The following is a 57,671-nucleotide window of genomic DNA, read 5'->3' on the forward strand; positions in this document are numbered from 1 at the left end:
GGCTCCATCCTTCCACCGATCACCCGTGAGGGAGAGGCCCGGCCACGGACGCGGAACGGCCCGCGGACCGATGTCCGCGGGCCGTCCGTCGGCCGACCGGTCGGGTCAGCGGTTGTTGTACTGCTCGACGATCTCGGCCTTGATGCGACCGCGGTCGCTCACCTCGATGTCGTTCTCGCGCGCCCACTCGCGGATGGCCTGGGCCTCCGACGCGCTCTGGCTGCGCGAGCGACGCGGTGCGCCGGAGCGGGCGGCTCCGCCGGACCGACGGGCGCCGCCGCCACGCACGGGGCGCGCACCGGCGACCCACGGCGCGAAGGACTCGCGCAGCTTGGCGGCGTTCGCGTCCGAGAGGTCGATCTCGAAACGCTCACCGTCGAGAGCAAAGGTGACAGTGCTGTCGGCGGGCGTTCCGTCGATATCGTCGATGAGCTTGGTAATAGTCTGGCGAACCATGATGCCCCTCCCCGGGATTCATACCGATCACAGGTCGTCAATCGGCTGCATGAAGCATAAACGCATTCATCGATCAGTGTCACGTCGAATGCACGGCATTCGCGTGATCGAGGCGCGGGAATGAATTTGCACACACCGGTGAAGTTGTCGACCGCCCCGAACAATATGTGCTTCTCCCGTCCGAGAATCGGCCATCAATGTCATCACGGCAGATCGGGCACGGTCGCTCGAGCACCTCACGGGCGACCTGTGAGCGATTCGACGAACAATTCACGGCCGCGGGGGTGGGGGTGGCTCTCGTGGCGAGGAGCGATCCACGCCCGCCGGGGGGTGGGGGCGGCTCTCGCGGCTGCGAAGGATCCACGCCCGCCGAACGCCTCGGGCCCGGGGGTGCCAGGGCGCACGACAGCGACGGGCGGTCCCCCGTCCGTCGTCCTAGCGGACGGAGCTCTCGGGGCGCTCAGGAGCCCCGGACCGGCCCGGGGCGACCGAGGCTCCGCCGGCGTCCGCCGACCCCGCAGGACGCCCGCGCGCGCCCTTGACGGCACCCTGCTCCGACGCCGCTCGCTCCTCGGCCGCCAGTGCGCCGGCGACGCTCGAGGGCGACGCCGGGAGCGGGGCGAGATCGAGATCGGGGTGCCGTTCCCGGAATGCCTTCTCGGCCTCCCGCTCGGAACGATCCGCACCGAGGAATGCGCGCACGATCACCACGAGCGCGATCAGCAGTCCGATCGGCGGCACCAGGGCGATCACGTAGTCCACGCAGCCAGGATAGTCCCCGGACAATCGGAACGACAGGCCGGTGCGCCGAGCAGCGGGCCGTGCGGAGTTCCCGAAGATGCGGGCACGACCGCTCCGGGGCGGACCCGGAAAGTGATTCCGCGGTCGCCACGGTGAGAGCGACCGGCCGCGCGCAGCACGCGTGCCACGGCACCTGCACGCAGCGCCGACGTCGACGTCGTCGGTCACCGTCCACCGGCGCGCGGTCGGTATCGGCGACGCGAATCACCCGACGAAGAAGCGCACGGCGTCACGGCTCGCCGGACGTACAGCCGGAGGTACCGAGCCTCGACCGAGCCGGGACAGAAATGCCCCTGACCGGCGGGATCGCCGGTCAGGGGCCTGTTCCGAGCCGCCTGGGAGAATCGAACTCCCGACCTATTCATTACGAGTGAATCGCTCTACCGACTGAGCTAAGGCGGCGTGCTGCCGTGAGCAGCGCCATCCATGCTAGCGGCCGGCGGCGCACCCCCGCAGCCGGATCGACGCGCCATGCGTCACACCCGGGGCGCGCCTCCCGGGCACTCTCAAGGGCGCCCTGCCGCGCGTCGCTCCCCCGGGGCACTCCCCCGCGCCGATCAGCAGGTGAGCTCGTCCTCGGGCGGCGTGCCCTCGAGAAAGAACTCGTCGACGGCGCCCTGGACGCACTCGTTGGAACGGCCGTACGCCGTGTGCCCCTCGCCCTCGTACGTGACGAGGACGCCCTCGTCGAGCTGGTCGGCGAGGCCGACCGCCCACTCGTACGGGGTGGCCGGGTCGCCCGTCGTGCCGATGACGACGATGGGGCCGGAGCCCTCTGCGGCCACCGGGCCGGGCTCGCGCTCGGACTCGTGCGGGTAGTTGAGGCAGAGCAGGTCGTTCTCGCCGCCGAAGAACTGGCCGAAGGTCGGGGCGACCTCCTCGAGCTGGGAGACCTGCTCGTCGAGCTCGGCCTGCGTGTGCTCCACGGTCGGGTAGTCGAGGCAGTTGATCGCCCAGTTGGCCTCGGTCGAGTTGTCCGCGAAGCTGCCGTCGTCGTTGCGCGTGTTGTAGATGTCGGCGAACTGGAGCAGCGCGGTGCCCTCGTTGAGGTTGATCGCCGCCTGGAGGGCCGCGGTGAGCATCGGCCAGGACGACTCGTCGTACATCGGCAGGATGATCCCGGTCAGCGCGAGCGCCTGGGTGAGCGGCCGGTCCGGGTCGCTCGTCGGCAGGGGGTTGGCCTCCGCCGACTCGAGGAGCTCGACGATCTGGGCGGCGCCGTCGTCGACCGAGCCGGTGAGCGGGCACAGCGCGCCGGACTGGCAGTCCTCGATGTAGGCGCGCAGGGCGCCCTCGAAGCCGCCGGCCTGGCCGACGGTGATGTCGAAGCCGGACGAGGTCGGGTCGAGCGCCCCGTCGAGGACCATGCGGCCCACGTTCTCCGGGAACAGGTCGGCGTAGGTCGAGCCGAGCAGGGTGCCGTAGGAGAACCCGAGGTAGTCGAGCTGGGTCTCGCCGAGCACCGCGCGCAGGACGTCCATGTCCCGGGCGGCCGAGACCGTGTCGACGTTGCCCGCGAGGTCACCGGACTCCGCCTCGCAGCCGGCGCCGATGAGCTCGGCGTCGGCCTGCCAGTCGGCGTCGCCCTCGGGCGTGTCCGGGTAGTCCTCCGAGAGCAGGCGGTCGAGCTCCGCGTCGTCCACGCAGTCGATCTGGGTCGAGTTCTGCACGCCGCGCGGGTCGAACCCGACGATGTCGTACGCGGCCGTGACCTCCGGCGAGATCGACGAGGTGGCGTACTCGACGAACTCGACGCCGGAGCCGCCGGGGCCGCCGGGGTTGATGAGCATCGAGCCCACCGGCTCGCCGTCGGAGGCCGGGAGCCGCTTGACGGCCAGGGTGATCGACTCGCCGTCGGGGGCGTCGTAGTCGAGCGGCACCTCGATGTCGGTGCACTCGAACTCACCGCAGTCGGTCCACTCGACGTCCTGCTCGTAGTAGGTCTCGAGCCCCTCGGGCACGGGCGGCATCTCCTCGCCCGCGCCGCTGCCGGTTGCGCCCGACCCGGACTCCGAGCCGGACTCGCCACCGCTGCCGGGGTCCGTCGTCGGGTCGTCGACCTCCCCACCACAGGCGGCCAGGACGAGCGTGGCAGCAGCCAGCGCGGGAACGATTCGAAGGAGCCTCGGCATGCCGACCAACCTAAGGCACGTGCCGGGCCGGCGGCGATCAGCCCCGCAGGGCACCACTCCCCGTCCCACCTGCGCGTCCGGGCGGTCGGGGGACGGCGGCTGCGTGCCTGGCGGGGCCGGTCGGCACCGCGCCCGGCCGGGGTCGACGCCACCCCCCGCGGGGGGCCGCCGGCGCCGACGCCTCAGACGCGCTCGAGGTCCGTGCCGGACCACAGCTCGACCATGAGCGCCTCGGTCGCGAGCAGCGGCGGCACGTTGAGCGTGAGCCGCGTGCGGGCGGTGGAGACGGCGTCGAGGCGCCGCAGCGTCGTCTCGGCGGTGGAGCCGCGGGCGAGCTCGGCCACGACGTCGGCGGCCGCGGTGTTGACGGGCTCGACCGTGGAGCCGAGCTGTCGCAGGAGCACGTCCCGGTAGAGGGACATGAGCGCCAGCAGGGAGCCGTCGAGGACGTCGCGCTGCGCGCGGGTGGTGCGCCGCTTCTGGTCCTCCTCGAGCTGGCGGACCTGGGCGCGCAGCGCCGGCGGGAGCCGCCCGCCGTCCTCGGCCCCGAGGGTGCGCAGCAGCTCGGTGCGCTCGGCGGCGTTGCGGTTCTCGGTGGACGCCGCGGCGTCGGCGGCCGCAATCTCCACGAGGTGGGCGGCGGCGAGGACGGCGTCGCCCACGGACCGGAGCTCGAGCGGGACCCGCAGGAGGTCACGGCGCCGCTCCCGCGCGTCCTCGTGCAGGGCGAGGCGCCGGGCGAGCCCGATGTGGGACTGGGCGGCGTGGGCGGCCTCGAGCGCGACGTCCGGGTCGGCCCCGTCCCGGCGCACGAGGAGGTCCGCGACGGCGGCCGGGTCGGGGATACGCAGGTGGATCGACCGGCACCGCGAGCGGATGGTCGTGACGACGTCCCGCGGGCTCGGGGCGCACAGCAGCCACACGGTGCGCGGCGGGGGCTCCTCGATCGACTTGAGCAGGAGGTTGGAGGTGCGCTCGACCATCCGGTCGGCGTCCTCGACGACGACGACGCGCCACCTGGACGACCCGGGTGCGCGCTGCGCGAGGGTGACGAGCTCGCGCACCTCGTCGATCGAGATCGTCACCTTCTCGGTGGCCAGCACCGTGACGTCGGCGTGCGTGCCCGCGAGCGCGGTGGTGCAGGCGGCGCACTCGCCGCAGCCGGGCTCGCCCGGGGCCGTGCACATGAGCGCGGCGGCGAAGGCGCGGGCCGCGACCGAGCGGCCGGACCCCGGCGGTCCCGTGACGAGCCAGGCGTGCGTCATCCGTGCACCGACGGTGTCGCCACCCGCGGGGGCCGGGGCCGCTGCGGCGGTGGCCGGGGCGTCGGCGGAACCGGCGGAGAACTCGTCCCCGGTCTCGTCGGCGCCTCGCGCGGCGAGGGCGGCACCGCGGAGCGTCTCCACGACGGCGTCCTGCCCGACCAGGCCGTCCCAGACGCTCACGGCCGGTCACCGTCCCCGCCAGTGTCCGCGTCCGCGCCCGGAACGGCGCCGGGCGCCGCGCCCCCGAGCACCCTCTCGACGGCGACGCGCACCCGCGCGTGCACCTCGTCCGGCGTCCCGGCGGCATCGACGACGACGACCCGGTCCGGCTCGGCCGCCGCGATCCGGAGGAACTCCTCGCGCACGCGGAGGTGGAACGCGTCGCCGGCGCGCTCGAGGCGGTCCGGCTCCCCGCCACGGCGGGCGGCCGCGACGGTGGGATCGACGTCGAGCAGGATCGTCAGGTCGGGCGTGAGCCCACCTGTGGCCCACGCCGAGAGGTCACGCACCTCGCCCGGCCCGAGGTCCCGGGCGGCCCCCTGGTAGGCGACGGAGGAGTCGACGAAGCGGTCCGTGACGACGACCGCGCCGCGCTCGAGGGCCGGGCGGACGAGCGAGGCGACGTGGTGGGCGCGGTCGGCGGCGTAGAGCAGCGCCTCCGCGCGGGGGTCGACGTGCTCGCCATGGAGGATGAGGCGGCGGATCTCGGCGCCGAGCGGCGTCCCGCCGGGCTCGCGCGTGGCGACGGCCTCGCGCCCCCGCGCCACGAGCCAGGTGAGGAGCAGGGCCTGCTGGGTCGACTTCCCCGCGCCGTCGCCCCCCTCGAGGGAGATCAGCAGTCCGACGGGTGCGCTCACCGGGCCAGGGTAACGACGCCGGCCCACACCGATCGCCGCAGCACCGACACCTGTGGACGGAACTACGACGTCCCCGTCGTCGGCTTCTTGGCCGCCGGCTTCCGCGCGGCGGGCTTCTTCGCCGCGGGCTTCTTCGCAGGCGCCTTCCGCGCCGGCTTCTTGGCCGGTCCCTTCGCCCGCTTCTCGGCGAGCAGCTCGTAGGCGCGCTCGTTCGTCAGCGTCTCGATGGGGTCGTCCTTGCGCAGCGTGGCGTTCGTCGTCCCGTCGGTGACGTAGGGACCGAACCGCCCGTCCTTGACGATCACCGGCTTCTCGGAGACCGGGTCGGTGCCGAGCTCCTTGAGCGGCGGCCGGGCGGTCGCTCCCCGGCGGCGCTTGGGCTGGGCGTAGATCTCGAGGGCCTGCTCGAGGGTGATGCCGAAGATCTGGTCCTCGGTCTCGAGCGAGCGCGAGTCGGTGCCCTTCTTGAGGTAGGGCCCGTACCGGCCGTTCTGGGCGGTGATGTCGTCCCCGCTCGTGGGGTCCTGGCCGACCACGCGGGGCAGGGAGAGCAGCTTGAGCGCGTCGTCGATGCCGATCGTCGACAGGTCCATGTCCTTGAACAGCGAGGCGGTCCGCGGCTTGGGCTGGCCCGGCTTCTTCCGGCCGGACGCGGTGCGCTCCGGCTCGGGCAGGACCTCGGTGACGTAGGGGCCGAAGCGCCCGTTCTTCGCGATGATCGTATGGCCCGAGTCGGGGTCGGTCCCGAGCTCGCGCCCGTCGTCGGCCTGAGCCTCGAGCAGCTCCTTCGCCTTGGCCACGGTCAGCTCGTCGGGGGCGACGTCGTCGGGGATCGACGCCCGGCGGCCCACCGGCGCGGCGCCGTCCTCCCCCGGCTTCGCGTCCGCGGCCGGCGCCTCCTCGACGTAGGGACCGTAGCGGCCGACTCGGACCGTGATCCCCTCGCCGATGTCGATCGAGTTGACGGCGCGCGCGTCGATGTCGCCGAGGCCCTCGACGAGGGCGCGCAGGCCCTCGCGGCCCTCGCCCCCGCGGTAGAAGTGGGTGAGCCAGTCGACCCGGTCGAGGTCGCCGGACGCGATCTTGTCGAGGTCGTTCTCCATCTCCGCGGTGAAGTCGTAGTCGACGAGCCGCGGGAGGTTCTCCTCGAGGAGACGGACCACGGAGAACGCGAGCCAGCTCGCCACGAGCGCCTGGCCGCGGCGCGTGACGTACCCGCGGTCGGTGATGACGCCGATCGTCGCGGCGTAGGTCGACGGGCGGCCGATGCCGCGCTCCTCGAGCGCCTTGACGAGCGAGGCCTCGGTGTAGCGCGGCGGCGGGGAGGTCTCGTGGCCGGACGCCTCGGCGCCCTGGACCTCGAGCACGTCCCCGGCGGAGACGTTGGGCAGGCGGGCGTCCCCGTCGGCGTCGCCGTGCCGTTCGGCGTCGCGCCCCTCCTCGTACGCGGCGAGGAAGCCGCGCTCGGTGATGACGGTGCCGGACGCGGTAAGGATCGCCCGGTCGGCCTCGGCCGGGCTGCCGGCGAGGTCGGCGGCGACGCGCAGCGTGGCGGTCGACCCGGTGGCGTCGATCATCTGCGAGGCGACGGTGCGCTTCCAGATGAGGTCGTACAGGCGCAGGGCGGCCGGGTCGAGCTGGGTGGCCACCTCGTCCGGGGTGCGCATCTGGTCGCCCGCGGGCCGGATCGCCTCGTGCGCCTCCTGGGCACCCTTGGCCTTGCCCGCGTAGTACCGCGGCTTGTCCGGGATGCTCGCCGGGCCGTAGAGCTCGGTGGCCCGGCGGCGGGCCGCCCCGATCGCCTCGGACGAGAGGTTCGTCGAGTCGGTCCGCATGTAGGTGATGAAGCCGTTCTCGTACAGCCCCTGGGCCACGCGCATCGTCTCGCGCGAGGCGAGGCGGAGCTTGCGGGAGGCCTCCTGCTGGAGGGTCGACGTGGTGAACGGCGCCGCCGGCCGGCGACGGTACGGCTTGGTCTCCACGCCCTCGACGGCGGTGGTCGCCTCCTTGAGCGCCTCCGCCACGGTGGTCGCGGCGGCCTCGTCGAGCACGACGACGTCGCGGGCACGCCCGGTGAGCTCGCCGTCGTCGCCGAAGTCGCGGCCCGTGGCCACGCGGGCGCCGTCGAGCTCGAGGAGCTTGGCGTCGAACGTCTCGGGGGCGTCGGTCGCGGAGTAGGTGCCCTTGACGGACCAGTAGGACGCGGCGCGGAAGGCCATCCGCTCGCGCTCCCGCTCGACCACGAGGCGCGTGGCGACGGACTGCACGCGGCCCGCGGACAGGCCGGAGCGGACCTTGCGCCACAGCAGCGGGGAGACCTCGTAGCCGACGAGGCGGTCAAGGATGCGGCGGGTCTCCTGCGCGTCGACGAGCGGGGCGTCGATCTCGCGCGGGTTCTCGAGCGCGCGGCTGATCGCGTCGTTCGTGATCTCGTGGAAGACCATCCGGTACACGGGGATCTTCGGGTTGAGCACCTCGTGGAGGTGCCACGCGATCGCCTCGCCCTCGCGGTCCTCATCAGTGGCGAGGTAGAGCTCGTCGGCGTCCTTCATCTTGCGGCGGAGCTCGGCGACCTTCTTCTTCTTGTCGGCGTCGACCACGTAGTAGGGCTCGAAGTCACCCTCGACGTCCACGGCGAACTTCCCGTACGGGCCCTTCTTCATGTCCGCGGGCAGCTCGGAGGGCTGCGGGAGGTCGCGCACGTGCCCGATCGAGGCCTCGACCTCGAAGTCGGGGCCGAGATAGCCGCCGATGGTGCGGGCCTTGGCGGGCGACTCGACGATGACGAGCTTGCGGGGCATGCGCGGGAGGGTCCTTTGCTGTGGCGTGAGGGGGCGGGGCGCCGGAGGGTCTGTGGCCGACGGTAACAGCGCGTCGGCGCACCGCTCCCGGTCGCCCGGTTCCTCGGATGGTAGGCGACGGCGTCAAGCGGGTCGTTCGGGGCTACCGTGCGCGGGTGAGGTGCGAGTACTTCGACGACGGCCGCTGCCGCTCGTGCACGTTCCTGCGCACCCCGTACGAGAAGCAGCTCGCCACCAAGGTGGCGGGCCGGCGAGAGCTGCTGGACTCGGTGCCGGCAACCGCGTGGCTCGAGCCGGTCGCATCCGCGGACGAGTGGTTCCGCAACAAGGCGAAGATGGTGGTCGCCGGGACGACCGCGGCGCCGACGCTCGGGATCCTCGACCCGGCGGGCGCCGGGGTGGACCTGCGCGGATGTCACCTCTACCCGCCGCCTATCACCGAGGCCCTGCCGGTGCTGGCGGGCCTCGTCACGCGCGCGGGCCTCACCCCCTACGACGTGCCCGGGCGGCGCGGCGAGCTCAAGCACGTCCTCGTCACGGTCTCGCCGGACGGGGAGCTGATGGTCCGGTTCGTGCTCCGCTCGCGCGACCGGCTCGGCCGGATCCGGCGACACCTGCCGGAGCTGTTCGCGGCCCTGCCGAACCTCGCCGTCGTCACGGTCAACCTGCTCCCCACCCATGTCGCCCTGCTCGAGGGCGACGAGGAGATCGTGCTGACCGAGCGGTCGGTGCTGCCGATGCGGCTCTCGCTGCCCGGCGGACCGCTCGACCTCGAGCTGCCGCCGCGCTCCTTCTTCCAGACGAACACGGCGATCGCCGAGGCCATGTACGGCCAGGCGGCCGCGTGGGCGGCGGAGATCGGGCCCACGACGGCGTGGGACCTGTACTGCGGCGTGGGCGGGTTCGCGCTCGCGATCGCCGGCGGGTCACCCGCCACCCGGGTCGTGGGGATCGAGACGTCGGCGGACGCGATCACCGGCGCGCGCGGCGCCGCCAGGCGCGCCGGTCTCGACTCCCGGGTGAGCTTCCACGACGGCGACGCGACCGCCTGGGCCGCGGCGTCGTCGTCGGCCCCGGACCTCGTGGTGGTCAACCCGCCCCGGCGCGGGCTGTCCGCGGAGCTGGCTGCGTGGCTCGAGGGGTCGGCCACGGGGCACGTCCTCTACTCGTCGTGCAACGCGACGACGCTCGCGCGGGACCTCGCGCTCATGCCGTCGCTCGGGCCGGTGGCGGCGCGGCTGTTCGACATGTTCCCGCACACGGCGCACGACGAGGTCATGGTGCTGCTCGAGCGGGCGTGAACGGGCGGCTCAGTCCCGCCCGAGCGCCGGCGCGACGTGCGTGACGATCGACTCGAGCAGCGCCGCGTTGTAGTCCACGCCCAGCATGTTGGGGACCGTGACGAGCAGGGTGTCGGCCGCCTGGACGGCGGCGTCGGAGGCGAGCTCCGCGGCGACGACGTCGGGCTCTCCCGCGTACGTGCGGCCGAACCGGGCCCGCACGCCCTCGAGCACGCCGACCTGGTCCTCGCTCTCCTCGCTGCGCGAGCCGAAGTAGCGGTGGTCGAGGTCGGAGACGATCGGGAACACCGAGCGTGAGACTGACACCCGCGGGGTCCAGTCGTGGCCGGCCTCGGCCCACGCGTCGCGGAAGACCTGGATCTGCTCGGCCTGGAGCTCGTCGAAGGGCACGCCGGTGTCCTCGGTCAGCAGGGTCGAGGACATGAGGTTGTACCCCTCCTCCGCGGCCCACCGCGCGGTGGCCCGGCTGCCCGCACCCCACCACAGGCGACGGTCGAGCCCCTCGGACAGGGGCTGGACCGCGAGCGGCACGCTCTCGCCGGTCTGCTTCGGGTCCGACATGACGACCCCGGCGCCGCGGATCGCCTGCCGCGCGATGTCCGCCTTGGTCCGGGCGACGTCCGCCATCGACTCCCCCTCCGGGGCCCGGTAGCCGAATGCGCCGGCGCCGTCGAGGGCGGGCTCCGGTGAGCCGCGCGAGATGCCGAGCTGGAGGCGGCCGCCCGCGATGAGGTCGGTGGCCGCGGCCTCCTCCGCGAAGTAGAGCGGGTTCTCGTAGCGCATGTCGATGACGCCGGTGCCCATCTCGATGCGGGAGGTCCGGGCGGCGACGGCGGCGAGCAGCGGGAACGGGGAGGCCAGCTGCGGGGCGAAGTGGTGCACCCGGAAGTAGGCGCCGTCGATGCCGATCTCCTCGGCCGCCTCGGCGAGCTCGATGGACTGCAGATGGGCGTCGGCGGCCGTGCGGACACCGCTGCCGCCGATGTCCCGCCAGTTGCCGAAGGAGAGGAATCCGATGCGCTTCACGTGAGGGTCAACGGATCGGGCGGCGCGATGTTCCCGGGCGCTCGCAGCGATCAGGCGCCGGTTCGGTCGAGCTCGAGCCCCAGCAGCGCGTTCTCGGTGACCTCGGGCAGGGCCGGGTGGATCCAGTACTGCTGCGTCGCGACCTCACGGACGTCGAGGTCGAACGCGAGGACGGTGATCATCTGTTGGATGAGGGTCGACGCCTGTGGCCCCATGTAGTGCGCGCCGAGCAGCTTGCCCGTGGTCCGGTCGGCGACGAGCTTGGCGATACCCGTGGTGTCCTCCATGGCCCACCCGTAGGCGACGTCCCCGTAGGACTGCACCTTGACCACCACGTCGTGCCCCGCGGCCCGCGCGTCCTCCTCGGTCAGCCCCACGGTGGCGATCTGCGGGTGTGTGAACACGGCCGCAGGCACGTGCTCGTGCGGCATGGGCCGCAGGTCGCCGGGGTGGAGCAGGTTGTGCGTGACCGCCCGGGCCTCGGCGTTGGCCACGTGCTTGAGCATGTACGGCGAGGACACGTCGCCGAGGGCCCACACCCCCTCGGCCGAGGTCGAGCGGCCGTACTCGTCGACCGACACGCGCCCGTCCGCCGTCGTCGCGACGCCCCCGGCGCCGACGTCGAGCCGGTCCCCGTTGGGCACCCGCCCGGTCGCGACGAGCAGCACCTCGCCCGACGCGGTCGTCCCGTCGTCGAGGCTCAGGTGGACCTCGCCGCCCGACTCCGCGACGTCGGTGACGGCCCGGCCCGCGCGCACGTCCCACCGCTCCTCGGCGATCTCGTTGAAGCGGTCGCGCAGGTCGGCGTCGAGGTGCCGCAGGAGCGGGGACCGGCTGACGATCGTCACCTCGGTGCCGAGCGACTCGAAGACGTGCGCGAACTCCATGGCGATGTAGCCGCCGCCGAGGATGACGATCGAGGCCGGCAGCTCAGGCAGCCGCATGATGTCCTCGTTCGTGCTGTACCGCACGCCCGAGGCCTCGATCGCCTCGGGCACGAACGGCCGCGAGCCCGCGGCGACGACGACCTGGTCGCCGGAGATCACCCTCGACCCACTCCCCTGCCCGGTGCGCAGGGTGCGGTCCCCGACGAACACGGCGTGCTGGTCGTAGACGTCGATGTTCGGCGTGCGCGGGCCGCGGCGGTACTCCTCGCCCCCGGCGGCGATCGGGTCGATGCGGCGCCCGAAGACCCGCTCGACGATGCCGGGCCAGTCCACCGAGTGCACGTGGGCGTCGAGCCCGAGCCGGCCGGAGGCGGCCACCTCGTGGGCGACGTCGGCGGCGTAGACGTACATCTTCGTCGGGATGCAGCCCACGTTGAGGCACGTGCCGCCGAACCTGCCCTCCTCGACGATCGCGATCGACGTCTCGTCCATCTCCGGCCCGGGGATCGAGTTGCCGGACCCGGTACCGATGATGATCAGGTCGTAGTGCGCATCCACGGCTGGTTCTGCGGGCTCGGAGGATGTGGCGGGCGAGGCGCTCACGGGTGCTCCTTCTCGGGGTGGTCGGTGGTGGGGACGAGCATCCCGGTGACGAGCAGCTCGCGCAGCCACCAGGTGAGCTCGGCGCGCAGATCGGTCGCGGGCACCTCCAGCAGACCCGCCACCGCGTCGACGAGGACCCCGAGCGGCAGCTCCCCGTCGCACGCCCCGACGACGGCGGACAGGCCCGTCGTCGCGCGGATCGTGCGCGCGTACCCGCCGCCCTGGACGAGCTCGATGACCTCGGGCTCGGCCGCGCCGGGGCGGTGGTGGCGGACCTCCGTGACGTCGGGGGCGACGAGGAGGGTCGTGGCGAGCAGTGCGTCGTCGTCGTCGAGGGCGGGCCGAAGGCGCGCGACGGCGTCGAGGACCGCGGCCACGTGGTCGCCGAGCCGCCCGCTGCCGAGGCCCTGCGCGTCCTCGAGCCGCCGCCAGGGCGCACCCGCCGGCTCGTCCACGCCGGGCCTTCGCACGGTCACGTGCCCCATCCCGATCGCGGTCACGCCGCGCGCCTCGAGGTCACCGAGCCACCGCTCGGCGGCCGCCTCGAACGCCGCGCGACCCGCGGCGGGGTGCGTGCCGCCGTCCCGCAGCCAGGTGTCGACGTAGGTGGCGGGGTCGATCGAGTCGCGCCGGACGACCCACAGGTCGAGCGCAGGGTCCACCCAGCCGCCGACGCGCGCGGTCCAGTCCTCACCGGCGCGCTCCTCCCAGTTCGCAAGCAGCTGGGCGGTCCCGCCGGGCTCGATGTGGTCGCCGACGCCGCGCAGCAGCTCGGCCACGAGGGCGTCCCCGGGGGCCCCGCCGTCGCGGTACGTCGCCCCCTCGCCCGTGCGCCCGGAGACGACGAACGGCGGGTTGGAGACGATCCGGTCGAAGCGTCCGCGCGCGGGGGCGAGCAGCGAGCCGAGGCGCGCGTCGACCGCGAGGCCGGAGAGGTCGGCGCCGAGGCCGGTCAGGGCGAGGGCGCGGGGGTTGACGTCGGTGGCGACGACCCGGGCACCGGCCGCGGCGGCGCGCAGGGCGAGGTAGCCGCTCCCCGTGCCGACGTCGAGCACGCGGTCCCCGGCGGCCGGCCGCACGGCGAGGGCGTCGAGGGTGGTCGTGGCGGAGCCGATCCCGATGACGTGGTCGGACGCCGGCTCGCGGCCCGGGACCAGCGGGTCGGAGACCGCCCAGCCGGTGCGCTCCCCCAGGTCGACCGGGCGGACGGTCACGAGCGGGGTGACGCTCTCGCCGTCGGACTCCGCGATCCCGAGAGCGACGAGTACGACGACGAGGGACGGATCGTCGGTGCCGTCGCTGGAGAGATCCTCGGCGCGGACGCTCTCCCCGAGCACGAGCAGCCGGACCCAGGCCGCGAGCTCGCGGTCGCCCGCAGGGCTCGCCCCCTCCTCAGCCGCGCGCTCGAGCGCGCGCAGCGCGGGCGCGCGGTTCCCCGAGGCGAGGAGCGACTCGGCGAGCGGGCCGAGGAGGTGAGCGACGCCGTCGGGCGTGAACCCGACCCGGCGCCAGGCGGCGGCGAGGACGTCCTCGGGAAGCTCGGGCACCCGTCGAGACTACGAGAGTCCCGCCTCGGCGAGCTCGCGCTGCTCCTCGCGCACCGCGCGCCGGCGCGAGAGCAGGACCGCCCCGACGGCGACGGCACCGGCCACCGTGGCGAGCGCGATCCGCAGGGTGTGGTTGGCGTCTGCGGGGACGGACCACTGGACCACGAGCGGCGCGATGAGCAGGGCGACGAGGTTCATCACCTTGATGAGCGGGTTGATGGCGGGACCGGCGGTGTCCTTGAACGGGTCGCCCACGGTGTCACCGATGACGACGGCCTCGTGCTGGGCGCTGCCCTTGCCGCCGTGGTGGCCGTCCTCGACGATCTTCTTCGCGTTGTCCCACGAGCCGCCGGAGTTCGCGAGGAAGACGGCCATGAGGACGCCGGTGGCGATGGTGCCGGCGAGGAACCCGGCGAGCGGGCCGACCCCGAGGCCGAAGCCCACGGCGATCGGGGCGAGGGCGGCGAGGAGGCCGGGCGTGGCGAGCTCGCGCAGGGAGTCGCGGGTGCAGATGTCGACGACCTTGCCGTACTCCGGGCGCTGCTCGCCGGTCATGATGCCGGGCAGGTCGCGGAACTGGCGGCGCACCTCGCGCACGATCGCGCCGGCGGAGCGGGTGACGGCGTCGATCGTCAGGCCCGAGAAGAGGAACACGGTGGCGGCGCCGAGGATGACGCCGACGAGGGTGACGGGGCTGATGAGCTCGTAACTCATCATCGCGCCGACGATGCCGCCGGCCTGGGCGCGTCCGTCGGCGGCGAGGTCGGCGACTGCAGTGGAGACGACGTCGGCGTACGAGCCGAACAGGGCGGTCGCCGCGAGGACCGCGGTGGCGATGGCGATGCCCTTGGTGATGGCCTTGGTCGTGTTGCCCACGGCGTCGAGGTCGGTGAGGATCTGCGCGCCCTCCTCGTCGACCTCGCCGGACATCTCGGCGATGCCCTGGGCGTTGTCCGAGACGGGGCCGAAGGTGTCCATGGCGACGATGACGCCGACGGTGGTGAGCAGGCCGCAGCCGGCGAGCGCCACGAGGAACAGGGCGAGCCAGACGGAGCCACCGGCGAGCAGGAAGCAGCCGCAGATGGCCGCGGCGATGACGCCGGCGGTGTAGACGGCGGACTCGAAGCCCACCCCGATGCCGGCGAGGACGACCGTGGCCGCGCCGGTCCGGGAGGTGGCCGCGACCCGCTGCGTGGGGCTCGTGCCGGTGCCCGTGTAGAAGCCGGTGAGCCAGAGGATGACGCCGGCGAGCGCCACGCCGATGAGGACGGCGAGCGAGGCGACGACGCGGGGGTCGTCGATCGGGACGTCCGTGATCGCCCCCGTGGTCCCGAGCGTGTCGGCGAACGAGGCGGGCAGGTAGGCGAACGCGGCGATCGCGGCGAGGACGACGCCGGCGACGGCCGCCGTGTAGAACCCGCGGTAGATGGCCTTGAGCCCGGACTCCGCCCCGCGCACGCGGGTGGTGAGCACGCCGAGGACGGCGACGACGGCGCCGACCGCGGTGACGAGGAGCGGCAGGATCATGCCGTGCTCGCCGAGGGCGGCGCGGCCGAGGATGAGGGAGGCGACGAGGGTGACGGCGTAGGACTCGAAGAGGTCGGCCGCCATGCCGGCGCAGTCGCCGACGTTGTCGCCCACGTTGTCCGCGATCGTCGCGGCGTTGCGGGGGTCGTCCTCGGGGATGCCCTGCTCGACCTTTCCGACGAGGTCCGCGCCGACGTCGGCCGCCTTGGTGAAGATGCCGCCGCCCACGCGCATGAACATGGCGAGCAGCGCGGCACCGAAGCCGAAGCCCTCGAGCACCGTGGGGGCCTCGGGGCCGTAGACGATGACCGTCAGCGCGGCGCCGAGCAGTCCGAGCCCGACGACGCTCATGCCGACGACGCCACCCGTGCGGAAGGCGATCCGCGCGCCGTCGGCCCGGCCGTCCGCGCGGGTCGCCGCGGCCGCCACGCGCACGTTGGCGCGGACCGCGAGCCACATGCCGAGGTACCCGATCGTCGCGGAGAACACGGCGCCGACGAGGAAGGCGACGGACCTGCCGATGCGCACGTCCATGTCCCCCGGCAGCAGCAGGAGCAGCCCCGTGATGACGACGACGAACAGCCCCAGCGTGCGGAACTGGCGCGCGAGGTAGGCGGATGCCCCCTCCTGGACGGCCCTGGCGATCGAGACCATGTTCTCCGAGCCGGTCTGCTCGGCGAGCACCTGGCGGCGCAGCACGAGGGCGAAGGCGAGCGCCCCGATGGCGAGCACTCCGACGCACACGGCGATGACGAGGGACGAGGTCGACAGATCCTGCACGGGTCCTCCACGGTGAGGAGCGCCGCGGACGGCGCTGACGAGAGCCGTTCCCGGGGGCCGTCGGCGGCATCGTCGCGGCCGCCCCCGGGGCCGGCTGATCTTCGTTGGAGACTAACCGAACTCGGCGGGCGCGTCGTCCCTGGTGGGCGTGGCACGCCGACGGGAACCGGCATGGCCCGCCGGCCGCAACGCGTGGCACACGCCGACGGCGACGGTCGTGGCCTGCCGACGGCAGGGGCAGGGCTCCCCGGTCAGCGCTCCCCCGGGACGGCGTTGTGGAGCGCACGGCGCTCGGCCATCCTGCGGTGCATGACCGTCCCCCCAGTCCCGCGACCACGCACCCGGCGCGCCGCGGTGGTCGCCGCGGCGATCGCCGCGCTGCTGCTGCCTGCGTGCGCGGGGGCGGACGAGGGGTCGGCCGGCGGCGACGGTGGCGCGACCGCGCCGGGGACCGGCGGGTCGACCGCACCGGGGACCGGGGGAAGCTCCGCGCCGGGAACCGGCGGTGCGTCCGGCCTCCCTGCGCCCTACGGCGAGCCGGTCATGTCCCGTATCGCGCTCGAGCCCCGCTGCGAGGGAGGGACCGCGACCGACAGGCCGGAGACCCAGATCAGCCTCCCGGACGCGCCGCGGGGCGCCGACGGACGGACGGCGATGCCCTCGACGGCCACCGCTTCGACCCGTCGGGCCGACTCCGCGGTCCACGCGGTCCGGGCGGTCCACGCGGCCCACGCCACCAGTCCGCGCACCTTCATCCCCCCGGCCGACGGGGTCGTCGAGCAGGTCGCCGTCGACGTCGTGTCCCCTCCCACGGACCCTGTGCTCGAGCTCGTCATCACCCTCACCGGTCCCGGCGGGGAGCCCCGCTACGAGGCCGAGACCGCGCGGATCTGGTTCCGACCGGCGAACGACGAGGGACCCAACCGGGGGTTCGTCGTCGTCGACGGTGAGATCGTCGACCCTGTGCCGTTCGACAAGCCACTCGTCGTCTCACCCGCGGGTGGCACCACACGGATCGAGGTGGCCCCGTACGGGTGCCCGACGGACCCTCCGCCCCCGACCACGGCAGGCGACCCGTCACCGGTCCTCATCGCCGAGCCGCTGCCCGACGGCGACTACCTCATGGTCGTCGAGGGCACCGCGGAGCCCGTCGAGCGGCAGGACGACGACCCTGGCCTCTACACGAGCTGGGCGGTGGAGCCCATGCCGGTCACGGTGACCGACGGAGTGGTCTCGGGCGTCGGCTACGACGGCCCCAACGCGGAGGAGGAGCAAGGCTGATGGGTACCGACACGGGTGGCAGGAACCGGTTCGCCCTGCGGCGCCGGGGGTTCGCGGTGCTCGGCGCGGCGCTGCTCCTGGCCGGGTGCGGCGACACGGAGGCGCCCGGGACGCGAGGGGGCGGCGGGTCCGGGGGCTCCGACGGGTCGGGCGTGACGAACCTGCCCGCCCCGTACGGCGAGCAGCTGACGATGAGCGGGAGCGCGGACGGCCTGTGCGGCACCGAGACGCGCATGACCGCCGACATGTACATCGACTGGCCCGGCACGACCGGTCCGAGCGGCGGCGGGAGAGGCGAGCAGGACACCGAGCGTGGCCCCGTGCAGGTGGGTGCCCGGCTCCCGGATGAGGCAGGGGCCGTTCCGGCCGCGAGCGCACAGGCGCACCCAGCACGATCCGCGGCGCCCTCCCCGCGGTCGCGGATCATGCCGGACGAGGGGATCGTCGAGGAGGTCGGCGTCGAGGTCGTCTCCGACCCGGGCGACCCGGTCCTCCGGCTCGAGATCACCCTCACCGGCCCCGAGCGGGACGACCCCTACCTCACGGAGTCCCTCTCGGTCTCCTTCCTCACGACCGACGACGACCAGCGATGGGTCGGCTTCGCCGCGCACGACGGCGAGCTCACCCAGCGCCTCCCGCTCGACGAGCCGATCGCGCCGTCCCCCGAGGGGACGACCACCACGGTCGAGGTGGTGCCGGTGGCCTGCCCCGACGGCGATGCGACGAGCTTCACGGCGGACCCCCTCGCCGACGGGAGCTACGACCTGTCGATCTTCGGCAGCCTCGCGCCCGCCGAGGAGCCGGAGGACGGCCGCACCGGGCACGCGATGTGGGGGCAGGACCACACCAGGGTCACCGTCACCGGCGGCGTCGTCGACGGCGCCGGCTACGACGGACCGAACTCGTACGGGAACTGACGACAGGAGACGACGATGTCGAGAGCGATCGCCCGCCGGACGGCGACAGCGCCAGGCCCCGCGTGGACGCGGGGACTTCCCGCGCTGGCTGCCCTCGCTCTCCTCACTGCCTCGTGCGGTGGCGGGACGGACGAGCCCACCACGACCGGAACCGGCACGGGCCCCGCGGAAGGCACGGAGAGCACGGAGGACGGCCCGGAGGAGCCGATGGTCGAGGTCACCGACGTGGCGCGCACCGAGTGCGGCCGGACCTGGGAGGAGGCGTACGGCAGCGGCGCCTCGGACGGCACCGACGGCGAGATCGACGGCTCCGCGCCGGCGGGCACTGACACCGGGGCGGCCGGCGCGCACGCGGGCGGACCGGCCGACGTCGCCGAGGTGGTGGACGACGGGAGCCACCGGGCCGCACCCGTGTCGGCAACGGTGCGCACGGCCGCCCCGCCGCCGGACCCCGAGCTCGTCCAGACCTACGAGCGTCGGGTGCTCCCCGAGCGCACGGCCGACGGCGTGCTCGCGCTCGAGCTCACCCTCCATGGTCCCGAGGACGCGACCTCCACGCAGCGCCTCGAGGAGGTGTCCGTCGAGATCCGCGACGCGGAGGCCCTGCGATGGGTCGGGCACGCCGTCGTCGACGGCGCCGTCAGCGCCGCCGTCCCCGCGGAACCGGCCGTCGACGTCGGCTCCGAGCCGGCAACCACGACCATCGAGATCGAGCCGTGGGCCTGCCCTGCCGAGCTCGCCGCGGAGGACGAGGCGGCCTGGGACCGACTGCCCGACGGCGACTACCAGCTCGTGCTCCGGGGTGACCTGGAGCCGGAGCCGGGGCAGGCGTCCGGCCCGCGAGGAACCTGGTCGACGGACCACATCCCGCTGACGGTCGAGGACGGCGAGCTGCACGTGGCCGACACGAGGTACCCGCACGACAACCAGTACCTCGTCACCGGCACGGGCTGAACGGCGACCGCCGCGCGAGCGTCAGCCACGCGGACGCCGGGCGAGCGAGCGTCAGCCGCGCGCCCGGCGCCTGAAGAGGGACGCCGCCAGGACGACACCGACGAGCGTGGCGCCCGCGAGCCAGAGTGCGGCGAGCCACCCGGCGTCGCCCACCGGCTGGTCGAGGAGTAGCCCGCGCAGCGTCTGGACCACCGGAGTCATCGGCTGGTGCTCGGCGAAGACGCGCAACGCCCCGGGCATCGACTCCGCCGGGACGAACGCGTCGGACGCGTACGGCAGGAAGAGGGCGAAGAACGCGAACGCGCCGGCGGCCTGCGCCGAGCGCACGAGGAGCCCCCAGACGACCCCGAGCGCCGACAGCGCGAGGATGTAGCCGGTCACCAGAGCGAGCACCAGCAGCCAGTCCGACGGCGAGGCCGCCGGCCGGAACCCGACCGCTACGGCAGTGAGCAGGGCGACCGCCGTCGTCACGAGGTTGCGAACCACCGAGGCGACGACGTAGGCGGACGGCACCGTCCACGACGCGACCGGGAGGGTGCGGAACCGGTCGACGATCCCGCCGGTCATGTCCTCGGCCACGCCGACGGCGGTGTTCGCCGCGCCGTACCCGGCGGCGAGCACGACGATCGCGGGCGCCACGAAGTCCACGTAGGAGAGGTCGGAGCCCCCGAGGTCGATCGCCCCGCCGAACACGTAGACGAATGCGAGCGTGATCATCACCGGCAGAAGGAGCGAGACGATGATGCCGTCGACCTGGCGGAGCTCGCGAAGCAGCGAACGGTGGGTGAGCAGTGCGAGGTCCCCGAGCGCGTGGCCGCGGCGGGACCCGTCCGATCCCGCGTCCGGTGGTCCCGACCGGGAGTCGGTCCGGGACGCGGTGGCGAGGGCAGTGGTCGGCGTGGTCATGCGCGGGCTCCTGTCAGGGTGAGGAAGACGTCGTCGAGGGTGGGGCGGCGCAGGTCGACGTCGTCGACCTGGAGCCCGGCGTCCGCCAGGACGGTGAGCGCCCGGCGGAGGTGGTCGGGGTCCGCGAGCGGGAGCTCGATCCCGGCCCGGTCGCCGATGGATCCCTCGACGGCGACGGCCGCCGGCCCGAGGAGCACGGCCGCCCGGGCGGCATCGCGGATCGGCAGGGTGAGCGCGAGGCGGTCGGTCCCGACCTGTCGCTTGAGGGCCGCCGGGGTGTCGTCCGCGACGATCTGCCCGCCGTCGATGACGGCGATCCGGTCGGCGAGCTGGTCGGCCTCCTCCAGGTACTGGGTCGTCAGCAGGATGGTGGTGCCGCTCGCGCTCAGCTCACGCACGACCGTCCACAGGTCCGCGCGGCTGCGCGGGTCGAGGCCGGTGGTCGGCTCGTCGAGGAAGAGGATGCTCGGCCGGGCGACCATCGAGGCCGCCAGGTCGAGCCGGCGCCGCATGCCTCCGGAGTAGGTACCCGCCGGCCGGCGTGCGGCGCCCGTGAGGTCGAACGTCTCGAGGAGCTCGGCGGCACGCCGTCGGGCGCCGTTCCGACCGAGACCGGTGAGCCCGCCGAACAGCAGGAGGTTCTCCTCGCCGGTGAGCAGGGGGTCGACCGTGGCCTGCTGGGCGGTGAGGCCGATCCGGGCGCGCACCTCCGGCCCCTCGTCCACGACGTCGAACCCCGCCACGCGCACCGTGCCCGCGTCGGCGGGGAGCAAGGTGGACAGGATCCGCACGGTCGTCGTCTTTCCCGAGCCGTTGGGGCCGAGGAGGGCGAGCAGCCCGCCCTCCTCGACCGTGAGGTCGATGCCCTGCAGGACGCGTGCGGCGCCGAAGGATCTCTCGAGGCCCACGACCTCGATGGCTGGTGCCGACATAGGTGCTCCTTATTGCGTATTACCTACGGTGTACTTCATACGCTAATGCCGGTGGCGGGCGACGTCTAGGGTGATCGCGAGGTGAGGAGGGACATGTCCGCAACGGACGACGAGGCGGCGGACGTCCTGGCGGCGATGCCAACGGGCCTCGCCCGGCAGTGGGGGTTCGTCGAGCCCTCCCGCCGTGGGCCGAAGGCCCGCCTGAGCTTCGCCCAGGTCGTCGGCTCCGCCGTGGCGATCGCCGACGAGGCGGGACTCGACGCGGTCTCGATGGCCGCGGTCGCGAGCCGGCTCGGCGTGGCCCCGATGTCCCTCTACCGGCACGTGGACAGCAAGGACCAGCTGCTCGAGGCGATGGCGGACGCCGTCCTCGACGAGCCACCTGAGGTCGGTGACTCGGGCTGGCGCCGCTACCTCGCCGGCTGGACCCGGGCGAGCCGCGACCAGCTGATCACCCGCCCGTGGCTCGTCGACACGCCGCGCAACGGGCCGCCGCTGGGACCGAGGTCGATCGCGTGGCTCGAGCACGGGCTGCAGGGACTGCGTGGCACCCCGCTCGACGGCGGCGAGAAGATCAACGTCCTCACCACGCTCAACGCCTACGCGTTCTCCGAAGCGTCCCTCGCCGTGGCCATGGGTCGGGCCGCCGGTGCCCGCGCGGACGCGGGACTCGCCGAGGTCGAGGCGTACGGCAGGCTCCTCGCGGCGCTCGCGTCCACGCGCGGCCTCGACGAGGTGGCGGCGGTCGCGCGGGCCGGGGTGTTCTCGGGCGGTGAGGAATGGCTTCTCGACTCCGACTTCGTGTTCGGCCTCGACCTCCTGCTCGATGGTGTCGAGGCGTTGGTCGCACGCCGGACCGGCTGACGGACCTCTCCCCTCCCACGCCGTGCCACGCGCTGTCGCCCCTCCGGCACGATGACCGCATGGCATCCCACTCGGCACTGCCCACGCAGCGTCCCCGACGCTCCGCCGCACTCCTCGCCGCCGCGGGCTCGGCGCTCGCCCTGGCCGCCTGCACCGGCGGGCCGCAGGGCACGGGCGGACCGGAGGAGCCGGACACACCGTCCAGCGCCGCGCCGAGCGACGTCGCCTGGACCCAACGAGCGGTCGAGGTCTGCGGCACCCCGATCGACGAGGTCTACCGGCCCACGGGGGACACCTCGGCCGTCGACCACGTCGCGGTGACGCTCCTCGACGGCTCGACGTCCGCGCAGCTCGAGATCGAGGTCGAGCTCGGCGGCCCGGGCTACGACTCGATCGACCTGTTCGCGAGCGACGTCTTCGTCGTCCTCGTCGACCCGGCATCAGGTTCCGTGTCCGCCGTCATGGCCGCCGAGGGGGAGGCCGTGACGTTCACCGAGCTCGCGGACCCGATCGAGATCGGGGCCCCGGCCGAGAGCACGACGACCGCGGTCCCGGTGCCCTGCGGGGACCACGCACCGACCGACCAGGTCGGTGTCGAGCCGCTGCCGGACGGCGACTACGAGCTCGTCGTCGAGGGCGATCTCTTCTCCCCCGGCGCGGCGTTCGAGCAGCCGATCAGCTGGGCGGCCGAGCCGTTCCCGATCGAGGTCGCCGGCGGCGCCGTCACCGCCGGCTGAGCCCGACGACGGGCGCAACCGCGGGCGTGGCCACCGGCCGAGCCGACCAGGACGTGCGCGGGTCAGGGGCCCGCACCCTGACCGGCGCTACCGTGTCGGTGTGATGCTCCTCGCGGAAGACCTCACCCTGCTCCTGCTCGACGACGACTCGGGCCGGTTCACTGCGCACTCCTCCCTCGACGCCGCGCTCGGCGGCGCCCTGCTCGCCGAGCTCGCGCTCGGCGGCTGGGTCGTCATCGGGGACCCCTCGGGCATGTTCAAGCGGTCGACCGTCCGCCCGACCGACGCGCCGGCCCCCGGGCACCAGGTCCTCGCCGAGGCGCTCGCCGAGGTCGCGGCCAAGGAGCGCTCGACGAACGAGCTGGTCACCCGCCTCGGCCGGGCCGCCAAGGAGCCGTTGCTCGAGTCGCTCGCCGCCCGCGGGATCCTGCGCCGCGAGCGCGGCCGGGTGCTCGGCCTCTTCCCGTCCACGACCTGGCCGACCGCCGACGCCACCCACGAGCAGCAGATGCGTGCGGCGCTCACCGACGGCATCGCCACCGGCAGGGGTGACGAGCGGGTCATCGCCCTCCTGTCCGTCCTCTCGGCGATCGACATGGCGCACAAGGTGCTGCCGGTCGACGGGCTCGGCAACCGCGAGATCCGCCGCCGCGTGCGGGAGATGGCCGAGGGCGACCTGTCCGCCAAGGCCGTGAAGGACGCGGTCGGCGCCATCGACGCCGCGGTCACCGCGGCCATCGTCACCGCCACCGTCACCTCCAGCTGAGCGCGGCTCAGGCGGGCCGCACGCGCAGCTCGCCCGGCCAGGCCGACCGCACCTCCGCGGTGAGCCGGTCGAACCAGCCCGGACCCACCACCGCCGAGGCGCCCCCGAGCGCGGCGCCGAACTCCTCGGTCGTGCCCCGGGCACGCGCCTCCTGCAGCGCGAGCACGGGCACCCCGAGAGAGTCGAGCCGGCGCGCGAGCTCGACCGCCCGGTCGGCACCGGCCCCGCCGGGGTGGACGGTCAGTCGGACCTCGAGCTCCAGGGGTCTTGCCCGGCGGGCGGCGAGCGCCAGCTCGAGGCTGCGCCACGCACGGCGGCCGGACCCGCCGCGGCCGACCACCACCGGGTAGTCCTCGGGCATCGCCTTGACGTCGAGCCCGAGGAACTCCAGGTGCGGCAGGACGGCGGCGAGCCGGTCCGGGTACGCGCCGGCGGTGTGCAGGCCGACGCCGAGGCCCGCCGCATGCACCTCGCGCACCGCCGGCAGCAGGGCCGGCTGCCGCGTGGCCTCCCCACCGGAGAACACGACGCCGTCGAGGAGGCCGCGGCGCCGACCGAGAAGGTCCCTCACCCGTTCCCACGGGACCTGCCCCGGGATCCGGGGGTCGATGAGCTCCACGTTCTGGCAGTAGCCGCACGCCCACGGGCACCCCTGGGTGAACACCGTGGCCACGAGGTGGTCCGGCCAGTCCACGCCGCTCAGAGGCACGAGGCCGGCGAGCTCGAGGTCGTCAGCGCTCACGGGCGCGCGGCCGGTCGTCATGCGCCCGCGCCCACCAGGTGCGGCTCGGCAGCCGCCTCGGTGAACATCGTCCGCTCGGCGTACTCGCCCTTCTTGCCGATGTTGAAGCTCGACACGGGCCGGAAGTAGCCCATGACGCGGGTCCAGACCTCGCAGGGGACGGGTTCGGCGTCGGGCCGCTCCGCGGCGCACCGGTCGCAGAACAGGTGCTCGCCCGCGAGGTAGCCGTGCGTCGGGCACAGGGAGAACGTCGGCGTGACGGTGAGGTACGGGAGCCGGAACCGCTCGAGCGCGCGGCGCACGAGGGCGGCGCAGGCCACCCCGGAGGACAGCTGCTCGTTCATGTAGAGGTGGAGCACCGTGCCGCCGGTGTACTTCTGCTGCAGCTCGTCCTGCATCTCGAGAGCCTCGAAGGGGTCGTCGGTGTGCGCGACCGGCACCTGCGAGGAGTTCGTGTAGTACGGCTGCTGCTCGGTGCCGGCCTGGAGGATGCCGGCGAACCGCTTCCGGTCCTCCTTGGCGAACCGGTAGGTCGCGCCCTCGGCGGGCGTGGCCTCGAGGTTGAACATGTGGCCGGTCGACTCCTGCACGTCGACCAGACGCGCGCGCACGTGGTCGAGGATCCGCGCCGTCATCTCGTGGCCCTCCGGGTCGGTGAGGTCGAGCCGGTCGCCGGAGAAGTTGCGGACCATCTCGTTCATGCCGTTGACGCCGATGGTGGAGAAGTGGTTGTCGAGCGTGCCGAGGTAGCGGCGCGTGTACGGGTAGAGGCCACGGTCGATGAGGTCCTGGACGGTGGTGCGGCGCTGCTCGAGGACGTCGGCGGCGAGATCGACGAGCCGGTCGAGCTCGGCGACGAGGGCGCCCTCGTCCCCGGCGAACCGGTAGCCGAGGCGGGCCATGTTGACGGTGACGACACCGACGGACCCGGTGAGCTCGGCCGACCCGAACAGGCCGTTGCCCCGCTTGAGGAGCTCCCGCAGGTCGAGCTGGAGCCGGCAACACATCGACCGGATCATCCCGGGGTCGAGGTCGGAGCTGATGAAGTTCTGGAAGTACGGCAGGCCGTACCGCGCCGTCATCTCGAACAGGAGCCGCGCGTTGTCGCTGTCCCAGTCGAAGTCCTTGGTGATGTTGTACGTGGGGATGGGGAACGTGAAGACCCGCCCGGCGTCGTCCCCGCGACTCATCACCGTGAGGAAGGCACGGTTGACGACGTCCATCTCCGCCCGCAGGTCGCCGTAGGTGAAGTCGCAGACCTCGCCGCCGATCACCGGGTGGACGTCGACGAGGTCCGCCGGGCAGGTCCAGTCGAGGGTGAGGTTGGTGAACGGGGTCTGGGTGCCCCAGCGCGAGGGGACGTTGAGGTTGAAGATCAGCTCCTGCATGCACTGCTCGACCTCGTCGTCGGTCATCGAGTCGAGGCGGACGAACGGGGCGAGGTAGGTGTCGAACGAGGAGAACGCCTGCGCGCCGGCCCACTCGTTCTGGAGGGTGCCGAAGAAGTTGACGATCTGGCCGCACGCCGACGAGAGGTGCCGCGCGGGGGCCGAGGAGATCGCACCGGGCACGCCGTTGAACCCCTCCTCGAGCAGCCGGCGCAGCGACCAGCCGGCGCAGTAGCCGGCGAGCATGTCGAGGTCGTGGATGTGCAGGTCCCCCTCGCGGTGGGCGGCCCCGGCCTCCGGCGCGAAGACGTGGGAGAGCCAGTAGTTGGCGACGACCTTCCCCGAGGTGTTGAGCATGAGGCCACCGAGCGAGTAGCCCTGGTTGGCGTTGGCGTTGACCCGCCAGTCGGCGCGGTCGAGGTACTCCTCGATCGTGCTCCTGGGGTCGACGAGGGGTGCTGCGCTCACGGTGCGTCCTCCTCCGACGGTCCGGCCGATCGGCCGGGTGAGTTCCGCACGCTAGAGGTCACGCCACTAGATCTTGTGGTCATTTCTCTCTGCGACACAAGATGTAGTGGTGCATAACGGTCGCCCCGTGGAATCTCGACGACGGAGCGGGACCTTGGTCCCGGTCCGTCCCGAGGTGTTCACGGCCTCGGCGCACAATGTGCCGGTGACCTCCCTCGTCGACCTCCTGCGCCGCATCGGCGCCGACGACGAGCGCCTCGTCCACCTCGAACACCTGCCGGCGCGACCCGCGCGCACGGCCGACTGGCCCGACTGGGCCGATCCCGACCTCGTCGCCGGGTACCGCCGCCTCGGCGTCGCACGACCATGGACGCACCAGGTGACGGCCGCCCAGGCCGTCCACGAGGGGCGGCACACCGCCGTCGCCACCGGCACCGGATCGGGCAAGTCGATGGCGGTGTGGCTCCCCGCGCTCTCGGCCGTCCGCGCCGGGGCGCTCGCGGCCGTCGGGCCCGACGCCGGGTCGATCGCCCGCCACACTCGCCGCCCCACCGCTCTCTACCTCGCGCCGACCAAGGCCCTCGCCCACGACCAGGCAACGGCGCTGGAGTCCCTCCTCGCCGCGAGCACACCGGCCTCGGCGCGCGTGGCGACGTGCGACGGCGACACCCCCGACGCCGAGCGGGACTGGGCACGCGAGCACGCCGACGTCGTCCTCACCAACCCCGACTTCGTCCACTACTCGGTGCTGCCCTCGCGCCGCCGTTGGGAGCGGATGCTGCGCGGGCTGTCCGTCGTCGTCGTCGACGAGGCGCACGCCTACCGCGGCGTCCTGGGCGCGCACGTCGCGCTTGTCGTGCGCCGGCTCCTGCGCGTGGCCCGGCACCTCGGCGCGGACCCGACGGTCGTCTGCCTGTCCGCGACGAGCGCGCAGCCCGGTGTCGCGGCGGCCCGGATCGTCGGCACGTCCCCCGACGAGGTGGTGGTGGTCGACGACGACGCCTCCCCCGCCGGCGACCGCTACCTCGCGCTGTGGCAGCCGGCCCCGGCCGACCGCTGGGGTTCCGCCACTGCCGAGAGTGCGGTTCAGGTGGACGACGTCGAGAGTGCGGCTCAGCGGGCGAGGACGGGCACCGCGGGCGGCGGCCTCGTCGACGACGCCCCACGCGGGGGCTCCGACGACGACCCGTGGGCGCTGCCCGCCGACGCCGTCGCCGCCGAGGAGGAGGGACTCGACCGGGACCAGGCCGACGAGATCGAGCGCCGCTCCGCGCTCGCCGAGTGCGCCGAGCTCGTGGCTGACCTCGTGCCGGCAGGCGCCCGGACGCTCGCGTTCGTCCGCTCCCGCCGTGGGGCCGAGGCGCTCGCCGAGTCCGCCCGCCGGCACCTGGCATTCGTCTCGCCGGCGCTCGCCGACACCGTCCGCGCCTACCGGGGCGGGTACCTCCCGGAGGAGCGGCGCGAGCTCGAGGCACAGCTGCGCTCGGGCGAGGTCCTCGCGATGGCGACGACCAACGCGCTCGAGCTCGGCATCGACGTCTCGGGGCTCGACGCGGTCCTGCTGTGCGGGTGGCCGGGGTCGCGCGCGTCGATGTGGCAGCAGGCGGGGCGGGCCGGTCGCGCGGGCGCGGACGGCGTGGCGGTCCTCGTCGCCTCGGCCGACCCCCTGGACTCCTTCCTCGTCCACCACCCGGAGGCCGTCCTCGGGGAGCCGGTCGAGGCCACGGTCTTCGACCCGGCCAATCCCCACGTGCTCGCCCCGCACCTGTGCGCCGCCGCCGCGGAGCTCCCGCTGACGGAGCCGGACCTCGCGCTCTTCGGGATCGACGACGAGCGTGGTCTTGCCCTGCTCGACCACCTGACGAACGCGCTCGGCCTGCTCCGCCGCCGACCGACCGGGTGGTACTGGGACGTGGCCAACAGCGTGCGCGCGCAGGACCTCACCTCGCTGCGCGGCAGCACCGAGCGGCAGGTCCAGATCGTCGAGTCCGCCACCGGCACCGTGCTCGGCACGGTCGACGCGGCGGGCGCCGACACCGCCGTGCACCCGGGTGCGGTCTACGTCCACCAGGGCCGGGTGCTGCTCGTCGAGACGCGGGTCGACGACGTCGCAATGGTCACCGACGGCGCCCACCTCCCCTACCGGACGCGGGCGCGCAGCAGCTCGAGCGTCCGGTTCCTCTCCGAGGAGACCGTGGTCGAGCGCGGCGGCGTGCGCTGGGCCACCGGCGAGGTCGAGATCACCGGCCGGGTCGACTCGTTCGTGCGCTACCGGGTCCCGGACCAGCGGCAGATCGGGGTCGAGCAGCTCGACCTCGAGGCCCGGACGTTCCGGACCGTGGGGACGTGGTGGACGCTCGACGAGGACACGGTCGAGGCGGCCGGCATCGATCCGGGCCGCCTCGGCGGGGCGCTGCACGCGGCCGAGCACGCCTCGATCGGCATGCTGCCGCTGCTCGCCACGTGCGACCGGTGGGACATCGGCGGGCTCTCGACCGAGGCGCACGACCAGACCGGACGGCCCACGGTCGTCGTCCACGACGGGTTCCCCGGCGGCGCCGGGTTCGCGCGCCGCGGGTTCGACGCCTCGGTCGAGTGGGTCCGCGCCACGCTCGAGACGGTGCGGACGTGCCCCTGCGTCGCCGGCTGCCCGCGCTGCGTGCAGTCGCCCAAGTGCGGGAACGGCAACTCACCGCTCGACAAGGCCGGGGCGATCCGGCTGCTCACCCTCCTGTCCGAGGCCGCCGATCAGCACCCCGACGCCGAGCCGTTCGTCCCGCCCGCCGGCGAGATCTGACCGGGTCCCGACCGACGGCCCGCGGTCGCCGCACAGCTCCCCGGGCGTCGGCGTGCCCCACGCCAGGCACTCACCGCACCGGTCCGGCCCGGGCGTGGGCCACGGCGTCGTAGGTCCCGAGCACGCCGAGGTCGACGACGACGGTCGCCGAGACGACCACCTCCTCGTCCTCGACCGTGCACGAGAGCGCGACCGCGTCGTTCTCCCCGACCACCCGGGCGGACCGCGCGCACGCCTCGGCGGGCACCGTGCCGTGCTGGACGGCACCCGCCGCGGCGAGCGACCCGAGGTCCGCTGCGCCCTGGGCCTCCTGGCGCGCGACCTGGACGCGGGCGAGGGCGAGCACGCCGACGAGGAGCACGAGCATGGCGGCGACGACCCCGGCGACGAGGACGGTCGCCGCTCCCCGCTCGGGGTCCGTCCGGGGCCGGCGCTCGCCACGCGCCTCCCGGGACCCGCCCGTCACGGCGTGCCCCCGACCAGCGCCTCCTCCGGGACGGCGCTCGCGCTCGCCGTCACCTGGCCGCCGGTCACGGCGAGCGGGCCGGGCCAGCCGGCGACGACCTCGACGACGACGAGGCCGTCGTCCCGCCGGACCGTGATCGTCGCGTCGTCCGGGGCGAGCTGCCGCGCGTGGGCGAGGACCACCTCGGAGCTCTCGCCCGCGGCGGCCGCCCGGGCACCCGCCTGGGCCGCGTCCGTCGCCCGGATGTGCTGCGCCCCGGTCGCGATGGCGGCGAGGACGAGCAGGAGGACGAGGGCGACGGCGGGCAGGACGACGGCGAGCTCGGCGGTGACCATGCCGCGCTCGTCGTCGTCGGGGCGGGTGTCCCCAGGGGCGGGAGCCCGGCGCGCGGCCGGGGGCCGGGCACTGGGCCCGACCCCCGGCTGTGGGCGCGTGGACATCAGACTCCGAGCGCCCGCGTGATGAGCCCCGTCACCATGGAGATGACGGCGTCGCCGTTGAGGATCCCGATGAGGGCGGCGGCCAGGCCCGCCGCCGCCACGGTGCCGATGGCGTACTCGGCGGTCGCCATGCCCGCCTCGGGGTCCTCCGCCGCGAGCTCGTGCCGCGAACGGAGCGTGGTGCTGAGGCGGTGGGCCGCCTGGGTGATCGTGTGCATGTCGTCAGTCCTTCCCCGGTTCCAACCGGTGTGCGCCCGACCCGGTGCCGGGCTCGCAGGACCAGGCTGCCGAGATCGCGCGGTCCGCCGTCGGGCACCCGCCTCGGCCTGTGCACAGGGATGCAGCACGGCAGCCTGTGGGGACCGGAGCGCTCAACCGCCGAGGAGGTCGAGGCCGGCGCCGAGCACCACCGGGAGGATGCCGAGCAGGACGAACGCCGGCAGGAAGCACAGGCCGAGCGGGAGGACGAGACGGACGCCGAGGCGCGCGGCGGCCTCCTCGGCGACGCGCGCCCGGTCGGCCCGCAGGTTCGTCGCCCGCACGTCGAGGAGCGGGCCGGGGTCGGCGCCGTCGTTCCACGCCGGCTCGAGGCAGTCGGCGAGCGCCCGCGCGTCCGGCGGGACGTCGGCCCACGCCTCCTCCCAGGGCGCTCCGAGGAGCAGGAGCTCGCCCGCGGTGCACAGGGAGCCGGCGACCGTGCCGTCGCCGATCTCGGCCACCGAGTCCCCGAGGGCACGCAGGGCGCCGGGGACCGAGCTCCCGGCCGCGAGCGTCGCCGCGCACAGGTCGAGCAGGACGGCGGGGTCGAGGCGGAGACCGGGCAGCTCCGGGCGGTGGGGCGGCTCCGGCTCCGGGGCCGGACGGGTGAGCAGCCAGGGTGCGACGGCGGCCAGCGCGAGGAGGAGCAGCTGGAGGTTCATGCGTCGGCCGTCTCGGCCCGGCGCTCCTCACGGAGCACCCACCACCAGCCCGCGACGAGGAACGTCAGGCCGAGGACGAGGCAGACGGTACCGATCCCGCCGTCGAGGAGGACCGCGACCGGGTCGGCGCCGACGGCCGCCCCCAGCAGCAGGCCGAGCAGCGGGAGCCAGCCCAGGAGCCGGCCGGTCGCGCGCGGCCCGGCGAGGGCCACGGTGCGGGCGCCGGCGGCGCGGGCGGACTCGGCGATGCCGGACGCGCTGCGGTCGAGGATCTCGGCGAGCGGCGCACCGGTGGCGTGCGTGACGCGGCAGGCCGCCACCACGCCGGCGAGCGCCCCTCGGGCGGAGGCCCGCTCCGCCCGGCTGCCGAGCCTCGGCCCCTCGCGCCGTCCCAGGCCCGGACGACCGCCGGAGGGGTCGCCCCCGGCACCGGGACCGGCACCAGGCCGGGCACCCCGCCGGCCGACCCCGAGCCGCTCGGCCAGAGAGATGAGCTCGACCGGCACGCCGCTGTCGTCGAGCACGGCGCCGCGCACGGGTGTGCCCGACGATGCAGCCCTCGCCCCACCCGACGACGCTCCCGCCGATCCGACCGTCGGCGCACCTCTCGACGCGGCCGACGCACCCACGGTCGACACCCCGGAAGCCGCACCCGCCGGCGTGGCGATCCCGGAGCGGTCGAGCGCGAGCGCCCAGGCCCGGGCGGGGTCCGACCCCGCCCGCAGACGCATCGCCACCTCGGAGACGAGGAGTCCGGGGTCGAGGCGTGCCCGTCGCACGCGCCCGCGACGACCCCGAGCAGCGCCCACCCCGGCCACACCGCTCGCACGCCGGGCGAGTCGCCGCACCCGCCGCGGGGGCGGCGCGAGGAGCAGCACGGCGAGCGCCACGAGGAGGCCCGCACCCAGCGCGCCGGGGCTCATGCGACCGCCACTCTCGCACCGGCCCCGAGCGCAGCAGCCACGGCCGCATCCCCGACCCGACTGGCCAGCCGGTCCACGCCCGGCCCGGCGCTCACCCGCCCGTCCGCCGCGACGGTCAGCGCCTCGACGCACTCGAGGCGGTCGCCGATCCGGTGCAGCACCCCGACCTGGGCGAGGTGCCGCCGTCCGTCGGTGCGCCGCAGGTGGACGACCGCGTCGATCCCGGAGGCGGCCTGCGCGGCGAGGGTCGACTCGGACATGCCCGCGAGCGCCGCGAGCGCGACGAGCCGGCTCGGCACGTCCTGCGCGGTGTTCGCGTGGACCGTCGCCCACCCGCCCTCGTGCCCGGTGTTGAGGGCGCCGAGGACGTCCCGGATCTCGGCGCCCCGGCACTCGCCGAGCACGATGCGGTCCGGGCGCATGCGCATGGCGGCCCGGACGAGGTCCGCGAGGGTGATCTCGCCGGCCATCTGCACGTTGGGGCGCCGTACCTGGAGGTGGACGACGTGCGGGTGGGCGGGCCGCAGCTCGACCGAGTCCTCGAGGCACACGATCCTCTCGCCGGGGTCGGCGAGGCCGAGGAGCGCGGCGAGCGTGGTCGTCTTGCCCGTGCCCGTCGCGCCCGAGAGCACGACGTTGGCCCGCGCGGTCACGAGCGCGCGCAGCACCGGCGCCGCGTGCGCGGGCACGGCTCGCAGCGCCACGAGGTCCGCGAGCGAGAGGGTCGTGTCCCGGAAGGTGCGCAGCGAGATCGTCGTGCCGTCGGCGGCGAGCGGCGGGATGACGGCGTGCAGCCGGGTCCCGTCGGGCAGGGTGCCGTCGACCACCGGAGCGGCGTCGTCGAGGCGGCGGCCGCACGCCGCGGCGAGCCGGGTGGCCAGTCCCCGCACCGCGCCCTCGTCACCGAGGACCCGCCGCGGGTCCGGCACGCGCACGAGCCCGTCGCCACGGTCGGCCCACACGCCGGTGGGACCGTTGACGAGGACGTCCGTGACGTCGGGGGCGGCGAGCAGCGGGGCGAGCAGCGTGCCCGCGCCGAGGAGCTCGGCCCGCAGGTCGTGCTCGAGCCGCAGGAGGGTGCCCGAGCCGAGCGCCCCGGCGGTCCCGGCGTCGAGGGCCTCGCCGAGGGTGCGGCCCGCCGCGACCTCGGCGCGCACCCAGGACGCACCGGACCGGGCGGTCGGGCGCGCCCTCACGAGGCGATCCCCAGCGCCCCGGCGGCCTCCTCGGCGGCGCTCCGCAGGGGGCCGCGCCGCGTGCCCGGCACCACCCCGTGCTCGACCCCGGCCTCGAGGGAGCGCACGTGCTTGACGACAGTGCGCAGCGGCAGCCCGCAGGCCTCCGCGACGTCGGTCGCGAGGACGTCCTCGCCGGCCCGACGGCGCACGACGAGGGACACCTCGGGCCCGCCCGGCGTCGCCGCCAGCGACCTCGCCACGGCCGCCGCCGCACCACCACCCCGCAGGCCGGCGCCAGCCACGAGCAGCAGGTGGTCGAGCTCCTCGACCAGGGGGTGCCGTCCGTCGTCGGAGCGGGCGAGCACGGTCCGCGGCAGGTCGAGGACCATGACGTCGGTGGCCTGGGCGACCGCTCGCACGGCGCGGGTGACGACCGGCTCGTCGACGTCGGCCCCGCCGCGCAGGTCGCCGCCGAGCAGGCGGACGTGCTCGAACGCCGGCAGCGAGGTGGTGAGTCGGTCGGGCAGCAGGGTGCCCTCCTGGCGCCTGAGGTCCGCCCACCGGGTGCCGGGGTCGCGCTCGAGCCCGGTGAGCAGCTCGACGACCCCGCCGGCCGGGTCGAGGTCGACGAGCACCGTCGGGGTCCCGGCCCGCACGGGCACGCGGGACAGCGCGACGGCGAACGTCGTGGCGCCCGCCCCGCCGTGCGCACCGACCACGCCGACCCGGACGGCACGCGCCGTGACGGCGCCCAGCAGCAGGTCGAGCAGCCGCTCCTCGTCCCGGGGCACCTGGAGGCGGGCACCCACCTCGGGTCCGGCGACGACGACGAGCTCCCCCGCGCCCACGTCGTCCAGGACGATCGCCGCGCCCCGCCAGTCGTCGCTCACCCGCAGGCCGCCGAGGTCGGCGAGCCGCCGCACCGCGGCCCGGCCGGCCGAGTCCGGGTCCCCTCCTCGCACGGCCGCGACCGCCGTCGTCCCACCCATGGTCCTCCCCACTCCCCGGCGCACCCTGCGCCGTCCGGACCGACGCTGCCGCAGCACGAGCTCGGCGCGCTCCCCCGGCGTCCCGCCTGTGGACAGATCGCCGTGAGGACGCCCTGTGGACCCGCGTGCCCGTGCGCCGGTCGCCCGCCGACCACCTCGGCGCCGCCGACCGGAGAACCGTCGAGGCGGGGAGCACGGCCCCCTCCCGGCGTCGCTCGGCACCTCGGCCGCGCGACTACCCTGGTCCCGACTCGCCCGACCCGCGGGCGCCCGACCGGAGGGCCAGTGCTCGATGTCGTCGCCGTCGGGAGTCCCTCCCACTCCGGAGTCCGCGGAGACGCCCGACGAGACCGACGGCGCCCCGCCCCGCCCCGACACGGGTGACGCCACCACAGCAGGAGCCACCACCCCCGGTGCCACCGGCACGCGAGCCGCCCGCACCGGCGCGACCTCGGCCGGACGCGCCCGTCGCAGCCGCCCGTACCGGCGCCGCACCCGGCTGCCCCAGCACGCCTGGGCCGTCGTGTTCGCGATCCTCCTGGTCCCCGGCACGGTCGGGGTCCTCGCGGTCCTGCCGTGGGCCTCGGACCGGGTGGTCGCGGCGTCCGGTACGGGTACCGCGCTCGGCCCGACAGCCGCGCTCCTCGGCCTCACCCTCGCGGCCCTCACGCTCAGCTGGCTCGTCGGGTGGGCGACGGCCGTCTTCTCCTCCCTCACGTCCTGGCTGTACGCGCTCGGCGCCTGGCTCGTGGTCTCGCTCTCGTCGGACCGGCTCGCGCAGGCCGAGGTCGCCGCGCCGTTCCGCCGGGCCGCGGACGGCCTGCGCGTCCTCGCCGAGCACGGGACGGCCACGGTCGCGGTCGTCCTCGTCGCGGGCGTCGCGATCGGGACCTCGATCGCCCGCCGCAACGGCCGGTCGGACGAGCGCGCCGAGGCGACGACCGGCCACGAGCGCCCGCGCCGCGGCGACCACGTCCTCGCCACCGCGCCGGCCGTCGCCCTCGGGGCACTGGGCGCGTGGCTCGTCGCTCTCGCGTCGCCGGGCGTGCCGGACGGCAACGGATGGACGTCGTGGCTCCTTCTCCTGGGCGCGCTCGTCCTCGCCGCCTGCGCGGCCACCGCCGGCATCTCCTCGATCGGCGGGCAGATCGCCGGCGGCCTGCTCGTCGTGCTCTGCCTCCTGCACACCTCGCTCCTGGGCACCGGCCCCTCCCCGGTCGAGCTGGACCCCGGGCAGTCCTCGAGCGCGCTGGCGGACGGCACGCTCCTCGTCCTCGGCATCGTGCTGGCGATGGGGGTCTCGGGGGCGCACTGGGCGCGCCGCTCGGGCAAACGCTACGAGCGCACCGAGATGGCCATCGCCCAGGTCTCCCGTGCCGCGCGGCAGGCACGCTCCCGCCGCGTGTGACGCCCGCAACGCGCCGGGGCGCCTCCGCGGCGCGTGCCGGGTGCGGTCGTAGCGTGGCGTGACGAGCGGTGGGAGGCGGTCCCGCCGTACCCACGCCAGGCCGAGGAGGCAGTCACGGTGACGGACAACCCGAGCACGGACGGGTCGCGCACGTCGGCCGACGACGAGCTCGCGGCGGCCCGGCGCCGCGCCCTCCTGCCCACCTCCTCCCCCGAGCGGCTCCGTCCGCACGGCGGGGACGACACCCTCGCGCGCATGCCGGCGGTCGGGTCCGACGAGGCGGAGCGGTCCGTGGAAGGCACGAACGCCCCCGACGACGACGCACCCCGCGACGTCCCACCCGCCGACGACGCCACCGCGCCGGTCGACGAGGTCGAGGTGGCCCCCGACGCGCAGGTCGACGAGCCCGGCGCGATCCCGGCCACTCACGCCGACGAGTCGCAGACCGACGAGCCGCAGACCGACGAGCCGCAGACCGACGACGCGGTCCCGGTGGACGACCAGGCCCCGCACGGCGCGACCGGGAGCGGTGCGCGCGCAGCCGACCCGGCGGAGGCATGGGAGACGTCGATCGACGCCCCGCCCGCACCCACCGGCGAGGACCTCGACGAGCACCCGCAGGGCGGTGCCGGAGACGACACCCGGGCCGTCGACACGAACGAGACGCGGCCGATGACGGCTCCCGACGGCGACGAGACCCGGCCGCTGGACGGCCCCGCGCAGGACCAGACCGGGGACGCGGACGCCGCCAGCACGGCTATCCACGCACCCGGCGACGCATCGCCCACCGAGGACGACGTCGACGCCGACAGCTGGGACGCTGCCTTCGCCTCCGGCGGCGACGGGGTCCCCACCGCCACCGACCGCCCCACCGGTACCGGGGCCGCCGGTGCGACCGCCGCCGGTGCGACCGCGACGGGCGCAGCGACCGCCACGGCCGACGACGACTCCCCGGCCGACGGCTCGGAGGCCATCGACGCGTCCGCCGCCGAGCCCTCCGACACCGACACCTCGGGCGACGACACCTCGGACGACGACGACTCCTGGACGCCGCTGTTCGCCGCGTCCCGCGCGGCCGTCGCCCGCAGCGGCAGCAGCGCCGGGTCCGCCGACTCGGCCACCGGGCACGCCGCCGGGTCCGCCGATTCCGACGGGACAGCCACGACCCGCACACCGGATGCCGCCGGCGACGCCACCACCGACGACCCGGGGACCGGCTCCGGCGCGGCGACCGCCACGCTCGCCACCGGTGCCGCCGGCCTCGCCGCCCGCGGCCGCCGCACGCCCGAGGGCACGGCCGCCGGGGCCGCGAGCGGGACCGCCGCCGGCGCCACCTCGGCCGACGCCCGGACCACGGGCCGGACCACCGACCGACGCTCGACCGAGGACGGACTGCCCGACACCTGGCGCGGGGACGCCCCCCAGGACACCCCGCCGAGCCGTGGCGCCGGCACCCACCTGTGGGTCCTCCTCGCCTCGCTCGTCCTCGCCCCGGTCGCCTGGTACCTCGTCACCGACGCGGGCCGTCGGCTCACCAACGGCGAGAACACCGCCTGGGTGACCGGCGACGTCGTCGTCGAGCACGTGGCGGAGCTCGGGGCGGGCGCCGTCCTCGTCCTGCTCCTCGTCCTCCTCTCCCGGGTCAGCTCGATCGGCGCCTGGGTGTGGGGAGTCGTGGGCACGCTGCTCGGCGCCGCCTGGCTCGTCGTGCCCGGCCCGCTGTCCGACCTGATCCAGCCGGTCCTCGACGGGATCAGCGACCTCTCGGGGGTCGGCGCGCTCGGCGAGAACGTGGCCGCCCACCTCGTCACCGACGGATCGTCGGGCCGTCTGCTGCTGTACGGGCTCGCGCTCGTCGGCGTCGCCGCCGCCACGCACGGGGCGCGCAGGGCCGGCCGCGCGGAGGGCGTCTTCGCCGCGGAGGAGCAGCGCGCCACCCGGCCCCGGGGCTAGGCTCGTTCCCGGACACGAACCGGGCCCGCGTGGCCCGCAACGGCAAAGGGGCCCCGAATTGACGACCGACGACCTGACCGGCGGCGTGGACAACCTCCTCACCGAGACGCGGACGTTCGCGCCCGACCCGGACTTCACCGCACAGGCAAACGCCGGCGCGGAGCTCTACGAGCGCGCCGCCGCCGACCGCGAGGCGTTCTGGCTCGACCAGGCCCGCGACCTGCTCACCTGGCGCACGGTGCCCACCGAGTCCCTCGACTGGTCGGGCGCGCCCGTCGCCCGCTGGTTCGCCGACGGCACGCTCAACGCGTGCGAGAACGCCGTCGACCGGCACGTGGCGGCCGGCAACGGCGACCGCGTGGCCATCCACTTCGAGGGCGAGCCGGGCGACCGCTACGACCTCACCTACGCGGAGCTGCTCGAGCAGGTCTCGCGCGCCGCGGGTGCGCTGGAGGCGCTCGGTGTCACCACCGGGGACCGCGTGGCGATCTACCTGCCGATGATCCCCGAGGCCGTCGTCGCGATGCTCGCCTGCGCGCGGATCGGCGCCGTGCACTCGGTCGTGTTCGGCGGGTTCTCGGCCGACGCCCTCCACTCGCGGATCATCGACGGCGACGCCCGGCTCGTCATCACGGCCGACGGCGGCTGGCGGCGCGGCAAGCAGCTCCCCCTCAAGCGGGCCGTCGACGACGCGCTGGCCAAGGGCGGCACGAACGTCGAGCACGTGCTCGTGGTGCGCCGCACGGGCCAGGACACGGACTGGACCGATGGCCGCGACGTCGAGTGGGCCGAGGCCCTCGCCGCCGCGCCGGCCACCCACGAGCCGGTCGCCGTCGAGGCCGAGCACCCGCTGTTCATCCTCTACACCTCGGGCACCACGGGGAAGCCGAAGGGCATCCTCCACACGACCGGCGGCTACCTCACCCAGTCGCAGTACACGTTCCGCAACGTGTTCGACCACAAGCCGGGCCAGGACGTCTACTGGTGCACGGCCGACGTCGGCTGGGTCACCGGGCACTCGTACGTCACCTACGGCCCCCTCGCCGACGGCGCCACGCAGGTGGTCTACGAGGGCACGCCCGACGCCCCGCACCAGGGCCGCTGGTGGGAGATCGTCGAGCGGTACGGCGTCACGCTCCTGTACACGTCCCCGACCGCGATCCGCACGTGCATGAAGTGGGGCGAGGAGGTCCCGGGGAAGTTCGACCTCACGAGCCTGCGGCTGCTCGGCAGCGTCGGCGAGCCCATCAACCCCGAGGCGTGGATGTGGTACCGCCGCGTCATCGGCGGCGAGCGCACCCCGATCGTCGACACGTGGTGGCAGACCGAGACCGGCGCCATCATGATCGCCCCGCTGCCCGGCGTCACCGAGACGCAGCCCGGCTCCGCGACCCAGCCCCTGCCCGGCATCTCGGCGGAGGTCCTCGACGACGCGGGCGAGGTCGTGAGCAACGGCCAGGGCGGCTACCTCGCACTGACCGCCCCGTGGCCGTCGATGACGCGCGGCATCTGGGGCGACCCGCAGCGCTTCGTCGACACGTACTGGTCGCGGTTCCCGGGCCGCTACTTCGCCGGCGACGGCGCCCGGAAGGACGACCGCGGCGACATCTGGTTCCTCGGCCGGGTCGACGACGTGATGAACGTGTCCGGGCACCGCCTCTCGACCACCGAGATCGAGTCGTCCCTCGTCTCGCACCCCAAGGTCGCCGAGGCCGCGGTGGTCGGCGCGAGCGACGACACGACCGGCCAGGCCGTCGTCGCGTTCGTCATCCTGCGCGGGGACGCGGTCCACGAGGCGGACGAGGTCGGGGAGGGCGCCGACGTCGTCGCCGAGCTGCGGACGCACGTCGCCACCCAGATCGGCCCGATCGCGCGCCCGCGCACCGTCCACGTCGTCGCCGAGCTGCCGAAGACCCGCTCGGGGAAGATCATGCGGCGCCTGCTGCGCGACGTGGCCGAGGGCCGCGACGCCGGCGACGTGACGACGCTGGCCGACACCACGGTGATGGACCAGATCGCCAAGGGGATGTCCCAGGCCTGACGGCCCGGACCTCTGCCCCCGGGTCAGACCACCCCGACGCGGGGGCAGAGGTCCGCGAGCACGCACGCGCCGCAGGCGGGCGCGCGCGACGTGCACACGGCGCGCCCGTGGGCGATGAGCCGGTGACAGGCGAAGGTCCAGTCCGCCTCCGGGAGCTCGCGGGCCAGGTCCTTCTCGACGGCGAGGGGCGCGTCCGCCGCAGTGAGCCCGAGGCGCCGCGCGAGCCGGCCCACGTGGGTGTCGACCGTGATCGCCGGGACGTCGAAGACGTTGCCGAGGACGACGTGGGCGGTCTTGCGCCCGACCCCGGGCAGCGCGGTCAGGGCGTCCCGGTCGGCGGAGACCTCCCCCGCGTGGTCACGCTCGAGGGCGGCGGCCAGACCGATCAGCTGGCCCGCCCGCCGCGCCTGGAACCCGAGGACGCGCACGACGGCGCGCACGTCGTCCTCGGACGCGGCGGCGAGATCGGCGGGCGTGGGCCACCGGTCGAACAGCTCGGGGGTGACGGTGTTGACCCGTTCGTCCGTGGTCTGCGCCGACAGCACGGTGGCCACGAGCAGCTCGAACGCGTTGCGGTGGTCGAGGGCGCAGCGGGCGTCCGGGTAGGCGCGCTGCAGCGCGGCGTCGATCTCCCGACCGCGCCGGGTGCCGCCGCCACGGCCCGCACCACCTCGTTCGCGGCGTCCGACCGACACCTCGGCGGCCGTCTGCGCAGATCCCCGGACCACGAAGCGATGGTACGTCGCGGCGAGGCTGGGTGCCCCGCGTCACAGGTGATGGCAGGATGGGGAGGTAGTGCCCCGAGGTACTGCCGCCGCGAGAAGAAGGAGAAGCGCCGTGGATGGTGACGTCATCGACTCGGTCCCGCTGTTCGAGGACCTCGAGGAGGCCGATCGCGCCGCCCTGTTGCAGGTCATGGGGCAGATCAAGCTGCGCCGTGGGGAGATCCTGTTCCGAGAGGGTGAGCCCGGCGACCGGATGTACATCCTCCTCGACGGCAAGGTGAAGGTCGGGCACCGCTCGGCCGACGGCCGCGAGAACCTCCTGGCGGTGCTCGGCCCCGGCGAGCTCCTCGGCGAGCTCACCCTGTTCGACCCGGGACCCCGCTCGACGACGGCGACCGCTGTGGCGCCGACCCGGATGCTCGTCCTCGAGCACCGCGACCTCATGGAGTACATCGACACCCGTCCGGGCCTGGGCAAGCGCCTCCTGCGCTCGCTGGCCCAGCGCCTGCGCCGCACGAACACCGCGCTCGGCGACCTCGTGTTCTCCGACGTGCCGGGTCGCGTGGCCAAGGCACTGCTCGACCTCGCCGACCGGTTCGGCGAGTCGACCTCCGAGGGCGTCCACGTCCCCCACGACCTCACCCAGGAGGAGCTGGCCCAGCTGGTCGGCGCCTCCCGCGAGACGGTCAACAAGTCGCTCGCCGACTTCGTCTCCCGCGGCTGGATCCGCCTCGAGGGTCGCGCCGTGCTGCTCCTCGACATCGAGCGCCTGCGCCGCCGCGCCCGCTGACCCGACCACGGCGTGACGGCGCCCCGGCCTGCGGGCCGGGGCGCCGTCGTCGTGCATGGGTCCCGTCGTCCCGCGCAGGTTCCGCCGCCGTGCGCGGGTGGGCGCCTACGGGCCGGGCTCAGGCCTCGTCGGGCGAGACCTCGACGAGCAGCTCGACCTCGACGGGGACACCCAGCGGGAGCACCGCGACCCCGACCGCGGAGCGCGAGTGCGTGCCGAGGTCGCCGAAGATCTCCCCGAGCAGCTCGGAGGCGCCGTTGACGACCTGGGGCTGCCCGGTGAAGCCGGGATCGGAGGCGACGAAGCCGGTCACCTTGACGACCCGCGTGATCGCGTCGAGCGACCCGGTGAGCGAGCGGACCGCTGCCAGGGCGTTGAGCGTGGCCGTGCGAGCGGCGGCGTAGGCGTCCTCGGGCGAGACACCGGCGCCGACGAGGCCGACGTGCGTGGGTTCGCCGCCGACGACGGGAAGCTGGCCCGAGGTCTGGACGTGCGTGCCGGTCCGCACGGCGGGGACGTAGGCGGCGACCGGGGTGGCGACCGGCGGCAGCTGGATCCCCAGCTCGGCCAGGCGGGCCTCGGCGCCCATCAGGCGCCCGTCGGACGCTTGAGGTAGGCCACCGGGTTCGTGGTGCCCTCGGGGCCGGGGACGATCTGGACGAGCTCCCAGCCGTCGGCGCCCCACTGGTCGAGGATCGCCTTGGTCTGGTGGCTGATGAGCGGGATGGTCGCGTACTCCCAGGTAGTCATGCGCCGATCCTATGGCGGCGGGACCTCCGGGGGCACCTGCCGACCGCCCGGTGGGTCAGCTGGTGGCGCGCGCCATGAGGAGGCGCGGAGCCTCGGCCTGGCTGAGCTGCGCGATGACGGCGTCGTCCTCGCGCCGCAGGGCCTCGCTCCAGGAGGTGACGGCGGGGTACCGGCGCTGCAGCGCGCGGCGCTCGCGCTCGGTGAGACCGCCCCACACGCCCTGGACCGGTCCCGCCTCCAGCGCGTCGGCCAGGCACTCGAGTCGGACGGGGCAGGCGAAGCACACGGACCGGACCTGTCGTTGCGCGGGGCCCTCGGCGAACAGCACGTCGGGGTCCAGATCAGCGCACGCTGCCCTCATCGTCCAGCTTGCGTCACTCAACGCGATACACCTTTCTTTGCAGCCGGTGCCGCGACGAACCGGGACGGACGTTGCCGGAACGAAACGCGACCCGCCGAAAGTAGCCCGGATTCCTGGGTTATGGGAAGACCCATTCTCACAGATGAGACCAATTCGCCACGAAGTCCTCTCCCCCGCGTGACCTGTCGCTCACCCCGACGGGCACCGCGCTGCGTACCCTGACGCACATGAGTCGCAGCTCCTCACGGCCCCGTCGCGCCCTGCGCGTGGACCAGGCGATCGTCACGCTGCTCGCGTTCGTCCTGGTCTCGGTGATGGGGGGCCTGCTGAGCGCGGCGCTCGTGCTGCCGGCCGTGGCGACGACGGGCCAGGTCACGCGGGCCGGGACGGAGCTGTTCAGCGACCTGCCGGCCGAGCTCGGCATCCCCGAGCCCTCCGAGCGGTCGACGATCCTCGCCTCCGACGGCACGGTGCTCAGCACGTTCTACGCGGAGAACCGGATCATCGTCGAGTCCGAGGCGATCGACGCCGACATGAAGAACGCCGTGGTGGCGATCGAGGACGAGCGGTTCTACGAGCACAACGGGGTCGACCTCCAGGGCATCATGCGGGCGACCGTCAACAACCTCACCGGCGGCGCGCTCGCCGGGGCGTCGACCCTCACGCAGCAGTACGTGAAGAACCTCCTCATCGAGCAGGGCCGCCGGTCCGGCGATGCGGAGGCCATCGAGGGCGCGGTCGAGACCTCGCTCGGCCGCAAGCTCCGCGAGGCGCAGCTCGCCATCGCGCTCGAGCAGCAGCAGTCGAAGGACCAGATCCTCACGGGCTACCTCAACATCGCCCAGTTCGGTCCCTCGGTCTACGGCGTGGAGTCGGCGGCGCAGCACTACTTCAACCACTCGGCCGCCGAGATGAGCGTCGCCGAGTCGGCCCTGCTGGCAGGCATCACGCAGTCCCCGGCCCGCTGGGACCCGGTCGCGCACCCGGACAACGCGGAGGTCCGCCGCAACCTCGTCCTCGACAACATGCTGCGGCTCGAGTACATCACCGACGAGCAGCACGAGGAGGCGGTGGGCACCCCGGTCGAGGAGATGCTCGACGTCACCTACACCCAGAACGGGTGCGGGGCCGCCGGCAACGCCGCCTACTTCTGCGACTACGTGGTCAAGGAGCTCCTCGCGAACGAGTCGTGGGGCGAGTCGCTGGCCGACCGGCAGGGGATGCTCTACCGCGGCGGCCTGACCATCACGACCACCATCGACCTCGAGCGGCAGGCCGCGGCCTACGAGACGGTGACCGCGAACGTCCCCGTCACGGACCCCTCGGACATCCGGATGGCGCTCAGCTCGATCGAGCCCGGCACCGGACGCATCCAGGCCATGGTCCAGAACACGAACTACGGGCCACCGACGGAGACGGACCAGGACGCCACGCTCATCAACCTCAACGTCGGCACGGACCGCGGCGGCGGCAACGGCTTCCTCACGGGGTCGCTGTTCAAGACGTTCACCCTCGTCGAGTGGGTGAACTCCGGTCACTCGATCCGTGACCGCGTCAACGCCACCGACCGCATGTTCCCCCGCGGGGAGTGGAACATCTCGTGCGCCCCGGAGCTGCGGGACAACTACGAGCCCGGCAACCTCGAGAGCGGCCTCGGCGCCGCCAACGGCATGGTCACCGTGCGGGACGCCACGGCCCGCTCGATCAACACCCCGTTCATCGAGATGGCCGCGGACATGGACCTGTGCGCGATCCTCGACACGACGGCCGCGATGGGCATCGACACCCAGGCCAACGGCACCGAGATGATGCCGCGCCCCTCGATGGTGCTCGGCACGAACCAGAACACGCCCCTGCAGATCGCCGAGGCGTTCGCGACCCTCGCCGCCGGGGGCGTGCACTGCGACCCCGTCGCGATCCTCGAGGTCACCGACTCGGCCGGCAACGACGTGCCGGTGCCGCCCTCGAACTGCGCGGAGGTCCTCGCGCCGGAGGTGGCGGCGGAGGTGACGACGGCCCTGGAGTCGGTCGTCCAGCCCACGGCCACCGGGTCCAACGCCGTGCTCGAGGACAACCGTCCGGCGGCCGGCAAGACCGGTACCGCCAACGCCGACGCCGCCGCCTGGTTCTCCGGGTACACCCCCCAGCTCGCCACAGCGATCTGGATGGGCCACATCGACTCCAACGAGTCGATGTTCGACTCGACGATCAACGGCCAGTTCCACCCCGAGGTCTACGGCGGTCTCTACCCGGCGATGGTGTTCTCCGAGTACACGAACCGCGCCCTCGAGGGCGAGCCGGTGCTGCAGTTCCCGGACGCGACAGCGAACCGGCCCTCCACCTCGGACGACGACGACGAACCCAGCGTCGCCGTGCCCGACGTCGTCGGATACTCGGTCGACGACGCGACGACCCTCCTCGAACGCGCGGGCTTCGAGGTGAGCGTGGGCGCCGAGCGCTCGTCCGAGTGGCGCGCGGGCGGCGTCGCGGCGAGCAGCCCCGCCGCCGGCTCGTCCGCGCCGCGCGGGTCGACCGTCAACATCTACCCGTCCTCGGGCCCGGCGAGCGAGGAGCCGAGCTCCGAGCCGCCGACCACGCCGGATCCCACCACGGAGCCACCGGACGAGGACGAGGACGAGGACCCGACCACCGAGGCGCCGTCGGGCGGTGACGACTGATGGCCGCACCCTGGCGCGGCGTCCTGCGCAGCGTCGGCCGGGGGGCCGCCACGGTCGGACGCGCGGCGTGGCCGTACGCCCTGGCCGCCGTTCCCGCGGGCGTGGCCACGTGGGGCCTGGCCGAGACCCGGATGTTCACGCTGCGGCACGACCGCGTGACGACCCTGACCGCCGGCAGCGAGCCGCTGCGGATCCTCCACCTCTCGGACCTCCACCTGCTGCCCACCCAGCGAGCCAAGCTGCGCTGGCTGCGCTCGCTCAAGGACGTCGAGGTCGACCTCGTCGTGGTCACCGGTGACCTCATCGCCTCGCCCGACGCGATCGAGCCCCTGCGCCAGGCGCTCGGCGGCTTCCTCGACGTGCCGGGGTTGGTGGTGTTCGGATCGAACGACTACGTCGCCCCGCGCTGGCGCAACCCCCTGCGCTACCTCGCGGGCCCTTCCTCCGAGGACGAGGAGGACCACCCGCCGACGACGCCGCTGCCGACCGACGAGCTGCGCGCGATGCTCACCTCGGGGGCGTGGGTCGACCTGACCAACCGCCGGGGATCGGTCGAGGTGCGCGGCGTGCGCGTGACCGCGGTCGGCGTGGACGACCCCCACCTGGACCGGGACCGCTTCCCCGCCCCCGACGCCGAGGCGGCGGAGGTGCCCGAGGGGCCGAGCGTCCACCTCGGCGTCACCCACGCGCCCTACACGCGCGTGCTCGACGACATGGCCGACGACGGCTGCGACCTCATCCTCGCCGGGCACACGCACGGCGGGCAGGTGCGCGTGCCCTTCTACGGGGCGCTCGTGACGAACTGCGACCTCGACACCGGGCGCGCGTCCGGGCTGCACGGCTGGCCCGGGGAGCGCCCGGACCGCAAGGGCGGGGAGGTCTCGACCTGGCTGCACGTCTCGGCCGGCCTCGGCACGAGCCCCTACGCCCAGGTGCGGTTCGCGTGCCGGCCGGAGGCCACCGTGCTCACGCTCGTCACGCCCCGCGGAGAGGGCTGAGTCCGGGCCGCTGCCCGGGTGGCCGTTGCCCGGTGTGCCACGACCGGTGGGCATCGCCGGCCGGGCAGGGACCGGCGCGAACGGGCGTCACGCCGCCGCGGCATGTGTGGCGTGCCACCTGGTCGGCGGCAGGCGGGTGCCGGTCGAGCGGGTATTCTGGTCCGGTTGCCACGGGGTGTGGCGCAGCTTGGTAGCGCGCTTCGTTCGGGACGAAGAGGTCGCAGGTTCAAATCCTGTCACCCCGACCAGCTGGAGGGCCGTCGGCCTGCCGAGAGGCAGGGAGGCGGCCCTTCGTCATGCGTGGCCCCACGACGAGTCCCGGACACGAACGAGGGGCCGCAGGCTGTGTGCCTGCGGCCCCTCGTGAAGATCTGCGCTGTCCCGACGAGTCCCCCTGCGACCCGTCCGGACGGCGGAAGCAGATCCGTGGCGCATCCCGGCTGTCCCCCCGGATCGTCCGGGACGCGCCACGGTGTACTGCTGCGGACGCCCCCGCGCCCACAACCCATCTTGCCTTCCGCCCGGTCCGCACCTCACCCTCACGAGGGTGAATTCCCGGCCGGAAGTCTCCGTCCCGAGGAGGAGAGACCTCTGCCCACGCTCAGCCGCTGCGCGCGGCGCCGGAATGTGCTAGGAGGGGCAGGATCCGAGCGCCTGGTCGACGGTCGCCGCGTACTGCCGCGCGCCGTCGTTGCCCGGGTGGATGTGGTCCTGGCCGACGAGCTCCGGATCGTCCTCGACGGCGGCGTGCCAGTCGGCGACGACGACGCTCTCGTGCCGCTCGGCCGACTCGTGGATCGCCCCGTTCGCCTCCGGGATCCAGGTCGCGCTGTCCTGCCCGTAGCCGGTGACGAGGACGACGCACCTGTCCCCCGCGGCCTCGACCAGCTGGTCGATCTCGGACTCGCGGACGGTCCCGTTCGTCGCGCCGGCCACGACCACGTGGTCGGCGAGCGTGCCGGCCCGAGCCATCTGCTCGACGATCCCCACCTCGGAGCCGAACGAGCGGGAGACCTCCGCGTCGACGGTCACGCCGGGCAGCGCCTCGCCGATGGCCGGACCGGACGCGAGCGTGACGGAGTCCCCGACCACGCTGACGTCGGCGCCGGCCACACCCGACCCGGCGCTGGGCGCGCCGTCTCCGGAGGGGGACTCCCCGGACGCGCTCTCGCCGCCCTCGCGCCCGCCCTGCCCCGGCTCGCCCTGCTCCGAGCGGGACTCACCGGACGGGGGCTCGTCGTCGTCGGGGCTCGTGCCGGTCGTTCCGGGCTCCCCCTCGGCGGACGGGTTCTCTCCGGCCGGGTCCTCGGCGCCGCCGGGCTCGCCGGTCGGGCCGTGCTCGTCCGCCCCGGCAGACCCGTCGCCGGCGCCGTCGTCCGGGGTCTCACCGGCGTCGGACCCGCCGGCGTCCCCGGTCTCGTCGGACTCGCCGGGCGCCGGATACGTCCGCACGCCGCCCGTGCCGGGCCCGGAGGCGAAGAGCTCCTCGGTCGAGGTGCGGTCGGGCGCCTGGTCGACCGCCCACGCGGTGCCGGTGAGGACGACCGCGGACGCGGCCACCACGGGCACGCCGAGGGTGAGAGACCGGCGCCTGAGCGAGGCGGCGGCGCCGCGGACGCCGAGGCGTCGCACGGGGGTCTCGACCCACCGGTAGCTCGCCTCGGCGGCGAGAACGGTGCCGGCGAGCACGCCGGCGGCGACGAGGCGGGGATCGGCGTAGGGCCATTGCGCCTGGGCGAGGACGAGGAGCGGCCAGTGCCACAGGTAGATGGAGTACGACCGCTCGCCGAGCCAGACGACCGGCGGCAGCTCGAGCACGCGGACGAGCGTGCGCCCGGCCGGCTGCTCGAGGACGGCGGGCGTCATCGCCTGCACCACGAGGGCGGCGAGGACCGAGGCGGCCAGCAGGAGCCACGGGGTGGCGAGGTCGCTCGCGGCCGAACCCACGACGGCGAGGACGACGAGGGCGAGCAGGGCAGCCCAACCGGCGCCCCCGCGGACGGCGGCCTGCACCGGACCGACGGTTCCCTCGGCGCTCCGGCGGGCGGGGTGCCCGGCGGGGTACCAGAGGCCGTCCCGGCTGCGCGGCCGGCCCGGGGCGAGCGCGAGGGCGAGCGCGGCGCCGAGCATGAGCCCGTAGAGGTGGGTGTCGGTGCCGAGGTAGGCGCGGGAGCCGCCGAGGCCGGCGGCCAGCGCGACCGAGGCCGCGCCGATCGTCAGCGCGAGCCAGGGGCGGATGCCGCGCGGCGCCTTCCAGACGAGGAGCAGGGCGAGTGGCCACACGAGGTAGAACTGCTGCTCGACCCCGAGGGACCACGCGTGGGTGAGGAGCGCCGGGGTCTGCTGGTCGAAGTAGCTCTGGCCGTCGGCGACCTGGAACCAGTTGGCGGTGAAGGTCAGGGTGCCGACGAGCTGGCGGCCGATCCGGACGAGCACGTCGCCGCCCACGAGCGCGGCGAGTGCGGTGACGGCGAGCGCGCACGTGACGACGGCCGGGGCGAGGCGCCTGACCCGTCGGACGACGAATCCGGGGACGTCGACGGACCCCGTGCGGCCGATCTCGCGCACGAGCAGGGTGGTGATGAGGAAGCCCGAGACGACGAAGAAGACGTCGACGCCCACGTTGCCCGCCGGGGCGAGCCCGGGCAGCAGGTGGTAGACGAGGACGAGCGCGCAGCCGAGCGCGCGCAGGCCGTCCAGGCCCCGGATCCGTCCACCGATCGCCATGCCGTGTGCTCCCTCCGTTCGACACCACCCGCCGGGCGGCGCCCCCTATGGAACACCATGAGTCACACGAGTAACAGCAGCCACGCTGGTTACGGCGTGCCGTCGGTGGGGACCGCATACGCACCGAGAGCTGGCCGGCCGCGAACGCCGAACGGCCCGTCCCTGCCGAGGTCGGCAGGGACGGGCCGCGTGCGGCTGTCCGGGTTCAGCGGCCGAGCTCGGCGGCGACGAGCTCCCCGATCTGGACGGTGTTGAGGGCGGCACCCTTGCGCAGGTTGTCGCCGACCACGAACATCGCGATCCCGTGCCCGTCGGGCGCGGCACCGTCGGCGCGGACGCGACCGACCAGCGTCTCGTCGCGGCCGGTGCCCTTGAGCGGGGTCGGCAGGTCGTCGAGCGCGACGCCGGGGGCGGCCTCGAGCACCTCGAGGGCGCGCTCGGGGGTGAGCTCCCGCTCGAACTCGGCGTTGACGGCCATCCCGTGGCCGGTGAACGTGGGCACGCGCACGCAGGTGCCGGACACGCGCAGGTCGGGCAGCTCGAGGATCTTGCGCGACTCGTTGCGCAGCTTCTGCTCCTCGTCGGTCTCCCGCGAGCCGTCGTCGACGAGGTTGCCGGCGAGGGCCACCACGTTGAAGGCGATCGGCTCGGCGTAGACCTCGGGGACCGGCAGGTCGATCGCGGAGCCGTCGAGCGCGAGCGCCTCGAAATCCTGCTCGACTCCGGCACGGATCTGGCCGGCCAGCTCCTTCACGCCGGCCACGCCGGAGCCGGAGACGGCCTGGTAGCTGGTGACGGTGAGCCGGACGAGCCCGGCGGCGTCGTGCAGCGCCTTGAGGGCGGGCATCGCGGCCATCGTCGTGCAGTTGGGGTTGGCGATGATGCCGTGCGGGCGGTTCGCCGCGGCGTGCGGGTTGACCTCGGACACGACCAGCGGCACCTCGGGATCCTTGCGGAACGCCGAGGAGTTGTCGACCACCACGGCGCCGGCCTCGGCGAACCTCGGTGCCCACGTCCGCGAGGTGCCGCCGCCGGCGGAGAAGAGGGCGACGTCGATGCCCGCGAGCTCGGCGGTCTCGATGTCCTCGACCACGACCTCGCCACCGGCGAAGGGCAGCCGCGTGCCCGCCGAGCGCGCGGTGGCGACGAACCGGACCTGCTCCGGCGTGAGCCCCCGCTGCTCGAGAAGCGCGCGCATGACGCGCCCGACCTGGCCGGTCGCCCCGACCACCGCGACCTTGAGTCCTGTCATCGTCATCGTCCGGTCCCTCCGTACACGACCGCCTCGGTGTCCTCCGCGTCCAGGTCGAAGGCCGTATGGACGGCGCGCACCGCGGCCTCGAGGTCCTCCGAACGGGTGACGACGGAGATGCGGATCTCCGACGTCGAGATCATCTCGATGTTGATGCCCGCGTTGTACAGGGCGTCGAAGAGCCGGGCGGAGACGCCGGGGTTCGAGCGCATGCCGGCGCCGACCAGCGAGAGGAGTCCGACCTCCTCGTCCGCGCGGAGCTCGCCGTAGCCGATCTCCTCGCGCGCCGCCTCGAGCGCGCGGCGGGCGGCCGCGACCTGGTCGGTCGGCAGCGTGAAGGAGATGTCCGTCGTCCCCGTCGCCTTCGCGGAGACGTTCTGGACGATCATGTCGATGTTCGCCTCGGCGGCGGCCACGACCCGGAACAGGCGCGACGCGGAGCCCGGGATGTCCGGCACGTCGACCACCGTGATCTTGCTCTGGCTCTGGTCGTGGGCGATGCCGGAGATGATCGGCTCTTCCATGTCGTCTCCTTCGTACGTGTTCTCGGAGGTGACCAGCGTCCCCTCCAGGTGCGAGAACGACGAGCGCACGTGCAGCGGCACGCCGTAGCGGCGGGCGAACTCGACGGCCCGCAGGTGGAGGATCTTCGCGCCGTGGGACGCGAGCTCGAGGGTCTCCTCGAACGAGATCCGGTCGATCTTCCGCGCCTTGGGCACGATCCGCGGGTCCGCGGTGAACAGGCCGTCGACGTCGGAGAAGATCTCGCAGACGTCGGCGTCCAGCGCGGCGGCGAGCGCCACGGCGGTCGTGTCGGAGCCGCCGCGGCCGAGCGTGGTGACGTCGTTGTTCTCGTTGACTCCCTGGAACCCGGCGACGATGGCGACCTGCCCGTCGTCGAGGGTCTTGAGGATCCGGCCGGGCGCCATCTTGAGGATCGAGGCGCGCCCGTAGGACGTGTCCGTGACGAGGCCGGCCTGCTGCCCCGTGTAGGACCGGGCGCTCACGCCCTCGGCGGTCAACGCCATCGCGAGGAGCGACATCGAGATGCGCTCGCCCGCGGTGAGGAGGATGTCGAGCTCGCGGGCGGGCGGATCGTCCGTCACCTGACCGGCGAGGTCGAGCAGGTCGTCCGTCGTGTCACCCATCGCGGAGACGACGACCACCACCTCGTGGCCAGCCTTCCGCGTGGCGGCGACCCGGCGGGCGACCCGCCGCATCGCCTCGGCGTCACTGACGGAGGATCCGCCGAACTTCTGCACGACACGTGCCACTGGTGGTGCCTCCAAGATCTCGTCGGTGGACCGACGGTCAGGGCACCGCCGACTCCGTCGTGCCGACAAGGATAGGGGGATGCCCGGAAGGTGGACAGGTGGTCCCGGTCCGCGGACCTGAGCGACGGCTCACGCGGGTTCCCTGCGGACTACCACCAGCCGAGCTCGTCCCCCATCTGCCAGCCGAGGCGCAGGACGAGCACCGACACGACGACGACGAACACCACCCGGACGAACCCCGATCCGCGCGCGACCGCCATGCGCGCGCCGAGGTAGCCGCCGGCGAGGTTGCCGACGCCGACGGCGAGACCGGCCGCCCACACCACGTGCCCGGCGGGGACGAAGAAGAGGAGCGCGCCGAGGTTCGTCGCGAGGTTGACGATCTTCGCGATGCCCGAGGCCTGGAGGAACGCGTAGCCGAGCAGGCCGACGAGGCTGATGACGAGGAACGACCCGGTGCCGGGACCGATGACCCCGTCGTAGAGGCCGATGACGGCGCCGATCGCGCAGGCGGCCGCGAGGTGGCGGGCGCCGGTGAGCCGCAGCGCGTTGTCACGGCCCACGTTCGGCCGCGCCACGGTGTAGACGAGGACCGCCACGCACGCCGCGAGGATGATCGGCGTGAACGCCTGCTCGGGGATCGAGGAGGCGATGACGGCGCCGCCGATCGCCGCGAGGAGGGCAGCCCCGGCCATCGGGAGGGCGGTGCGCAGGTCGACGTGGACGCGGCGGTAGTAGGTGATCGAGCTGACGGTCGTGCCCATGATCGAGCCGACCTTGTTCGTCGCCACCGCCGCGAGCGGGCTCATGCCCGGCACGAGGAGGAGGGCGGGAAGCTGGATGAGGCCGCCGCCGCCGACGACGGCGTCGACCCAGCCGGCGGCGAGCCCGGCGAGGACCAGCAGGAGGAGGACCGTGAGGTCGATCTCGGGCATGGCCGGCGATCAGGAGGAGATGCGCGTGCGGCCCTCGAACGACCGGCCGAGGGTGACCTCGTCGGCGTAGTCGAGGTCGCCGCCGGCGGGGAGCCCGACGGCGAGGCGCGAGACGGGGATCTCGAGCTGGCCGAGCAGGCGGATGAGGTAGGTCGCCGTGGCCTCGCCCTCGATGTTCGGGTCCATGGCGAGGATGACCTCCTCGACCGGGTGCTTGCCGATACGTGTGAGCAGGTCGGCGATCCGCAGGTCGTTCGGCCCGATGCCGCGCAGCGGGTCGATGACGCCGCCGAGCACGTGGTAGCGGCCCCGGAACTCGCGGGTGCGCTCGATGGCCACGACGTCCTTGGGCTCCTCGACCACGCAGAGCAGCGCGTAGGTGCGGCGCTCGTCGGCGCAGATGCGACACAGCTCGGCCTCGGCGACGTTCCCGCACTCGTCGCAGAAGCGGACCTTGGCCTTGACCTCGACCAGCGCGGTGGCGAGGCGGGCGATGTCGTCCGGCTCGGCCGCGAGCACGTGGAACGCGATGCGCTGGGCAGACTTCGGACCGATCCCGGGCAGCTGCCCGAGCTCGTCGATCAGATCCTGAACAGCGCCGTCGTACACGCAGGCAGCCTACGTCCCCGGGGGGACGTCGGAGCTCGGCGACCGCTTCTCGAGGATCCGCGCACCGAACGCGGAGATCAGCAGGTCCACGCCCATGAGCCCGGACTGCTCGGCGTCCTCGTCGTCCGGCGAGGGCTGGTCGTCCGCCGGGTCGACCCGCGGGACGCCGAACCCGCCCGGGCTCTGCGGCTGCCCGGGCCCCGCCGGGTGGGGGTCGGGGGTCCCGTCGAGCGGGCGCTGGCCGGGCAGGACGACGGGCGCCTCCGCGCCGTCGTCCTCGGGCGCGTAACGGTCGTCCGGCGGCGGGTAGTCGTCGTTCGGCGCGACGGCGCCGCTGACCTCGGTGTCGGCCCCGTGGTCCGGCCCGACGACGGAGCTCTCGTCGACGGCCTCGTCCACCGGTGCGCGGTCGCCGGCCGGCTCCGACCAGCCGTCCTCGGTGGTGATGTCGGGGCCGGGCAGGTCGGCGAGGTCGTCCTCGTCGGGGCTCGGGGCCGCGACGGGACCGGTGGAGGTGACGGTCGAGGCCGGGTCGGCGGGCGGGACAGCGGAGGTCGTTGCGGGTGCGGGCGCGGCCGGAACAGTGGCGCCAGGAATGGCGGCGGGGTCAGGGGCGACAGAACCCGCTGCCACGGAGGGAGCGCCCGGCCCCGGATCCTCGGCCGCAGCGGCGCGCAGGGCGCGCCCGGGTACGGCGACGGCGGGCCACCCGTCCGGGCCGACCGGGGCCGGCTCGGGCGCTCGTGCGGCTGCCGGGGCCGGGTCGGGGCGGGCGGGAGCGGCGGGTGCCGGCCCGGCGGTCGGGTCGGCAGTCGGGTCGGCCACACGGTCGTCGTCGGCGTTCGGCTCGGCGTGAGCGTCCGTGGACGCACCACCGTCGGCGTTCGGCTCGGCGTGGGCGTCGGAGGACGGGCCGCCGTCCGGGTCGGCGGCGGGCTCACCCTCGGGTGTCAGCGGGACGCCGGGAGCTGCGACCGGCGCGTCTGTCGGGACGTCCTGCGGCCGGCGATGACCGGGGTCGTCGTCGGACCCGTTGCCGCGCGAGCCGACGGGCCGCTCGGGCCGGGGCGAACGACCGCGCGCGCCGGCACCCTGGCCACCCGCTCCCCCACCCGGGGCCGGAGCTGCTCCCGCGATGCCGGCGGTCGCCCGGAGTCGCACGCCGAAGGTGCGCCGCAGCGCCTCCTCGACCGGCTCCGCGTGCCCGCCGTTGCGGAACGCGTCTGCCAGGCCGGCGCTCGGGAAGTCGAGCCGCACCTCGTCGGCCGTCACGCCGCCGACGACCGCGTTCTGGGACACGAGCGCCCAGGAGGCACGGCGTAGACCGGCCAGCACGTCGACGACCTCGGACCAGCGTCCGGCCACGGCATCGGGGCCGATGCCGTCGGCCCCGCCGGCGTCCGGTGGGGTCGCTTCGGCGGGAGCCGGGGCGCCGGCGGTCGCGGAGGTGCCGGGCGCAGGCCGCCCTCCGGCCTGGTCGGTGTTCGGCCCGGGCGCCGGGCCCGGAACCGACGCGGGCTCCTCCTCGCGCGCCGGCGGTGCCGACTGCTCGGGTACCTGTCGGGGAGCTGACGCGGTCTGCTGCTCGGGCGCCGACGGGTCGGGTCGAGCGGGCGCCGGCTCCTGCGTGGACGGGACAGGCTGCTCGGCCGCCGGCGCGGAGTCCGGCGCCGGCCGGCTCGCTCCGGGGGGCGAGAGCAGGTCGCGCCAGTCCGGTGCGGCGGGCGCGGCCGCCTGCGGCTCGGACGTGCCACGGCCCGGGGTCGCTGCGCCTCCACCGGCATTCGCACCGATGCCCTCCCGCGCGCGACTCGGCTCGGCCGGCGCAGGTCCGCCTGCCGGCGCGCCGCCGTGCTCGGACGATGCCTCCGCCCCCGTCGCGCCACCTGGGCCGCCAGGCCCCGCCGTCGGGCGTCCGTCAGGTGAGGACCCGTCGGACGGGCGCCCGCCGTCGGGCGTGCGTCGATCCGAAGGTGCGCTCCCCCCGGCCCGAGAGGACTGCGGGAGCGAGGCTCCGGCGTCGTGCGGGGGAACTGCCCCGGAGGCGAGCGCCTGCTCGACCGTCTCGACCCGCGCGAGGATGCCGGCCTCGGCGTCCCCGACACCGGGCAGGAGGATCCGCGCGCACAGCAGCTCGAGGTGCAGGCGCGGGCTCGTCGCGCCGGTCATCTCGGACAGCGCGGCGTTGGTGAGGTCGGCCGACCGGCTGAGGCGGGCGGGGCCCATCCGCTGGGCCTGCTCCTGCATGCGCGTGAGCTGGTCCTGGGGCACGCCGCGCAGGACGGTCTCCGCCTGCTCGCCGGCGACGGACAGGACGACGAGGTCGCGCAGGCGCTCGAGGAGGTCCTCGACGAAGCGCCGGGGGTCGTGGCCGGTGGCCACCACGTCGTCCACGACGTCGAAGAGCGCGGCTCCGTCCCGGTCGGCGAGGGCGTCGACGACCGAGTCGAGCAGCGCGGAGTCGGTGAATCCGAGCAGCGCGGAGGCGCGGTCGAGCGCGAGGGTGCCGCCGGACGAGCCCGCGACGAGCTGGTCGAGCACCGACAGGGAGTCCCGGACGGACCCCCCGCCCGCGCGCACGACCATCGGCAGCACGCCCTCGGCGACCTCGACGCCCTCGGCCTGCGCGAGCGAACCGAGGTAGCCGGTGAGGACCCGGGGGCCGACGAGCCGGAACGGGTAGTGGTGGGTGCGCGACCGGATGGTCCCGATGACCTTCTCGGGCTCCGTCGTGGCGAACACGAACTTCACGTGCTCCGGCGGTTCCTCGACGAGCTTGAGCAGCGCGTTGAACCCCTGCGGGGTGACCATGTGCGCCTCGTCGAGGATGAAGACCTTGTAGCGGTCCCGCACCGGGGCGTACGAGGCGCGCTCGCGCAGCTCGCGGGCGTCGTCGACGCCGTTGTGGCTGGCCGCGTCGATCTCGACGACGTCGAGCGACCCCGGTCCCCCGCGCGCGAGCTCGACGCACGAGTCGCACTCACCGCACGGGGTGTCGGTCGGCCCCTGCGCGCAGTTGAGGCAGCGCGCGAGGATGCGCGCCGAGGTGGTCTTGCCGCAGCCGCGCGGACCGGAGAACAGGTAGGCGTGCGTGATGCGGCCGGTGCGCAGCGCCGCCATCAGGGGTTCCGTGACGTGCTCCTGGCCCACGACCTCCTGGAAGGTGTCCGGGCGGTACCGGCGGTACAGGGCTGTCGTCACGGGGTCGACCCTAACCGGGGGCGGGGACGTCGCGTGGCGCGCGGCGAGGACCTGGGGACGAAGGTGCAGCCCGAGCGGTTGTGGAGCCGGGATGTACGTGCGTCGTCGCAGAGGCGTCCGGGCATGAAGGGACCCCCCGCGCACCCGGTAGAGCCCGCCTACCCTTGCTGCCTTCCGGCCCTGGGGGGGTTCAGCGAGATGCCGCCGCACGGGGGGTCTGCCGGGCAGTCTACAAGCCGTCGGGCCCGACGCCGAGGACTGTGGCCCGTCCCTCGCCCGAGGGGGGCGAGGGGGCCTGTCGGCTCGGGTACGCTGGATCCTCGGTACCGCGAGCTCCGGCCCGCGGCCCAGGAGGATTCGCCTAGTGGCCTATGGCGCACGCTTGGAAAGCGTGTTGGGTGCAAGCCCTCGGGGGTTCGAATCCCCCATCCTCCGCAGGGAGAAGCCCCGGATCCGCAAGGGTCCGGGGTTTTTCGTTGCCACGCCGCCGTTTCCGGCCCTCTGTCCTGTTGTCAGTAGTAGGCACTAGTATGCACCTATAGGCAGGATATTAGGACTATGACAGGACGCCGTCAAGGACGGAGCGAGGACCACATGGCGAGCAAGCCGGCGAAGAAGCTGCCGCGGGGCATCGACCGGCGCACCGACGGCATGTTCCGCGCGCGCGTTACGTGGCGCGGGCATCAGTACTCGATTGGTTCGTTCTGGACGATCGGCGACGCACGTGCTGCCCTCGAGATCGCTCGGAGCGAGATCGCCCGGCAGGTGTTCATCCCGCCCGCCGAGCAGCGCCGCACGATCCGGGACGAAGAGCAGCTGGCCCGCCTGAACGCGCTCACCGTCAAGGAATGGTCCGAGGACTGGCTCAAGCGCCTCGAGTCGCTCGACAAGGCCGAGGGCACTCTGAGGTCCTACCGCTCGACCCTCAAGGTCCACGTGCTCGAGAAGCTCGGACGCCGCCAGCTCGTCAGCATCACGCCGGCGGAGATCGACGAGTTGATCGACGAGGTGAAGGCGCGCGGCGGTCCGTGGATGAACGTCGCGCGCACGGTCCGCGCAATGTTCCGCGCCGCCGTCGCCGCCCGGGCCGGCGGACTCACCGAGTCGCCCGTGCAAGTGTCCGTCCCGAAGGAGGCCCGCACGGTCGAGCGCATCGACGGCGAGGACATCGCGTCCCCTGCGGACGTCCGTGCCATGGCGGCCGGGATGCCGGAGCACCTGCGCATCGCCGTGATGCTGGCCGCGTGGTGCGCACTCCGCCAGGGTGAGGTGCTCGGGCTGCAGCGGCGCGACTTCGAGCACCTCGACGACCCGACCAGGACCCTGCTGCACGTGCGCCGGCAGTGGAACTCCAAGGCGACCCCGCCCGGCTACACGGCGCCGAAGTCCGGTTCGGTGGGAGCCGTCGCGGTCCCCGCCTCGGTCGTCCCCGAGCTCGCCCGGCACGTCGAGCGATTCGTCGCGCCGGACCCCACCGCGCCGCTGCTGCCGAGCCCACGAGACTCGCGGGCTCCGATCTCACAATCCGCGTTCGACCGCGCGTGGAGGGTCGCCCGGGATGCCGTTCGTCCCGGGTTCCGCTTCCACGCGCTACGACACACCGGCCTCACCGAGTACGGGAAGGCCGGCGCGACGCTCGAGGACCTCAAGCGGCGCGGCCGGCACCGGAACATCGAGACCGCGATGCGCTACCAGCACTCAACCGCTCAGCGGGACCGCGAGCTCACGGACCGGCTGAACGCGACGATCGGGGACGGACGATGAGGGTGACCGCAATGTGGATCGTCTGCGACTCCCCAAAACACCCGGGGAAGACAGCCAACGTGGCACTGTTCGCGCCGGCCGCCGACGTTAGTGCGCGACTGCTCGCCCCTCGCGAAAGCGGGTGGGTCATGGTGAACCACACGCCGAGTGGACCGGCGCGCCCGAACCTCGCGGGCCTCGCTGACGCGCCGAGCTCGTCTACGTGGGTGCTCTCCGAGGACGATGAACGCAACCGGGCCGCGCGGCCACTCCTCGAGGGACTGTTCCCCGGGCAGGCCGCAATCGCCCCTGGGCCGACGCACAATCAGACGTCGCTCGAGTGCCGGTACTGCTCCGAAACAGTCCGGGCCACGTCGTCGGCCCTCGACACCGCGCTCGACCTCGTGCGCACTCAAGGCGTGTCGCGCATCAATCTGCACACCCTTGCGCGTATCCTGACCCGCGTATGACGAGCGGTGGCGACACCACCGCGGTAATGCCTCCTAGTGGACGGCGCTCTTTCAGCGTCCCCAGGAGGCATTTCTCATGTCCCGCCCCACCCCAGGACTTCACGA

General features: G+C 74.3%; 47 protein-coding genes, 3 tRNA genes and 1 other RNA gene. 18 read left to right on the forward strand and 33 right to left on the reverse strand.

Annotated features, from left to right (window positions below):
- Positions 1-105 precede the first annotated feature (105 nt).
- The 7 genes from AC24FB_RS06070 to topA all read right to left on the reverse strand — a co-directional run bounded on the left by AC24FB_RS06070 (position 106) and on the right by topA (position 8,312).
- Positions 106-456 (reverse strand): histone-like nucleoid-structuring protein Lsr2, encoded by a 351-nt coding sequence (locus AC24FB_RS06070; protein ID WP_425714399.1) that lies wholly within the window; start codon positions 454-456, stop codon positions 106-108.
- A 435-nt stretch (positions 457-891) separates the two neighbouring features.
- On the reverse strand, positions 892-1,218 hold the full coding sequence (locus tag AC24FB_RS06075) for a hypothetical protein (protein ID WP_425714398.1): 327 nt from the start codon (positions 1,216-1,218) through the stop codon (positions 892-894).
- A 368-nt stretch (positions 1,219-1,586) separates the two neighbouring features.
- Positions 1,587-1,659, reverse strand: a tRNA-Thr gene (locus tag AC24FB_RS06080).
- A gap of 155 nt (positions 1,660-1,814) precedes the next feature.
- Entirely contained in the window at positions 1,815-3,389 is a 1,575-nt protein-coding gene (locus tag AC24FB_RS06085; protein WP_425714397.1) for an alpha/beta hydrolase, read from the reverse strand.
- Positions 3,390-3,571: 182 nt separating this feature from the next.
- Positions 3,572-4,834, reverse strand: coding sequence for a DNA polymerase III subunit delta' (locus tag AC24FB_RS06090; RefSeq protein WP_425714396.1), 1,263 nt, complete (start codon positions 4,832-4,834; stop codon positions 3,572-3,574).
- Positions 4,831-5,511 carry a dTMP kinase gene (gene tmk, locus AC24FB_RS06095; RefSeq protein WP_425714395.1) on the reverse strand — a complete coding sequence of 227 codons (681 nt, stop codon included), beginning with the start codon at positions 5,509-5,511 and terminating at the stop codon, positions 4,831-4,833. The genes AC24FB_RS06090 and tmk overlap by 4 nt, the downstream gene beginning before the upstream one ends.
- Before the next feature lie 62 nt (positions 5,512-5,573).
- On the reverse strand, positions 5,574-8,312 hold the full coding sequence (topA, locus tag AC24FB_RS06100; RefSeq protein WP_425714394.1) for a type I DNA topoisomerase: 2,739 nt from the start codon (positions 8,310-8,312) through the stop codon (positions 5,574-5,576).
- A gap of 155 nt (positions 8,313-8,467) precedes the next feature.
- On the opposite strand from topA, the gene rlmC reads away from it, so the two are divergent.
- On the forward strand, positions 8,468-9,613 hold the full coding sequence (rlmC, locus tag AC24FB_RS06105; RefSeq protein WP_425714393.1) for a 23S rRNA (uracil(747)-C(5))-methyltransferase RlmC: 1,146 nt from the start codon (positions 8,468-8,470) through the stop codon (positions 9,611-9,613).
- A 9-nt stretch (positions 9,614-9,622) separates the two neighbouring features.
- Here the strand turns inward: rlmC and AC24FB_RS06110 are convergent, their stop codons facing one another.
- Genes AC24FB_RS06110 through AC24FB_RS06125 form a run of 4 tightly spaced genes read right to left on the reverse strand, consistent with a single transcriptional unit; the run spans position 9,623 to position 15,983 of the window.
- Entirely contained in the window at positions 9,623-10,639 is a 1,017-nt protein-coding gene (locus AC24FB_RS06110) for an LLM class flavin-dependent oxidoreductase (protein ID WP_425714392.1), read from the reverse strand.
- Positions 10,640-10,689: 50 nt separating this feature from the next.
- Positions 10,690-12,129 (reverse strand): mycothione reductase, encoded by a 1,440-nt coding sequence (gene mtr / locus AC24FB_RS06115; protein WP_425714391.1) that lies wholly within the window; start codon positions 12,127-12,129, stop codon positions 10,690-10,692.
- A complete protein-coding gene (locus AC24FB_RS06120) occupies positions 12,126-13,676 on the reverse strand; it encodes a methyltransferase (protein ID WP_425714390.1) in 1,551 nt (516 codons plus the stop codon). Before AC24FB_RS06120 ends, mtr begins: the two co-directional genes overlap by 4 nt.
- 9 nt (positions 13,677-13,685) lie before the next feature.
- Positions 13,686-15,983, reverse strand: coding sequence for a sodium-translocating pyrophosphatase (locus tag AC24FB_RS06125; RefSeq protein ID WP_425714389.1), 2,298 nt, complete (start codon positions 15,981-15,983; stop codon positions 13,686-13,688).
- A 309-nt stretch (positions 15,984-16,292) separates the two neighbouring features.
- Here AC24FB_RS06125 and AC24FB_RS06130 point away from each other — a divergent pair, with 309 nt between their 5' ends.
- The 3 genes from AC24FB_RS06130 to AC24FB_RS06140 are packed head-to-tail and all read left to right on the forward strand — an operon-like array spanning position 16,293 to position 19,135.
- A complete protein-coding gene (locus AC24FB_RS06130) occupies positions 16,293-17,264 on the forward strand; it encodes a hypothetical protein (RefSeq protein WP_425714388.1) in 972 nt (323 codons plus the stop codon).
- A complete protein-coding gene (locus tag AC24FB_RS06135; RefSeq protein WP_425714387.1) occupies positions 17,264-18,181 on the forward strand; it encodes a hypothetical protein in 918 nt (305 codons plus the stop codon). The genes AC24FB_RS06130 and AC24FB_RS06135 overlap by 1 nt, the downstream gene beginning before the upstream one ends.
- A gap of 15 nt (positions 18,182-18,196) precedes the next feature.
- Positions 18,197-19,135: a hypothetical protein gene (locus AC24FB_RS06140; protein WP_425714386.1), complete on the forward strand. Its 939-nt coding sequence runs from the start codon at positions 18,197-18,199 to the stop codon at positions 19,133-19,135.
- A gap of 51 nt (positions 19,136-19,186) precedes the next feature.
- Here AC24FB_RS06140 and AC24FB_RS06145 read toward each other — a convergent pair whose 3' ends face one another.
- Together AC24FB_RS06145 and AC24FB_RS06150 are read right to left on the reverse strand one after the other, a co-directional pair.
- Positions 19,187-20,041: an ABC transporter permease gene (locus tag AC24FB_RS06145; protein WP_425714385.1), complete on the reverse strand. Its 855-nt coding sequence runs from the start codon at positions 20,039-20,041 to the stop codon at positions 19,187-19,189.
- On the reverse strand, positions 20,038-20,973 hold the full coding sequence (locus tag AC24FB_RS06150; RefSeq protein WP_425714384.1) for an ATP-binding cassette domain-containing protein: 936 nt from the start codon (positions 20,971-20,973) through the stop codon (positions 20,038-20,040). Before AC24FB_RS06150 ends, AC24FB_RS06145 begins: the two co-directional genes overlap by 4 nt.
- A gap of 93 nt (positions 20,974-21,066) precedes the next feature.
- Between AC24FB_RS06150 and AC24FB_RS06155 the strand changes: the two genes are divergently transcribed.
- The 3 genes from AC24FB_RS06155 to AC24FB_RS06165 all read left to right on the forward strand — a co-directional run bounded on the left by AC24FB_RS06155 (position 21,067) and on the right by AC24FB_RS06165 (position 23,340).
- Entirely contained in the window at positions 21,067-21,837 is a 771-nt protein-coding gene (locus AC24FB_RS06155; protein WP_425714383.1) for a TetR/AcrR family transcriptional regulator, read from the forward strand.
- A 59-nt stretch (positions 21,838-21,896) separates the two neighbouring features.
- Positions 21,897-22,574 carry a hypothetical protein gene (locus tag AC24FB_RS06160; RefSeq protein WP_425714382.1) on the forward strand — a complete coding sequence of 226 codons (678 nt, stop codon included), beginning with the start codon at positions 21,897-21,899 and terminating at the stop codon, positions 22,572-22,574.
- A 103-nt stretch (positions 22,575-22,677) separates the two neighbouring features.
- The gene (locus tag AC24FB_RS06165) at positions 22,678-23,340 is read left to right on the forward strand and encodes a GOLPH3/VPS74 family protein (protein ID WP_425714471.1); all 663 of its coding nucleotides are present in this window, start codon (positions 22,678-22,680) and stop codon (positions 23,338-23,340) included.
- Between the two features lie 7 nt (positions 23,341-23,347).
- Here the strand turns inward: AC24FB_RS06165 and AC24FB_RS06170 are convergent, their stop codons facing one another.
- On the reverse strand, positions 23,348-24,082 hold the full coding sequence (locus AC24FB_RS06170) for an anaerobic ribonucleoside-triphosphate reductase activating protein (protein WP_425714381.1): 735 nt from the start codon (positions 24,080-24,082) through the stop codon (positions 23,348-23,350).
- A gap of 17 nt (positions 24,083-24,099) precedes the next feature.
- On the reverse strand, positions 24,100-25,938 hold the full coding sequence (locus AC24FB_RS06175) for a ribonucleoside triphosphate reductase (protein WP_425714380.1): 1,839 nt from the start codon (positions 25,936-25,938) through the stop codon (positions 24,100-24,102).
- Between the two features lie 205 nt (positions 25,939-26,143).
- Here AC24FB_RS06175 and AC24FB_RS06180 point away from each other — a divergent pair, with 205 nt between their 5' ends.
- Positions 26,144-28,735 carry a DEAD/DEAH box helicase gene (locus tag AC24FB_RS06180; RefSeq protein ID WP_425714379.1) on the forward strand — a complete coding sequence of 864 codons (2,592 nt, stop codon included), beginning with the start codon at positions 26,144-26,146 and terminating at the stop codon, positions 28,733-28,735.
- 70 nt (positions 28,736-28,805) lie between these two features.
- Here the strand turns inward: AC24FB_RS06180 and AC24FB_RS06185 are convergent, their stop codons facing one another.
- The 7 genes from AC24FB_RS06185 to AC24FB_RS06215 form a co-directional block, all read right to left on the reverse strand.
- Positions 28,806-29,201, reverse strand: a complete 396-nt coding sequence (locus AC24FB_RS06185) for an Rv3654c family TadE-like protein (protein ID WP_425714378.1) — start codon at positions 29,199-29,201, stop codon at positions 28,806-28,808.
- Positions 29,198-29,641, reverse strand: a complete 444-nt coding sequence (locus tag AC24FB_RS06190; RefSeq protein ID WP_425714377.1) for a TadE family type IV pilus minor pilin — start codon at positions 29,639-29,641, stop codon at positions 29,198-29,200. Before AC24FB_RS06190 ends, AC24FB_RS06185 begins: the two co-directional genes overlap by 4 nt.
- Positions 29,641-29,859: a DUF4244 domain-containing protein gene (locus AC24FB_RS06195; RefSeq protein WP_425714376.1), complete on the reverse strand. Its 219-nt coding sequence runs from the start codon at positions 29,857-29,859 to the stop codon at positions 29,641-29,643. Before AC24FB_RS06195 ends, AC24FB_RS06190 begins: the two co-directional genes overlap by 1 nt.
- Positions 29,860-30,012: 153 nt before the next feature.
- Positions 30,013-30,561, reverse strand: coding sequence for a type II secretion system F family protein (locus tag AC24FB_RS06200; RefSeq protein ID WP_425714375.1), 549 nt, complete (start codon positions 30,559-30,561; stop codon positions 30,013-30,015).
- Positions 30,558-31,484: a hypothetical protein gene (locus AC24FB_RS06205; RefSeq protein WP_425714374.1), complete on the reverse strand. Its 927-nt coding sequence runs from the start codon at positions 31,482-31,484 to the stop codon at positions 30,558-30,560. The genes AC24FB_RS06200 and AC24FB_RS06205 overlap by 4 nt, the downstream gene beginning before the upstream one ends.
- Entirely contained in the window at positions 31,481-32,680 is a 1,200-nt protein-coding gene (locus tag AC24FB_RS06210; protein WP_425714373.1) for a TadA family conjugal transfer-associated ATPase, read from the reverse strand. The genes AC24FB_RS06205 and AC24FB_RS06210 overlap by 4 nt, the downstream gene beginning before the upstream one ends.
- Positions 32,677-33,651, reverse strand: coding sequence for a CpaE-like family protein (locus AC24FB_RS06215; RefSeq protein WP_425714372.1), 975 nt, complete (start codon positions 33,649-33,651; stop codon positions 32,677-32,679). Before AC24FB_RS06215 ends, AC24FB_RS06210 begins: the two co-directional genes overlap by 4 nt.
- Before the next feature lie 292 nt (positions 33,652-33,943).
- On the opposite strand from AC24FB_RS06215, the gene AC24FB_RS06220 reads away from it, so the two are divergent.
- The 3 genes from AC24FB_RS06220 (at position 33,944) to acs (ending at position 39,053) form a co-directional block, all read left to right on the forward strand.
- Positions 33,944-35,059 (forward strand): hypothetical protein, encoded by a 1,116-nt coding sequence (locus AC24FB_RS06220; RefSeq protein WP_425714371.1) that lies wholly within the window; start codon positions 33,944-33,946, stop codon positions 35,057-35,059.
- A 117-nt stretch (positions 35,060-35,176) separates the two neighbouring features.
- The gene (locus AC24FB_RS06225) at positions 35,177-37,012 is read left to right on the forward strand and encodes a hypothetical protein (protein ID WP_425714370.1); all 1,836 of its coding nucleotides are present in this window, start codon (positions 35,177-35,179) and stop codon (positions 37,010-37,012) included.
- A gap of 58 nt (positions 37,013-37,070) precedes the next feature.
- Positions 37,071-39,053: an acetate--CoA ligase gene (gene acs / locus AC24FB_RS06230; RefSeq protein WP_425714369.1), complete on the forward strand. Its 1,983-nt coding sequence runs from the start codon at positions 37,071-37,073 to the stop codon at positions 39,051-39,053.
- Positions 39,054-39,076: 23 nt separating this feature from the next.
- Here the strand turns inward: acs and nth are convergent, their stop codons facing one another.
- A complete protein-coding gene (nth, locus tag AC24FB_RS06235) occupies positions 39,077-39,781 on the reverse strand; it encodes an endonuclease III (protein ID WP_425714368.1) in 705 nt (234 codons plus the stop codon).
- A gap of 109 nt (positions 39,782-39,890) precedes the next feature.
- Between nth and AC24FB_RS06240 the strand changes: the two genes are divergently transcribed.
- On the forward strand, positions 39,891-40,568 hold the full coding sequence (locus tag AC24FB_RS06240) for a Crp/Fnr family transcriptional regulator (protein WP_425714367.1): 678 nt from the start codon (positions 39,891-39,893) through the stop codon (positions 40,566-40,568).
- A 118-nt stretch (positions 40,569-40,686) separates the two neighbouring features.
- On the opposite strand, the gene AC24FB_RS06245 is transcribed toward AC24FB_RS06240, so the two are convergent.
- Genes AC24FB_RS06245 through AC24FB_RS06255 form a run of 3 tightly spaced genes read right to left on the reverse strand, consistent with a single transcriptional unit; the run spans position 40,687 to position 41,679 of the window.
- Positions 40,687-41,157, reverse strand: coding sequence for a RidA family protein (locus AC24FB_RS06245; RefSeq protein ID WP_425714366.1), 471 nt, complete (start codon positions 41,155-41,157; stop codon positions 40,687-40,689).
- Complete coding sequence (gene sp36 / locus AC24FB_RS06250; protein WP_425714365.1) at positions 41,157-41,318, reverse strand: Sp36 family protein; 162 nt, start codon at positions 41,316-41,318, stop codon at positions 41,157-41,159. The genes AC24FB_RS06245 and sp36 overlap by 1 nt, the downstream gene beginning before the upstream one ends.
- Before the next feature lie 55 nt (positions 41,319-41,373).
- A complete protein-coding gene (locus AC24FB_RS06255) occupies positions 41,374-41,679 on the reverse strand; it encodes a WhiB family transcriptional regulator (RefSeq protein WP_487561418.1) in 306 nt (101 codons plus the stop codon).
- 227 nt (positions 41,680-41,906) lie between these two features.
- On the opposite strand from AC24FB_RS06255, the gene AC24FB_RS06260 reads away from it, so the two are divergent.
- From AC24FB_RS06260 to AC24FB_RS06270, 3 genes are all read left to right on the forward strand, one after another.
- Positions 41,907-44,357: a transglycosylase domain-containing protein gene (locus AC24FB_RS06260; protein ID WP_425714363.1), complete on the forward strand. Its 2,451-nt coding sequence runs from the start codon at positions 41,907-41,909 to the stop codon at positions 44,355-44,357.
- Entirely contained in the window at positions 44,357-45,355 is a 999-nt protein-coding gene (locus AC24FB_RS06265; protein ID WP_425714362.1) for a metallophosphoesterase, read from the forward strand. The genes AC24FB_RS06260 and AC24FB_RS06265 overlap by 1 nt, the downstream gene beginning before the upstream one ends.
- 171 nt (positions 45,356-45,526) lie before the next feature.
- Positions 45,527-45,603 (forward strand) — tRNA-Pro (locus tag AC24FB_RS06270).
- Between the two features lie 382 nt (positions 45,604-45,985).
- Here AC24FB_RS06270 and AC24FB_RS06275 read toward each other — a convergent pair.
- The 7 genes from AC24FB_RS06275 to ffs all read right to left on the reverse strand — a co-directional run bounded on the left by AC24FB_RS06275 (position 45,986) and on the right by ffs (position 55,574).
- Positions 45,986-48,082: an acyltransferase family protein gene (locus tag AC24FB_RS06275; protein ID WP_425714361.1), complete on the reverse strand. Its 2,097-nt coding sequence runs from the start codon at positions 48,080-48,082 to the stop codon at positions 45,986-45,988.
- A 205-nt stretch (positions 48,083-48,287) separates the two neighbouring features.
- Complete coding sequence (locus tag AC24FB_RS06280; protein ID WP_425714360.1) at positions 48,288-49,340, reverse strand: aspartate-semialdehyde dehydrogenase; 1,053 nt, start codon at positions 49,338-49,340, stop codon at positions 48,288-48,290.
- Positions 49,337-50,608: an aspartate kinase gene (locus AC24FB_RS06285; RefSeq protein WP_425714359.1), complete on the reverse strand. Its 1,272-nt coding sequence runs from the start codon at positions 50,606-50,608 to the stop codon at positions 49,337-49,339. The genes AC24FB_RS06280 and AC24FB_RS06285 overlap by 4 nt, the downstream gene beginning before the upstream one ends.
- Before the next feature lie 149 nt (positions 50,609-50,757).
- Positions 50,758-51,543, reverse strand: a complete 786-nt coding sequence (locus AC24FB_RS06290) for a TSUP family transporter (RefSeq protein WP_425714358.1) — start codon at positions 51,541-51,543, stop codon at positions 50,758-50,760.
- 9 nt (positions 51,544-51,552) lie between these two features.
- Entirely contained in the window at positions 51,553-52,152 is a 600-nt protein-coding gene (recR, locus tag AC24FB_RS06295; RefSeq protein WP_425714357.1) for a recombination mediator RecR, read from the reverse strand.
- A 9-nt stretch (positions 52,153-52,161) separates the two neighbouring features.
- Positions 52,162-55,353: a DNA polymerase III subunit gamma and tau gene (locus AC24FB_RS06300; protein WP_425714356.1), complete on the reverse strand. Its 3,192-nt coding sequence runs from the start codon at positions 55,351-55,353 to the stop codon at positions 52,162-52,164.
- 124 nt (positions 55,354-55,477) lie between these two features.
- Positions 55,478-55,574, reverse strand: an RNA gene (ffs, locus tag AC24FB_RS06305) — signal recognition particle sRNA small type.
- Between the two features lie 129 nt (positions 55,575-55,703).
- On the opposite strand from ffs, the gene AC24FB_RS06310 reads away from it, so the two are divergent.
- The 3 genes from AC24FB_RS06310 to AC24FB_RS06320 all read left to right on the forward strand — a co-directional run bounded on the left by AC24FB_RS06310 (position 55,704) and on the right by AC24FB_RS06320 (position 57,566).
- Positions 55,704-55,788, forward strand: a tRNA-Ser gene (locus AC24FB_RS06310).
- Between the two features lie 159 nt (positions 55,789-55,947).
- On the forward strand, positions 55,948-57,117 hold the full coding sequence (locus AC24FB_RS06315) for a tyrosine-type recombinase/integrase (protein WP_425714355.1): 1,170 nt from the start codon (positions 55,948-55,950) through the stop codon (positions 57,115-57,117).
- Between the two features lie 206 nt (positions 57,118-57,323).
- A complete protein-coding gene (locus AC24FB_RS06320) occupies positions 57,324-57,566 on the forward strand; it encodes a hypothetical protein (protein WP_425714354.1) in 243 nt (80 codons plus the stop codon).
- Positions 57,567-57,671: the final 105 nt, after the last annotated feature.

It is taken from the genome of Georgenia sp. Z1344, assembly GCF_057652375.1.

What these genes read in the sequence shown, in the direction of transcription:
- AC24FB_RS06145 (WP_425714385.1), bottom strand. Translation starts at nt 20,041, where the DNA reads ATGACCACGCCGACCACTGCCCTCGCCACCGCGTCCCGGACCGACTCC.
- AC24FB_RS06215 (WP_425714372.1), bottom strand. Translation starts at nt 33,651, where the DNA reads ATGGGTGGGACGACGGCGGTCGCGGCCGTGCGAGGAGGGGACCCGGAC.
- topA (WP_425714394.1), bottom strand. Translation starts at nt 8,312, where the DNA reads ATGCCCCGCAAGCTCGTCATCGTCGAGTCGCCCGCCAAGGCCCGCACC.
- AC24FB_RS06155 (WP_425714383.1), top strand. Translation starts at nt 21,067, where the DNA reads ATGTCCGCAACGGACGACGAGGCGGCGGACGTCCTGGCGGCGATGCCA.
- AC24FB_RS06255 (WP_487561418.1), bottom strand. Translation starts at nt 41,679, where the DNA reads ATGAGGGCAGCGTGCGCTGATCTGGACCCCGACGTGCTGTTCGCCGAG.
- AC24FB_RS06290 (WP_425714358.1), bottom strand. Translation starts at nt 51,543, where the DNA reads ATGCCCGAGATCGACCTCACGGTCCTCCTCCTGCTGGTCCTCGCCGGG.
- sp36 (WP_425714365.1), bottom strand. Translation starts at nt 41,318, where the DNA reads ATGACTACCTGGGAGTACGCGACCATCCCGCTCATCAGCCACCAGACC.
- AC24FB_RS06275 (WP_425714361.1), bottom strand. Translation starts at nt 48,082, where the DNA reads ATGGCGATCGGTGGACGGATCCGGGGCCTGGACGGCCTGCGCGCGCTC.
- AC24FB_RS06260 (WP_425714363.1), top strand. Translation starts at nt 41,907, where the DNA reads ATGAGTCGCAGCTCCTCACGGCCCCGTCGCGCCCTGCGCGTGGACCAG.
- AC24FB_RS06190 (WP_425714377.1), bottom strand. Translation starts at nt 29,641, where the DNA reads ATGTCCACGCGCCCACAGCCGGGGGTCGGGCCCAGTGCCCGGCCCCCG.
- AC24FB_RS06315 (WP_425714355.1), top strand. Translation starts at nt 55,948, where the DNA reads ATGGCGAGCAAGCCGGCGAAGAAGCTGCCGCGGGGCATCGACCGGCGC.
- AC24FB_RS06140 (WP_425714386.1), top strand. Translation starts at nt 18,197, where the DNA reads ATGTCGAGAGCGATCGCCCGCCGGACGGCGACAGCGCCAGGCCCCGCG.
- AC24FB_RS06195 (WP_425714376.1), bottom strand. Translation starts at nt 29,859, where the DNA reads ATGCACACGATCACCCAGGCGGCCCACCGCCTCAGCACCACGCTCCGT.
- AC24FB_RS06135 (WP_425714387.1), top strand. Translation starts at nt 17,264, where the DNA reads ATGGGTACCGACACGGGTGGCAGGAACCGGTTCGCCCTGCGGCGCCGG.
- AC24FB_RS06245 (WP_425714366.1), bottom strand. Translation starts at nt 41,157, where the DNA reads ATGGGCGCCGAGGCCCGCCTGGCCGAGCTGGGGATCCAGCTGCCGCCG.
- AC24FB_RS06205 (WP_425714374.1), bottom strand. Translation starts at nt 31,484, where the DNA reads ATGAGCCCCGGCGCGCTGGGTGCGGGCCTCCTCGTGGCGCTCGCCGTG.
- AC24FB_RS06165 (WP_425714471.1), top strand. Translation starts at nt 22,678, where the DNA reads ATGCTCCTCGCGGAAGACCTCACCCTGCTCCTGCTCGACGACGACTCG.
- AC24FB_RS06130 (WP_425714388.1), top strand. Translation starts at nt 16,293, where the DNA reads ATGACCGTCCCCCCAGTCCCGCGACCACGCACCCGGCGCGCCGCGGTG.
- AC24FB_RS06150 (WP_425714384.1), bottom strand. Translation starts at nt 20,973, where the DNA reads ATGTCGGCACCAGCCATCGAGGTCGTGGGCCTCGAGAGATCCTTCGGC.
- AC24FB_RS06070 (WP_425714399.1), bottom strand. Translation starts at nt 456, where the DNA reads ATGGTTCGCCAGACTATTACCAAGCTCATCGACGATATCGACGGAACG.
- AC24FB_RS06160 (WP_425714382.1), top strand. Translation starts at nt 21,897, where the DNA reads ATGGCATCCCACTCGGCACTGCCCACGCAGCGTCCCCGACGCTCCGCC.
- AC24FB_RS06220 (WP_425714371.1), top strand. Translation starts at nt 33,944, where the DNA reads ATGTCGTCGCCGTCGGGAGTCCCTCCCACTCCGGAGTCCGCGGAGACG.
- AC24FB_RS06265 (WP_425714362.1), top strand. Translation starts at nt 44,357, where the DNA reads ATGGCCGCACCCTGGCGCGGCGTCCTGCGCAGCGTCGGCCGGGGGGCC.
- AC24FB_RS06280 (WP_425714360.1), bottom strand. Translation starts at nt 49,340, where the DNA reads ATGACGATGACAGGACTCAAGGTCGCGGTGGTCGGGGCGACCGGCCAG.
- AC24FB_RS06200 (WP_425714375.1), bottom strand. Translation starts at nt 30,561, where the DNA reads ATGAACCTCCAGCTGCTCCTCCTCGCGCTGGCCGCCGTCGCACCCTGG.
- AC24FB_RS06085 (WP_425714397.1), bottom strand. Translation starts at nt 3,389, where the DNA reads ATGCCGAGGCTCCTTCGAATCGTTCCCGCGCTGGCTGCTGCCACGCTC.